This is a genomic window from Microbacterium sp. GQ128, assembly GCF_059758615.1.
Genome location: NZ_JCAXDY010000002.1, coordinates 166,550 through 222,539, shown reverse-complemented (window position 1 = coordinate 222,539; position 55,990 = coordinate 166,550). Strand labels below are relative to the sequence as shown.

The following is a 55,990-nucleotide window of genomic DNA, read 5'->3' as shown; positions in this document are numbered from 1 at the left end:
ATCCGCTCGGTCTCGCTCGTCACGGGGGCCTCGTCGGTGATGACGACCACGATCATGCGGCGGGAGATCGTGCGGGTCACGAACGAGAGCAGGGCGTCGCGGTCACTGGGCGCCGAGCTGTCGTCGATCGCCCGGTCGATCGTGCGCAGGGCGTGCTCGAGCGCACCCTCGCTGCGGCCGGGCGCGAGACGCCGCACTTTCGCCGAATCACCGTAGACGGTGCTGAAGTCGTCGCCGTGGCGCAGCGTGAGCACGCCGAGCACACCCGTCGCGAGGATCGCCAGCTCCTTCTTCGATCGCTCATCGGCGGCGAGGGCCGACATCGAGCGACCCGTGTCGACCACGAACAGGACGGTGTGCATGCGGGTGGCGCGGGAGCGCTTGACCAGGGGAGTGCCCAGGCGCGCGGTCGCCCGCCAGTCGATGTCGCGCACCTGATCGCCGTACTCGTACTTGCGCAGGTCTTCGAAGTCGAGGCTCCGCCCGTGCAGGAGCGACGCGTAGGCGCCGTCGAGCGCGTGCAGCGACTTGCGCGTCGAGTGGATGAAGAGCTTGCTCTTCACCTGCGTGATCAGGCTGGCCATCGGAGGGGTCAGGGCGTGGGGACCGACGCGAAGATCTGGTCGATGATCTCCTCGCTGCGCACGCCCTCGGCATCCGCTTCGAAGGTCAGCAGCACGCGGTGCCGGAGCACCAGGTGGCGCAGCTCGCGGATGTCTTCGGGCAGCACGTGGGAGCGACCCTTCAGCAGGGCCAGCGCGCGGGACGCCTGCAGGAACGCGATGCTCGCACGCGGGCTCGCGCCGTACTTGATGAAGCGGGCGCGCTCCTCGCCGATGTACGGCGCGGGGTTCCGGGTGACGTAGGCGATCGACACGATGTAGTTGCGGATCGCGGGGTCGACGTAGATGCGGCTCGCGACATCCTGCAGCAGGTGCACGTCGTCGAGGCTCACGGCGCTGGTCACATGCCGATCCGGGTCGAGCACACCCGAGTCGATGCGGCTGAGCACCTCGAGCTCCTCGGCGGGGCTCGGGTACTCGACGATCTCCTTGAGCAGGAAGCGGTCCATCTGCGCCTCGGGCAGCTCGTATGTGCCCTCCTGCTCGATCGGGTTCTGCGTCGCGATCACGAGGAACGGCTTCGGCAGGTGGTGGATCTCGCCGCCGATGGTGGTCTGGTGCTCCTGCATCGCCTCGAGCATCGCGCTCTGCGTCTTGGCGCTGGAGCGGTTGATCTCGTCCAGCAGCACGAAGTTCGCGTGCACCGGGCCGAGCACCGTGCGGAACGAGCCGGTCGCGGCGTCGTAGATCTGGTTGCCGGTGATGTCGCTGGGCAGCAGGTCGGGCGTGCACTGGATGCGCTTGAACTGCGCCTTCACGGTGTCGGCGAGCGTGCTGGCCGCGGTGGTCTTGGCCAGGCCCGGCACGCTCTCGAGCAGGATGTGGCCGCCGGCGATGAGCGAGACGAGCAGGCTGGTGCGCAGCCGCTCCTGGCCGACCATCTTCGCCGAATAGGAGGTCGAGATGATGCGCAGGACCTCGGTGGCCCTGGCCATCTCGGCATCCGTCGGAGCGCCGTTCGCGGGCGTCGCCGTCGCGGTCGGGGCGGCAGCGGGGGAGGGAGTGCGCGCCGGAGCGGGCGGGGGCGGAGGTGCGGCCGGATACGGGGATGCGGCGTTCACGTCATGCATGCTCTCTCCTCCTGAGGAGCGCGGCGCGTCCCCCCGCCGACCAGCGTAATAGCTGCGCCTGTGGGGCGGGTTTCTCCCCGTCGGGCGGAGCCGTGATCCCGAACTCTCCGCCCCACCTCGAGATATCCGCCCCGAGGCGTGCACCCTACCCGGCACCCGCCCGCCGGCACCTCCTACCGACACTGATACCGTCGAAGGGCAGCCGCTTTCCGGGCAGGTCGAGCCTTTCGCTCCCACCGGGACAGAACTGTTCCTCGCTCGGATGCGGCCGCTGACCGATACATGACTGAAGAGTATGAGGACGATACGTGACGAGCAGAGAACGAGTAGCGATCATCGGCGCCGGCCCCTCGGGTATGGCGCAGCTGCGGGCCTTCGAGTCCGCGGCACGTGCGGGGGCGGACATCCCCGAACTGGTCTGCTTCGAGAAGCAGGCCGACTGGGGCGGGCAGTGGAACTTCACCTGGCGCACCGGCCTCGACGAGTTCGGGGAGCCGGTGCACTCCAGCATGTACCGCAACCTGTGGTCGAACGGCCCGAAGGAGGCGCTGGAGTTCGCGGACTACAGCTTCGACGAGCACTTCGGACGACCCATCTCCTCCTACCCGCCGCGTCCGGTGCTGTGGGACTACATCGCCGGCCGCCTGGAGAAGAGCGACGTGCGCGACCTGATCCGCTTCCAGACCGTGGTGCGCTGGATCGAGTTCGACGATGAGCGCGAGGTCTTCACGCTCACCAGCGAGCACCTGCCCACCGGTGAGTCGACCGTCGAGGAGTTCGACCGCGTCATCGTCGCGAGCGGACACTTCTCCTTCCCGAACATGCCGGATTTCGCGGGTATCGAGACCTTTCCGGGCTACATCAGCCACGCGCACGACTTTCGCGGCGCCGAGGCGTTCGCCGACAGGGACGTGCTCGTGATCGGCGCGAGCTACTCGGCGGAGGACATCGGCAGCCAGGCGTTCAAGATGGGCGCGCGTTCGGTGACGGCGAGCTTCCGCTCGGCGCCGATGGGCTATGCCTGGCCGGAGGGCATCGAGGAGCGCCCGGTCGTCGAGCGCTTCGAGGGCAGCACCGTGTTCTTCGCCGACGGCACCTCGAAGCACGTCGACGCGGTGATCATGTGCACCGGCTACCTGCACAAGTACCCGTTCCTGCCCGACGACCTGGCTCTGTCGTCGCCGAACAACGTCTACCCCGACGGGCTGTACCGCGGTGTGGTCTGGCAGGGCAATCCGCGCCTCACCTACCTCGGCGCGCAGGACCAGTGGTTCACGTTCAACATGTTCGACGTGCAGGCCTGGTACGTGCGCGACCTGATCCTCGGCCGCATCGCGCTGCCGGACGAGGGTGCGCGCGCCGCATCCATCGCCGAGTGGCGCACGCGATTCGGGCAGATCGACTCGGCCGCAGCGGAGATCCGCTTCCAGGCCGACTACATCCGCGACCTGTTGGAGCTCACCGACTACCCGGAGTTCGACATCGACCGCGTCGTCGAGATCTTCCTCGCGTGGAAGCACGACAAGCAGGACGACATCATGGGCTACCGCGACCGCGTGTACGAGTCGGTCATGACGGGCACGCTCGCGGTCGTGCACCACACGCCGTGGCTCGAGGAGCTCGACGATTCGCTCGAGCGCTACCTCGACGTGGATCCGGATGCTGTCGAACAGACGCGCCTCATCGCGGGGCAGCCGCGCGATGACGACCGCGAGGCGCTCGCGACAGCCTGAGCCGCCGTCCGCTTGTCACGCCGACCCACCCCTTTGTGGTCGGCCCGCCCCCTTCCGTGCGCACACAGAGGGGTGAGCCGACCACAAAGGGGGTGGGTCGGCGTCAGAGCGCGAGGTCGGCAGGCGGCACGGTGGCATCGGCCGTCGAGTCGGACACGACGGCCCGGCGTCGGCCGACCCAGACCACGAGGGCGGCGGCCGCGATGATGATCGCGGCTATGAGGAGCACATAGAGAGAAACACCGACGAAGCCGCCGCTCACCCGAGGGTCGAGGAACGGATACGGGTACCACCAGGCGTTCCCCGTCGCCGGCGCGATGACGAGGTTCGCGCGGATGAGCGTGTAGATCACCCAGACGATCGGGAAGATCGCGGCGATGCCGACGGTGCTCCAGCCGAGAGCCCGGCGTCGCGGCGCGAAGAGCACGTCGGCCAGCATGATGATCGGGATCACCACGTGGAGAACCTCGTTCGACCAGCCGACCGTCGACCCCTGCGGCAGCTCGATGCCGCGCAGCAGCAGGTTGTAGACCACGCCGGTGACGATCATGTAGGTGCTCGCGCACATCAGCAGTACCGCCAGCCAGCGCGGTTCGGCGGTCGTCGTGCTCCGGTGCGCCAGCGCCCAGAACCCTCCACATGCCAGCGCGATCGCCGCCAGCACGTTCGACTCGATGGTGAAGAAGCTGAAGAAGTTCGCGACGACGGTGGGCAGGTGCGTGCCCCATTCGGTCGTCGCCGCGCCGGCGATCTCGAGGGAGCGGATGAGCTGCGCCACGATCGCCGCGACAGCCAGAACGGCTGCGGCGATTCGCACATAAGGCCACCAGGTCGTCGTCATGTTCGCCTCCGGTCGCAACTGTAGCGGCAGAAATCCATAGACCGCGGGACTTATATATCGATATCGTCGGACCGTTCACGCAGGTGCGCGCATGGCGGAGGGGCAGATGAGCGACAGCGGTAGGGACTCGGTCGACGCGGGCGCGGTGAAGAAGAAACGCCGCTTCCAGCGAGCAGGGCTCAGCATCCAGTCCAAATTACTCATCATGCTGCTGGCGGTGAGTCTCGTGTCGTCCGTCATCGTGGGGGCCATCGGCTTCGTCAACGGGCGGCAGTCGCTGCACGACTCGGCGGTGGATCAGCTCATCACCATCCGCTCGATGCGGGCCGCCGAGATCACGACCGCGATCGAGAGCGTGCGCCGCGACGCGTCTCTGAACTCCCGCAACCTCAGCGCACAGAACATGTCCTCGGCCGTCAATGCGGGATTCGCCGACCTCGCCGACGTGGAGCTCGACGAGGCCACCCAGGCGCAGCTCGAGGCCTACTACGGCGACGTCTTCATCCCGAAGCTCGAGGAGCGCTCGGGCGAGGAGTATGGCGACACGGCCTTCATCCCGGAGTCCGATGCCGGCAAGTACGTGCAGTCTCAGTACGTCACCGGCAACAAGGACTTCGACGCCGACTACGACGCCCAGCTCGCACTCAACGACAGCGGCGACGGAAGCACCTATTCGGCGGCGACGGGGCGCTACGGCGATTACTTCACGCGCCTCGTCCAGGAGGCGGGATATGAGGATGCCCTGCTGCTGAACCTCGACGGCGACGTGACCTACTCCGCATACAAGGGCGTCGAGCTGGGCACGAATCTCCTCACCGGGCCGTATCGGGACTCCGCGCTGTCCCGGGCATACTCCGAGGCGATCGCCACGAACTCGGTCAACACGGTCGTCCTCACCGACTTCGATCGCTGGATCCCCTCCCTCAACGTTCCCGGCATGTGGGTCGTGTCACCGGTCGGGAACGACAGCGGCATCACGGGGGCCATGGCGTTCCAGATCTCGATCGACACGATCAACGACGTGATGACCGGCAACGAGAACTGGAAGGCGCAGGGCCTCGGAGACACCGGTGAGGTCTACCTGGTCGGACGTGACGACCTCATGCGCAGCACCGCCCGCCGCCTCGTGGAGGACCCGGACGACTATGTGGAGCGCCTCATCGCCGGAGGCATGGCGCCGACCATCGTCGACCGCGTCGCCGCCATCAAGGGCACCGTCCTGCTGCAGTCGGTGAACACCAGGGCAGTGCAGGAGGCGCAGGCCGGCCGCAGCGGCACGGTCGTCGGCCGGGACTTCATCGGCGGGGAGAGCGTCACCGCCTACGCCCCGCTCGAGATCGAGGGGCTTGACTGGGTCGTCATCGCGCGGATCGACACCGCGGAGGCGTTCGAGCCGGTCAACGTCTTCACCCGCAATGTGCTGCTGTCCCTGCTCGGCATCATGCTCGGCGTCTCGCTGCTGTCGCTCCTGCTCGCGCAGGTGTTCACACGTCCGATCCACCGTCTCGTCGGCGCCGTGCACCGCGTCGCCGAGGGGGACCTCGACGTGCAGGTGCCGCAGGGATCGCGCGACGAGTTCGGCGACCTCGGCAGCGCCTTCAACGACATGGCGTCGAGTCTGCGCATCAAGGAGGAGCTGATCGAGGAGCAGCAGAAGGAGAACGAGAAGCTGCTGCACACGCTCATGCCGGCGAGCGTCGCCACGAAGTACAAACAGGGCGAGGAGGCCATCACCGAGGCGCACGAGAACGTGTCGGTGGTGTTCGCCGAGTTGGTCGGATTCGACGATCTCGCGCGCGAGATGAGCGCGGAGGAGGAGATCGGACTCCTTAATACGCTGATGCGCGGGTTCGACGAGGCGGCGGAGAAGGCCGGCGTCGAGAAGGTGCGCACGCTGCGCGGCGGCTACCTGGCGTCGTCGGGACTCATCGTGCCGCGCGTCGACAACATCCGCCGCACTGTCGAGTTCGCGCGGAGTCTGCTCGGGGTCCTCGAGCGTTTCAACGCGCAGAACGGCACGCAGATCTCGCTGCGCGCCGGCGTCGACACCGGAACCGTCACGAGCGGCCTCGTCGCGCGGACGAGCCTCGCCTACGACCTCTGGGGCGATGCCGTGAACCTCGCCTACCGGGTGCGCTCGGTCAGCGGGGAGCCGGGCATCTACGTGAGCCAGACCGTGCGCGACCGCACCCAGGAGCTGGTCACCTACGTCGAGGCGGGGACGGTGGAGACGCAGGGCAGGACCGAGACCGTGTGGAAGGTGGTCTGATCATGGGCGACGTGTTCACGGGCGGCTGGGGCTGGTGGGTGCTCGCGCTCGCGGTCGGAGTCCCCGTGCTGCTGGTCGTCCTCACCGAGCTGATCGGCGCTCTCACCCGCCGCGGCAACCCGGTCGCGAAGCCGCTGCGGATGCTGCGCAACTGGGTCATCCCGGTGGGCGCACTGTTCGCGCTGCTGGTGTTCGCCATCCAGTCCCCGGCCGATCAGGTGTGGACGCGCGTGGTCGCGACGGTGTTCGGGTTCCTCGTGATCCTGCTCGTGCTCTCGGCGTTCAACGTGGCCCTGTTCGCCAACGCGAAGCCGGGTTCGTGGCGGGAGCGCATCCCGTCGATCTTCGTGGAGATCGGTCGGCTCGTCCTGGTGGGCGTCGGGCTCGCGCTGCTGTTCTCGTGGGTGTGGGACGCGGACGTGGGCGGACTGTTCACCGCGCTCGGTGTCGGCTCGATCGTGATCGGTCTCGCCCTGCAGAACGCGGTGGGCGGTGTCATCTCCGGCCTGCTGCTGCTGTTCGAGCAGCCGTTCAAGATCGGCGACTGGTTGGATGCCGCCGGCGTGCGGGGCCGGGTCGTCGAGGTGAACTGGCGCGCGGTGCACATCGACACGGGCTCGGGCATCCAGATCGTGCCGAACTCGTCCCTCTCCGGGGCATCGTTCACGAACCTGAGCGAGCCGGAGGGGCCGTACTCGGCCGAAGCGGCCGTGAAGTTCTCGACCGACGATCCGCCGCACGAGGTGATGGCGCTGCTGGTCGAGGTGGCGGACTCTCTGCCCATGCGGTTGCAGCGGCAGCGGGCGACGGTCGACTACTCGGGCGCCGGCGCCTACGCGGTGTCGATCCCCGTCGCGGGTCCGGCCGATGCTTCTCGCGCGCTGTCGATGTACCTGTCCTGGCTCTGGTACGCCGCGCGACGTCGCAGTTTCGCGCTCGACGGCGACTCGACCGATCCGCTCGCCGAGCCCCAGCGTCTGGTCGAGGCGATGCACGAGATCGCACCGACGCTGCATCTGCGGGACGACGACATCGAGGCGATCCTCTCGGAGGCCCGACTGGAGCGCTACGGCGTCGGCGAGATCGTGCTGCCGAGCGGAGTCGTGCCCGACGAGGTGCGCGTGGTGTTGTCGGGCCGGGCGGTGCTCGCCCTCGAGGTCGACGCGGGTCGGGTGGAATTCGCCGCCGCGGAGAAGGGCGATCTCATCGGGCAGACCGCCCTCACCCGCGAGCGCACGCAGGCCGTGACCGTCGCCGGCGAGATCCTGACAGTGGTCGTGCTGCCGCTCACCACGATCGACGCACTGATCCGCACGCGTCCCCGCCTCGCCGCCGAGATCGGGGAGTCGCTCGAGCTCAAGCGCAGTCTGGCGGCCTCGCGGCTCGCCGAGCTCGGCATCGCGCGCGGGGTGATCACCGGCCGCTGAGCGGTCGCAAAAATGCATCGACGTCGCAGAGCTCGCCGGGATCCCTGCGACATCCGTGCAGCTCTGCGACGCCGCGATCAGGCCCGCCGACCCCACCGCAGTCGGGTGATGAGCACGCCGAGCAGGCACAGCGCGCCGCCGAGGAACATCAGCGGCGTCGGCACCTCGCCGAGGATCGCCCAGGACATCAGGATCGCGATGGCCGGGACCACATAGGTGGTGGCGGAGGTCTGCCCCGCGGTGCTGCGTTGCAGCACGTAGGCCCAGGTCGTGAAGGCGATCGCCGTCGGGAAGATGCCGAGATAGACGACCCACAGCGTCGCATCCAGCGGTGCGGTCTGCAGCGCGCCGATGAGGGGGCCGATCCACGGCAGCAGCGCGATGGTGCCGACGCCCGCGCCGAGCCAGGTGAGAGTGGTCGGGTCGACACCCGAGGTGAGCAGCCGCTTCTGAACGAGCGTGCACCCGGCGTACATGACCGCGGCGAGGAGGGCGAGGAGCAGACCCGTGATGTCGGGGCCCGCGCTCGTGGAGGAGTTCATGCCGATGAGCACGACTCCGAGGAAGGCGATGGGAGCCCCGATCACGAGCGGCTTCGGGAAGCCCTCGCGCAGGAACAGTCCGCTGAAGACCACGACCATGAGAGGTGCGAGGTTCACGACCATGGCCGCGGTGCCGGCGTCGAGGGTGAGCTCCGCGCTGTTCAGGGCGAGGTTGTAGACGCAGAACCAGCCCACGCCCCACACCGCGATGAGCAGCCAGTGGCGACGCGCGGGGAGGCGGATGCCGTGGCGCAGAGCGATGATCGTCAGCACCACCGTCCCGACCGCCATCCGCAGCAGCGCGAGGGCGCCCGGGTCGTAGTGCGGCCCCGCACCCCGGATGCCGATGAACGCGGAGGCCCAGAGCACCACGGTGACCAGCGCGGCGATGAGCACGAGCGGCCCCTGCTTCTTCGGCGCTCCGGCGTCGGTGCGGATCCCGGGGTCGCCGGACGTGGCTCGTGACATCCTCCGATCCTCGCAGTGGCCTCCGACATCGGTCGACCACCCGAAGTGCCAACCGCCGTCACTTTCCCGCCGCCCTCCCCCGCCCTCCCCCGCCCTCCCCCGCCCTCCGGTCGCACTTCGTGCCGCCCGTTCCGACTCCGGGCGGCACGAAGTGCGACCGGAACGCGCAGGCTGCGACCGGAACCCGCCGAAAGGGCGCACCGGAACCCTTCGATAGGATGGGACCGCCCGAAGAGGGCCAGCTCATCGGCCGGTGCGAACCCGGCGAAAGCCAGGGGGATACCCATGCCAGGAATCGTTATCGTCGGCGTGCAGTGGGGCGACGAAGGAAAGGGCAAGGCCACCGATCTTCTCGGTGAGCGCACCGACTGGGTGGTGAAGTTCAACGGCGGCAACAACGCCGGGCACACCGTCGTCGTCGGCGACGAGAAGTATGCCCTGCACCTGTTGCCCTCCGGCATCCTCTCGCCCGGCGTGACGCCCGTGATCGGCAACGGCGTGGTGGTCGATCTCGAGGTCCTGTTCTTCGAGCTCGAGGCGCTCTCCGCTCGCGGCATCGACGTGTCGCGCCTCAAGGTCAGCGCCAACGCGCACATCATCACGCAGTACCACCGCACGCTCGACAAGGTCACCGAGCGCTTCCTCGGCAAGCGGATGATCGGCACGACCGGTCGCGGCATCGGTCCGGCATACGCCGACAAGATCAACCGCGTCGGCATCCGTGTGCAGGACCTGTTCGACGAGAACATCCTGCGTCAGAAGGTCGAGGGTGCACTCGACCAGAAGAACCACCTGCTGGTGAAGATCTTCAACCGTCGAGCGATCACCGCCGACGAGGTCGTCGAAGACCTGCTCTCGTACGCCGAGCGGCTGCGGCCGATGGTCGCCGACACCGGCTACCTGATCGCCCAGGCGCTCGAGCGCGGCGAGGTCGTCGTGTTCGAGGGCGGCCAGGCCACCATGCTCGACATCGACCACGGCACCTACCCGTTCGTGACGTCGTCGTCGGCCACGGCCGGAGGCGCGGCGACCGGCGCGGGCGTCGGACCCGGTGCGCTCGACCGCATCGTCGGCATCGTCAAGGCGTACACGACCCGCGTCGGCTCGGGCCCGTTCCCGACCGAGCTGTTCGACGAGCAGGGCGAGTGGCTGCGCAAGCAGGGCTTCGAGTTCGGCACCACCACCGGCCGTCCGCGCCGGGTCGGCTGGTACGACGCGCCCATCACGCGCTACGCCACCCGCATCAACGGCATCACCGACCTCGTGCTCACCAAGCTCGACATCCTCACCGGCCTCGAGCAGATCCCGGTGTGCGTGGCCTACGACGTCGACGGCGAACGGTTCGACGAGGTGCCGGTCAACCAGACCGACTTCCACCACGCGAAGCCGATCCTGGAGTACTTCCCCGGCTGGAGCGAGGACATCTCGGTCGCACGCACCTTCGAGGACCTGCCGAAGAACGCGCAGGACTACGTGCTGGCGCTCGAGAAGATGAGCAACACCCGCATCTCGGTGATCGGGGTCGGCCCCGAGCGCGATCAGGTCGTCGTCCGCCACGGCCTGCTCGACTGACCCGACGCTCCATGACGCGATTCTGGCTCGGTGGCTACGGCGCCGACATGGATGGATCAGCCGAGGGCATCGGCCTGCTCGCGGGGGATGAGGGCCGCGAGGCCTCGACGCTCGCCTACCGCGGCGCGGTCACGCAGACACCGTCGCCGTCGTGGCTGGCGCAGCATCCGACCCTCGACGTCGTCTACGCGGCGCTCGAGGGCGACGCGGAGGTGCAGGCGTTCGTCCGCACCGGTGAAGGCGTGCTCGCCCCGCTCGGTGCGCCCGCGGCGGTCGGCGAGAGCGTCTGTCACGTGGCCGTCTCCCCGAACGGCTCGGCGCTGGTCGCCAGCTGCTACGGCGACGGTCGTGTGGTGCGGTTCGACCTCGATCCGGAGGGTCGCATCCTGCCCGCGAAGCCGGATGCTGCGGCAGCGCTCCGCGCGGCCCTGTTCGGCGACGATGTCGACCCGGATGCTCCGGCCGCGACCCCGCCCGGCGACGGCGTCGCGGCGATCGACCCGTACGAGGTGGGTGGCGACCGCGTCTCGCATGCCCACGCCGCGGTGTTCCTCCCCGACGGCCGCATCGCCACGACCGACCTCGGATTCGACCTCGTCCGGTTCTGGCGGCAGAGCGGCACCGGTCTGACTCTCGACCACGAGGTCGTGCTGCCCCTCGGCACCGGGCCGCGGCACATGGTCCTGCACCCCAGCGGACACCTGCACGTCGTGACGGAGTATTCGTGCGAGGTGTTCACGCTCGCCCGGGCGGCGAACGGCACGTGGAGTGTCGTGTCGGTGACCCTGTCGAGCCCGATCGCCGAGGTGGGAACGGACTTCCCGGCGGAGCTCGCCCGCACCCGCGACGGGAACTTCCTCTACACGGCCCTGCGCGGCAGCAACACCATCGCGGCGCTGCGCGTGCGCGGCGGGGGCGAGGCTCTCGAGTCGGTCGCGCTCGCCGATTCGGGCGTGAACTGGCCGCGCCACCACCTGGTGCACGAGGGCAAGCTGCTCGTCGCCGGGCAGCGCTCCGACACGATCACGCTGCTCGACCTCGACGAGCGCACGGGCGCGCCCCTCGGCGTCCGTCATGAGGCGCAGGTCCCCACGCCGACGCACTTCCTCCCGGTGCGCTGACCGCCCGCCGTCGCATCGCGAAACCCGCGCTTGACCTCAACTTAACTTGAGGTTCTAGCGTCGTCTTCATGACCACAGAGACCGGGCATACGCCCGCGCCCGCCGCGGCCGCCCCGCGCATCCTGAACAGCCAGTACGTCTGGATCACCATCGGCGCGTGCGCCCTGGTTTTCCTCGGCGCGTTCGAATCGCTGGCCGTGACCACCGTGATGCCGACGGTGAGCGCCGACCTCGGTGGCGAGCGGCTGTACGCGCTCGCGTTCGCCGGGCCCCTCGCGACCGGCGTGATCGGCATGGTGATCGCCGGGAACTGGGCCGATCGACACGGCCCGGTGGCCCCGCTGTACACCGCTGTGGCGATGTTCGTCGTCGGCCTGCTCGTCGCGGGGCTCGCGCCGAGCATGGAGATCCTCGTCGCCGGCAGGTTCGCGCAGGGCCTCGGCAGCGGGGGGCTCATGGTGGCGCTCTATGTCGTGGTCGCCCGCGTCTACCCGCAGGAACTCCACCCGGCGATCTTCGCCGGGTTCGCGGCGGCCTGGGTCATCCCGTCCCTCGTCGGCCCGACGGTCGCGGGGGCGGTGACCGAGCTCTGGAGCTGGCACTGGGTCTTCCTCGGTGTGGTGATCCTCGTGCTCGTGGCGCTGCTGATGGTGGTCCCCGCCCTGCGCGGGCTCTCGAACGAGGGGGATGCGACGACGCCGTGGGCCTTCGGGCGACTGGGCTGGTCGGTGCTGGCGGCGGTGGCCGTGCTCGCGTTGAACCTGGTCGGCGACATTCCCGGCGTGGGTCCGGTGCTGGCGGCCGCAGCGGTGGTCGTCGCCCTGATCGCGGTGCGGCCTCTGGTCCCGCGCGGCACGCTTCGGGCACGCCGCGGTCTGCCGTCGGTCATCCTCGTCCGCGGGGTCGCGGCTGCCGCGTTCTTCGGGGCGCAGGTCTACCTGCCGTACCTGCTGACCGATCGCTACGAGCTCTCACCGACACTCGCGGGCCTCTCGCTGACCGGTGGGGCACTCGCCTGGTCCGTGGCCGCCACGGTCCAGGGGCGGATGGGTGCTCGACTGTCGAGCGTGACGGCCGTGCAGGTGGGGACGATCCTCGTGCTGGTCGGCATCGTGCTGACGGTGGTGACGGCGGGGTTCGCGTGGAACGCCCTCATGGTCGCGGTCGCCTGGGTCATCGCCGGGCTCGGGATGGGGCTGATGAGCCCGCGCACCAGCGCGCTCACGCTCGCGATGTCGACGCCGGAGAGTCAGGGATTCAACAGCGGGGCGATGACGGTCGCCGACTCGTTCGGGAGTGCCCTCGCCCTCGCCGTCACCGGGACCCTGTTCACGGCGCTTGCGGCCGGGGATCCATTCCTCGGGGTGTTCGTGCTGGCCGCGGCGGTCGCGGGTGCGGCGGCGCTCCTCGCGCCGCGGATCCGCAGCCGGGCGGCTGGGTCGGATGCGGTCGACGACGAGTCGAGCGCAGAGAAGACGCCGGTGGGGTGATCGCCGGCGCGGCCGCTGCCGCCGGGATTTGCGTCGGAGTCGCGGCATCCCTACTCTGATGAACGGTGTTCAGGTGAACACCGTTCAGGAAGGATGAGCGATGACCGCTTCGACCCCAGACGCCAGTGCCACCCTCGGACGGGTGGCCGTGTTCGCCGCCCTCATCATCGTGCTCGGGACGGTCGTCGTCCCGCTGCCGGGCGGGGTGCCGATCACGGGGCAGACGCTCGGCGTCATGCTGGCCGGCCTCGTGCTCGGACCGAGGATCGCTCCGTGGTCGATCGCCCTCGTGCTGGCGCTCGCCGCCGTCGGGCTCCCGGTGCTGGCCGGTGGTCGCGGTGGTCTCGGCGTCTTCGTCGGACCGACCGTGGGCTACATGATCGGCTGGATCGCCGGCGTCGTCGTGATCGGCCTCATCATGCGCACCGGACGCTTCACCTGGTGGCGTGCGGCGGCGGCTGCCCTCGTCGGCGGGGTCCTCGTCGTGTACGCGTTCGGCATCCCGGTGCAGGCGTTCGTGACCGGAGTCCCGCTCGACCTCACCGCGCTGTCGAGCCTGGCCTTCCTCCCGGGCGACCTGATCAAGGTGACCGCCGCCACCCTCGTCGTCGTCGCCATGCGGCGTGCGTATCCGCGGGCATTCGCCGACAGCCGTCCGGTGAGGCGACCCGTCGCCGCCTGACACGCCGCCATCCACTCCCGCCGTGGCATCCACTCCCGCCCCGGTCCATCCGCTCCCGCCCCGGTCCACTCCCGCCCCGGTCCATCTGTCGGACCGATGCACGGATGTCGGACGACACGCCGGGTATCCGTCCGACATCCGTGAATCGGTCCGGCAAGTGAACCCGGCCCCGGGGCCGGCCCGGCCCCGGTCCCGGCCGGCCCCCGCAGGCCGGGGCCTCCGGCCCACGCGCCACGCCGACGGGAACAACTCACCCGTGACTCGACGTTGCTCTTGAGCGAGACTGGGCGACGGAACCGGACGACCGAACCGGCCGACGAGAGGGTGCGACGCATGACCGCTGCGGAGAAGATCGACGAATACGACCTGATCGTTCTGGGCGGAGGGCCGGTCGGCGAGAACGTGGCCGACCGTGCCGTGCAGGGCGGCCTCACCGCGATCATCGTGGAGAGCGAGCTCGTCGGAGGCGAATGCTCCTACTGGGCGTGCATGCCCTCGAAGGCGCTGCTCCGTTCGGCGCAGGCCCTCCGCGCGGCGCAGCACGTGGCCGGCGCCTCGCAGGCGGTGACCGGCAAGCTCGACGTGCGGGCCGTGTTCGACCGCCGCGACTCGTTCACCAGCAATTGGTCCGACGACGGGCAGGTGAAGTGGCTCGACTCGGCCGGCATCGACCTGGCCCGCGGCCACGGCCGACTCACGGGCGAGCGCGAGGTGACGGTGACGGATGCCGATGGCGCCGAGCGCGTGCTCCGGGCCCGGCACGCGGTCGCGATCAGCACCGGATCGGATGCCGTCGTCCCGCCCATCGACGGACTGCGCGAGGCCTCCCCGTGGACGAGCCGCGAAGCGACCAGCGCCGAGGAGCTGCCGGAGAGCCTGGCGGTGATCGGCGGAGGCGTGGTGGCCGTCGAGATGGCGACCGCGTACGCGGCACTCGGCTCGACCGTGACCGTGATCGCGCGCAGCGGACTGCTCGGCGGGATGGAGCCCTTCGCGGGCGAGCGGGTGGCCGCGGGGCTGAAGGAGCTCGGCGTGGATGTGCGCACGGGGACCGGCACCACGTCGGTCCGCCGCGACGGTGCCGGCGTGACGATCACCCTCGACGGCGGCGAGGAGATCACAGCGACCGAGGTGCTCGCCGCGACCGGGCGCTCGCCCCGTAGCGGAGACATCGGGCTCGAGGTCGTCGGCCTCGAACCGGGTCGCTGGATCGCGACGGACGACACGCTCCGTGTGCCCGGCTCCGACTGGCTCTACGCGGTCGGGGACGTGAACGGACGCGTGCTGCTCACCCACCAGGGCAAGTATCAGGCGCGCGCCGTCGGCGATGTGATCGTCGCCCGCGCGAAGGGTGACGGCGTCGATGACGCGCCGTGGGGCCGGCACGCCGCCACGGCCGATCAGGCCGCTGTCCCGCAGGTCACGTTCTCGATCCCCGAGGTCGCCTCGGTCGGACTCACCGAGGCCGCCGCGCGCGACGCCGGGAAGGCAGTGAAGGCCGTCGACTACGACCTGGGCTGGGTCGCCGGCGCGAGCCTGTACGAAGACGGCTTCGAGGGACAGGCGCGCCTCGTGATCGACACCGAGCGCGACGTCGTGGTGGGTGCGACGTTCGTCGGACCCGAGGTGGCGGAGCTCGTGCACGCCGCGACGGTGGCGATCGTGGGCGAAGTGCCCATCGCCCGCCTCTGGCACGCGGTGCCGTCGTACCCGACCGTCAGCGAGATCTGGCTGCGCCTCCTGGAGGGCTACGGACGCGATTCGGCCTGATCCCCACGGCGGCAATCCGATCGAGGGAGGGCGCCGAACAGCATCCGGATTGTTTCCCACATTGACGGCCCGCGCGCAACCCGCCGGGTCGATGTCGCCACCTTCTTATACGCTCGAACCCACATCCGAGGAGGCAGGACCATGAAGGCTGTACTCGCAGGAACCGTCATCGCCGAGGCCGACGAGAGCGAACTCGTCCGCATCGAGGGCAACTGGTACTTCCCGCCCGCATCCGTCGCGCCCGGCGCGCTCGTCGAGAGCCCCACGCCCTACACCTGTCCGTGGAAGGGTGCCGCGCAGTACTTCTCCGTGCAGACCGAGGGCGAGCTCCACACCGACTACGCCTGGTCGTACCCGAACCCGTACCCCTCGGCCTTCGACCGCGTCGGCAAGGACTTCTCGGGCTACGTGGCCTTCGACCCCCGCGTCGAGGTCGGTCCGTAGTCCTGCCTGCCCTCGCATCGATCGACCGACTGGAGACCAGCCCATGATCGAGTTCCGCAACGTCACGAAGCGGTTCCCCGGCGGCGCGCTCGCCGTCGACGACTTCAGCCTGGTGCTGCCGTCGCGCAAGACCACCGTGTTCGTCGGTTCCTCCGGCTGCGGCAAGACCACCCTGTTGCGGATGATCAACCGCATGGTCGAGCCGACCTCCGGCGATGTCGAGATCGACGGCGAGAGCGTGCTCCACGGCGACCCGGTCGCCCTGCGTCGGCGCATCGGCTACGTCATGCAGAATTCCGGGCTCATGCCGCACTTCACGGTGATCGACAACGTGGCCACCGTGCTGCGGCTCACCGGGGTGAAGAAGGCCGCGGCGCACCAGCGGGCGCGCGAGCTGCTCGACACGGTCGGGCTCGACCAGGCGCTCGCCGACCGCTACCCGAGCCAGCTCTCCGGCGGTCAGCAGCAGCGCGTCGGCGTGGCCCGCGGGCTCGCCGCTGACCCGAACATCCTGCTCATGGACGAGCCGTTCGGCGCGGTCGACCCCATCGTCCGTGCCGACCTGCAGCAGGAGACCATCCGCCTCCAGCACGAGCTCGACAAGACGGTCGTGTTCGTCACGCACGACATCGACGAGGCCTTCCTGCTCGGCGACCAGGTCGTCATCCTCGACAAGGGCGCGCGCATCGTGCAGGTGGGCAGCCCGAGCGAGATCATCGAGAACCCGGCCGACGACTTCGTGGCTGCGTTCATCGGCGCCGACCGCGGCAAGCGGGCGCTGCACCTCAAGCAGACACCGCGCGGAACCGTGGTGGTCGACTCCGAAGGACGCACCCAGGGTTCGATCATCGACGTGCCGGATGCCGTCACCGATGCGCTCCTGAGTGAGGAGAGCGCGACGAAGGGCGCTCCGTGAACTGGGTCGTCGACAATCTCGGCCTCATCCTCGAGCTGACCGTGATCCACCTGCAGCAGAGCGCGATCGCGATCGTGCTCGGCTTCGTGCTGTCCGTGCCGCTCGGGTGGCTGGCCTGGCGTTACCAGCTGGTGAAGGGGCCGGTCATCGTCCTCACCGGGCTGCTCTACACGATCCCGTCGCTCGCGCTGCTGATCCTCCTGCCGTCTGTGGCGGGCTACCCGGCTCGCGACCCCATCAACCTCATCATCGGCCTCACCATCTACGCGATCGCGATCCTGGTGCGGGCGGTCTCCGACGGCCTCGACTCCGTCGACCCCGCGATCCGCCAATCCGCCACCGCGATGGGCTACGGCGGTTTCCGACGGTTCTGGACGGTCGACTTCCCGCTCGCCGGGCCCGTGGTCCTCGCCGGACTCCGGGTGGCCGCGGTCAGCACGATCTCGCTCGCCACGGTCGGCATCCTCGTGGGCGTCACCAACCTCGGTTACCTGTTCGAGAACGGCCTGCAGCGCCGCATCCTCGCTGAGGTGTTCGCCGGTGTGGTCGCCGTCGTGGTGATCGCGCTCGTGATCGACCTGCTGCTCCTGCTGCTGGGCCGCGCGCTGATGCCGTGGACGCGCGCGTCGAAGACTCCGTCGGCCGCTCGTCGGGCCGTGAGCATCGGGGCCGCCGCATGAACGTGTTCACCGACGCCCTCGCCTGGCTCTTCTCCCCCGACCGGTGGGAGGGGCCGTACTCGCTGCCCATCCTGTTCGGACAGCACATGTACTACACGCTGATCTCGGTGGTGATCGCCGCGGTCATCGCCGTTCCGATCGGCTGGCTCATCGGGCACACCGGACGAGGACGGGAGTTCGCCGTCGCGGTCTCCGGTGCGGCGCGGGCGATCCCGTCGTTCGGCCTCCTGGTGCTCCTGGTGCTGCTGCTCGGCGTGCTCCGCATCCCCGAAGCCGCGATTATCACGTTCGTCCTGCTCGCGATCCCGTCGCTCCTCGCGGGTGCCTACACGGGCCTCGAGGCCATCGACCGGCGGGTGCTCGACTCGGCGCGCTCCATGGGGATGACCGAATGGCAGGTGTTCTGGAAGGTCGAGGTGCCGCTCGGTCTGCCACTCCTCGTCGGCGGCATCCGCTCCGCCCTCCTCCAGGTGATCGCCACCGTGACGATCGCCGCCTACGTGAACCTCGGCGGTCTCGGCTGGCCGATCATCCAGGGCATCCCCCTGCGCAGGTTCGATCAGGTGCTCGGCGGGGCGATCCTTGTCGCCGTCCTCGCGCTCGCCGTCGACCTGATCTTCGCGCTCCTCCAGCACGCCGCCGTCCCCGCGGGCGTGCGAGCCGCACCGCGCAAGCGTCGATCGCGCACCGCCCTCAAGGCCGCGGCTGCCGCCCCCGCCTGACACCGACCCACAGCATCCATCCCGTTGTCCCAGAGAAGAGGAAGTCCCATGTTCACAGCACGTAAGTCACGACTCGCCCTCGCCGGTGGCGTCTCGCTCGCCGCGGCGCTCGTCCTCGCCGGCTGCACCAACAGCAACCCGCTCGACGCTCCGACCGACGACGCAGGCTCCGGCGACGAGACCATCGTCATCGGCTCGCAGGCGTACTACTCGAACGAGATCATCGCCGAGATCTACTCGCAGGCTCTCGAGGGCGCCGACTTCACGGTCAAGGAGGAGTTCAACATCGGACAGCGCGACGCGTACATGCCCGATGTCGAGTCCGGCGCGATCGACGTCTTCCCGGAGTACACGGGCAACCTGCTCGAGTACCTCGACAAGGACGCGACCGCGACCAGCCCCGACGACGTCTACGAGGCACTCAAGGAGGCGCTGCCCGACGGGCTCACCGCGCTCGACTACGCCGAGGCATCCGACCAGGACACGTACACGGTGCTGAAGAGCTTCGCGGACGAGAACGGTCTCACCTCGATCTCCGACCTCTCCAAGGTCACCACGCCGGTCACCATCGGCGCCGCACCGGAGTTCGAGCAGCGCCCCTACGGCCCGGCCGCGGCCAAGGAGGTCTACGGCGTCGACCTCGCCTTCTCTGCGACCGGCCCGACCACGCTCGAGTCGCTGCTGGCGGGCGAGATCCAGGTGGCCGACATCTACTCGGCAGACCCGGCGTTCCAGACCGAGGACATCGTGGCGCTCGAAGACCCGGAGAACATCATCCTGGCCTCGAACGTCGTGCCGATCGTGTCCGACGACCTGCCCGATGGGGCCGCCGACGTGATCAACGCCATCAGCGCCAAGCTGACCGCCGAAGAGCTCGTCGCCCTGAACGTGCAGAGCACGGTCGACCAGAAGTCGGCATCCGACATCGCCAAGCAGTGGCTGGCGGACAACGACCTCTGAGTCGTCCCTCGACAGAAGCGCCCGGCCCCTTACGGGGTCGGGCGCTTCGTCGTCCTGTCGGCCTGTCGTCCCGTCGTCCTGCCGTCCTGCCGGCCTGCCGTCCTGCCCGACTCGGCACAACTTCGGAGATCGCGCCGGACGCGCCGGATGTTCGCCGCCCGCAGCGGCGTGTCGGTCCGAATCTCCGAAGTTGTGCTCGGGCGGTCGCAGCGAGGGGCAGGTCGGGGGCAGCGCAGGGCGGGGCAGGGCGGGGGTGACGGTCAGATCCGGGCGTCCTGCTTCGGTACCAGGACCTGCTTGATGATGATGAGGATGGATGCCGTGACCGGCACGGCCACGAGCGCGCCGAGGAGCCCGAGCAGCGTCCCACCCGCGAGCGCGCCGATCACGACGAGGGAGCCGGGGACGGAGACGGCGCGGTTCATAACGCGCGGGGTGATCACGTAGGCCTCGATCTGCATGTAGACGAGGTAGATCGCGGCGAAGACGAGCGCAGCGATCGGGTTGCTGAACAGGGCGAGGCAGGTGCCGAGGATCCAGAACAGCACCGAACCCACCAGCGGGATCAGGGTGACGCAGAACGCGATCGCCGCCATCAGCGGCGGGAACGGCAGGCCGAGGAAGAAGTAGAGCAGGAACGCCAGCGTCGCATTGCAGAACGCGAGGATGACCATTCCCATCACATATCCGCCGACCGAGTCGGTGATCTGGTCGGTGATGTCTCCGGCGCGAGCGCGGTCGCGGGCCGGGACGAGACGCAGTAGCCCCTGCTTCATGGCGGGGAGCGACGCGAGGAAGTACAGCGTCAGGACCAGGACGATGATGGCGCCGGAGATGCCGGTGGCGATCGAGGCTCCGACGGCCAGTGCGCCGCCGCCGATCGTCGCCAGGTTGCCGAAGTCCGAGAGGAAGGCCTGCACCTCGGCGACGAGGTCTTGGAACTGATCGCCGAACTGCGCTTCGAGGGTCGCATAGAGGTCGCTGCCGGTGAACTCCCGGATCATGCCGGGCACCGAGCGGACGAAGCTCGAGATCTGTTCGATCACGACGGGGAGGATCATCCACAGCACGAGTGCCACCACGACGATGAGGCTCAGGATCACGACCACGACCGACAGCACCCGCGAGACGCCGCGCCTCTCCAGGAACCGGACGGCGGGGTCGAGGCCCAGCGCGCCGAACAGCGCGAGGGCGATGTAGATGAGCACTGTCGACAGGCTCGTGAGGGCGAGGCCGATCACGATCGCACCGAGGCCGCCGAGGGTCACCAGGAAGCCGAACACGAAGGGGCGGTCGATGCGCGTCCAGAAGGAGCGGCTCGGCGTCGTTGGCTCGATCACGACCGGACGGGGCGCGACGGAGGGTTCGGTCGACGCGGCCTCGGACGTCGGCGCGGATCTGCGTCGGGCGGGCGCAGAATCCGTGGTGTCGCTCGTCACCGCGTCGTCGTCGACGGCGCTACTCGGTGCGGCACCGTCGAGGGGCGCGGAGGCAGGCGACTCTTCGTTGTTCATGTGCTCACGATAGCGGTGCGACAGGTCGAAATCCGGGTCTTCCGCGGCTCTAGAGTAGGGGCATGACCGCCGCCGAGGACCCGAAGGCCGAACTGCTCCGCCTTCGCGCCACCATCGACAACATCGACGCCGCACTGATCTTCATGCTGGCCGAGCGCTTCCGCGCGACGCAGCAGGTCGGGCACCTGAAGGCCGAGCATGAGATGCCGGCGTCCGACCCGAATCGTGAGGAGCAGCAGGTCGCGCGGCTCCGGGCCTTGGCCGAGGAGGCTCATCTCGATCCGGAGTTCGCCGAGAAGTGGTTCAACTTCGTGGTGGCCGAGGTCATCCGCCACCACACCGAAGCGGCCGAGAGCCGCTGAGGGAGGTGCCGGACGGGCGACGGTGTGTGCAGCACTCGCCCGTCCGGAGCTCGGGAGGTCGGAAGACCAACTAAGTTCAATGAATAAACTTAGGGAGAGACTACGGATCGGCCCACGATCTGTCAACAGCTCGCGACCGGCGAGCTCGGAATCGGGAACACATGCTCAACGCGGATGACAGCCTCGACACCCAGGCGTCGGTGCGGCGTGCGAACCTGCGCCGCGCGCTGCAGCTCGTCTTCCGGAATCCGGGCACCCAGACGCGGGCGGGCATCGCGAGGTCGACCGGACTGACCGCCGCCACCGCGTCCTCCCTGGTCGCCGAACTCATCGAGGATCGGCTGATCGTCGAGGGGGAGCAGGCCGCGAGCACCGGCGGCAAACGGGCGACCACCCTCAGCGTCGATGCGAGCCACCACCTGATCCTGGTGCTGGTGATCCAGCCGCTCCACGCGCACATCGCCCTCGTGGCGCTCGACGGCACGGAGATCGAGACGCGGCGGGTGAGCTACAGCGTCGAGGAGCGAGACCGCTCGCTCGACGAGGCGCTGACGGCCGTCGCCGGCGAGTTCGGCGGGAGACTGCTCGCCGCGGGTGTGCAGCTGCCGGGGACGACGGACGGCCGGTCCGTGCTGGAGAGCGTGCAGCTGAAGTGGGAGGGAGTGCCCCTCGCCGAGCGGTTCGAGCGGATCCTCGGTGCGCCCGTGCTGCTCATCAACGACGTCGACGCCGAGGCGATCGCCGAATCGGGGATGGAGGAGTCGCCCTCCGGATACCGGCTCTTCATCCACCTCGGCGGCGGTGTGGGCGCGGCCGTGACGCTGGACGGCGAGCTCGCGCCCGGCCCCCGGGACCGCGCCGGGGAGATCGGCCACGTGCAGGTGGTGTTCGGCGACGCGGCCCGCCTCTGCCGCTGCGGCCAACACGGCTGCCTCGAGTCGGCGGCTGCCCTGGGGGCGATGCTCGGCGACGGGTTCTCCGATGCCATGGACGCCACCGAGATCCGTGCCCTCGTCGCCCAGGCCGACCAGGACGACCTCGACGACGGTGCGCGGGCTCTCGCCAGGGCGGTCAAGCTCATCAGCGCTCTGCTCGATCCGACCGAGGTGGTGATCGGCGGTCCCGCAGTGGTCCTCGGAGACCGCTTCCTGGATCTCGTGCGCCGTGAGACGGCCTATCCCGCGCGAGGCACCGTTCAGGTCCCCGTCCGCTACGCCGACCCCCGGGTGTCGCTCGCGGCCGGCGCCGCGCAGGCTGCACTGACCTCGGCGCTCGGAGTGCGCTGGAGTCCGGCGCAGCTGCGCGCAGCATCCGTCCCTCGCATCTGATCTGTCAGCGCGCCTGACCTGCCAGAGCAGCACCCACCTCCGGCATCCGCCCTGCCAGCGCACGGCTTGAAGGAGTTCTCACGTTATGAAGGACGGAATCGGGCATCCGGTCCTTCATAACGCGAGATCTCCTTCGGAACGTGCGGCGGATGCGCGGGCGGGCGGTGGCTGACGGATGCTCAGCCGCCGAACTCGCCCACCAGGATCAGCGGGCTGTGGTTCGTGCTGCAGATGTCGCTGATCGGGTCGATCAGGCTCGTGTCGTGCAGCACTGCTCCGGGGGTGTAGCCGTCGCCGCGCACCCAGGCGAGCAGGGCATCGAACGACTCCGCCATGGTGGTTTCCGAGGTGTCGGCGAGCGTCGCGAGCTCGGCGGCAGCCGCATCGACCCGACGCTTCCACTCCGCCTCGTCGAACGCCTGGTACTCGGTGAAGCCGATATCGGCGTTCGAGAACGCGCTGTAGACCGAGGAGAAGGCCTCGCATTCGGTGGTGATCGCCTGGTCGCGGATGAACTCGGCGGTGGAGTAGTGCGGGGTCGCGGTCCACTCGACATCGTCGGGAGTCCACACGAACAGCTTCTGGGCTGTGGACTCGGTGACCGGCCAGGTCAGCGACGTGATGCCGTCGCACGTGCCGCCGAGCGCAGCCTCTCCGGTCGCCATCGGGTCGCCCACCTCGATGTGGAAGTTCGTGCCGCCCTCGCACTCGAAGTCGATCGTCACCGACCGCGCATGGTCGGGGAGCGGGAAGTCGACTCCCGGATAGGGGTCGGTCGGTCCCGTCCCCGTGATCGCCGGTCCGCTCGTGCTCACCTGCACGACGGTCTCGACCGTCGGTGTCGGCGTCGGTGCGGCCTGGGGCTCGGCCACGGTGCAGCCGGCCAGCATCACCGCGAGGACGGCGGATGCGGAGGCGAGGCTGATCGCCGCACGTGGATGGCGCATGGGACTCCTTCGTCGCTTTCCCAGATGTCTACCATGCCGCCCGCTCCCGCTCCCGCTCCCGCTCCCGTGCCCGTGCGGCGGTTCAGATGTCGGGAGCATGCACGGATGCAGGACGACACGCCGTGCTTCGGCCCTGCATCCGTGCATCCGTCCGACAAGCGATCGGGCCGCGGACGAGACCCCGGCGGGCGGGCTGCGGACGAGACCCGGGCCCTGCGGACGAGACCCTGGCCGCGGACGAGACCCGGGCCCCGCGGACGAGACCCGGGCCGGCTACTTGACGCTGCCCGCGGTCAGACCGCCGACCAGGCGCTTCTCGATGAGCATGAACAGGATGACCACCGGCAGGATCGCGACGATCGAGACACCGAACACGTACTGCCAGCTGGTCTCGTACTGCCCGACGAACTTGGTCAGTGCGACCGACAGCGGCTGGTTCTTGTCGGTGGACAGGATCACGAGGGATGCCGCGAACTCGTTCCAGCAGGCGACGAACGTGAACACGATCGCGGTGACGATGCCCGGCCACACCAGCGGCAGGTTGATCTTGAACAGCACGGTGAATCGCCCGGCGCCGTCGATCTGCGCGGCCTCATCGATCTCTTTCGGGATGCCCGCGAAGAACGAGTGCATGATCCACACCGCGAACGACAGGTTGAAGGCGGCGTTGATGAAGATCATCGCCATCCAGGTGTCGCCGAGGCCGAGCACCGTGAACTGTCGGAACAGGCCCGAGGTGAGCACGGCGGGCTGCAGCATCTGCGTGATGATCACGAGGAACAGGAACACCATGCGGCCGGGGAACTTGAACCGGGCCGTGTAGTACGCCGCCGGCAGCGACACCAGCAGCACGAGCAGCGTCGCGAACACGGCGATCACGATCGTCGAGATCAGGTTGTAGGGCAGGGGTGTCTCGGGGGTCGACCACATCGTGATGTAGTTCTCCCAGTGCCACTCCGTGGGCAGGTACGTCGGGTCGACCGAGCGGATCTGCGGCTTGGTCTTCACGGAGCCGAAGAACATGATCAGGTAGGGCAGCACGAAGATCGCGAGCACCAGGAATCCAGCGACCGTGCGGAGGATGACGCGGGGAAGCGTCACCTGGTCCTCGGTGTAGCGGCGCTTGCGGCCAGGGATGCGGGGTGCCGCGGCGTCGCCGGCGGTGGTCACGAGGGCGGTCTCGGTCACGGTCATGATCAGACCTCCTTCATGGGCTTGACGATCTTCACGTAGGCCGCGACGATCACGATGACGATGAGGAACGCGACCACCGAGAGGGCGCTCGCGACATCCACCTTCTTCTGCAGCTCGATGTACTTGAAGATGAGGGTCATGATCGTGTCGGCGCCGTAGCCGGGGATCGACCCCGTCATCACCTTCAGGATCGGCAGCGAGTTGAACACGTTGATGATGTTGATGAGCACCGCGACGGCCAGCGCGCTGCGCAGCTGCGGCAGGATGATCGACCAGTAGGTGCGGGCCGGGCCAGCGCCGTCCATCTTCGCCGCCTCGATCGCGTCGGCGGGAACCGACTGGAGTCCGGCGAGGATCGTGTACGTGGTGAACGGCAGCGACACGAAGATCGCGATCACGATCGACCAGATGAAGGCGGTCGTCGGGTTCTTGGTCCAGCCGTACCCGACCGCGTCGTCCGAGAGGCCGATGTCGTAGAGGAACTTGTTGAAGACCCCGAAGTACGGCTCGAGGCTGTAGTAGAAGACCATCGTCGTCATGACGACGGATGCCGCCCACGGCACGATGACGGCCATGCGCACGAGCTGGCGTCCGGGGAACGCCTTGTTGAGGATCTGCGCGAGGCCGAGCGAGATGACGACCGTGAACAGCACGACCGACACGACCCACACGATCGTGCGGAAGAAAATCGGCCAGAACTCGGCGAACGTGAAGACCGTGACGAAGTTGTCGAAGCCGACCGATCCCTTGTCGAGGCCCGACAGGGAGATGTCTCGCGTCGAGTTGAAGAACATCACCCCGGCGGGGAAGAACACCACGCCGATGATGAGCAGGAGTGCGGGGGCGATCCAGGGCAGCGCCTGGAGGAGGTCCTTTCCGCCCGGCCTGCCGCGGAGGGCAGCCGGGTTCTTCCGGGGGCGGGGGCGGCCGGTGGTGGCCGCCCCCGCGAGGTTCGAGGACTCTGTCTTCTGGCTCATTCGGGTACCCGAACCTCTCCGTCAGCGGGCTCAGCCCGCGTCGACCTGCGCCTGGATCTCGGTCAGCACGTCCTGTGCCGGCTTCGTCTGGAGCTGACCGAACAGCGACTTGAACGCACCGTCGGCGGCGGACCACTTCGGGTTCGTCGACGGGTAGAACTGTGCGTCGGGCAGCACGTCGAGGAACGGCTTGAGTGCCTCTTCGCCGGCCAGGGCCTCGGACCCGGACTTGGTGACGGGCAGGAAGCCCTCGGCCTGCACCCACGGCACGTACACGTCGGCCGAGTAGTAGTAGTCGAAGAACTTGGTGATCGCGTCCTGCTTGTCGCCGTCGTTCTCGAACGCCATCAGCTGGTCCATGACACCGAGCGTGAAGGGCGAGCCGTCCTTCGTCGGGATCGGGACGATGGAGTAGTCCAGGTCGGGGTTGCCATCGGCGATCTGGCCGACCGTCGGCGGGAGGCCGACCTGCATTCCGATCTTGCCCTGGATGAAGATGTCCATCAGCGGCGAACGCTGCGTCGAACCGGGGTCGGCCTGGGTCGCACCCGCGTCGATCATCTTCTTGATCTGCTCGGCGCCGACGAGGTTCTCCGGGGTGTCGATGGTGATCTCGGACTCGTCGCCGAACGATCCGCCGCCGCCCCACAGCCACACGGCTGCCTCGGCCTGCGCCTCTTCGGATCCGAGCGGCATGCCGTAGCCGGCCACGCCGCCGCCGAGTGCCGACACCTTGGTCGCGGCATCCAGCAGCGAGTCCCAGTCGGTCGGTGCCTCGACGCCGGCCTGCTCGAGCAGCGCGTTGTTGACGAACAGGGCGCGGGCCGACGCGATCATGGGCAGCGCGTACGCGGTGCCGTCGACCTCGGCGTTCTTGAGGAACGACTCCTGGAAGTCGGAGAAGGTCTCCTCGGAGACGACCTCTTCGGTCGGGTAGAGCAGCTCGTCGCCGACGAAGCCCGCGAACGGACCGCCGTTGTAGATGTCGGGAGCCTCGCCCGCCTGGATCTTGGTGGAGACGACCTTCTCCAGGTTGTCCCAGGACTGCACCTCGAGCTTGACGTCGATGTCGGGGTTGGCCTTCTCGAACCCCTTGATCACCGTCTCCCAGTTCGCCTTGGTGCCGTCCGAGTAGCTGGGGACGAGGAGGTCGAGGGTCGTCGACCCCTCTTCGCCTCCGCCGTCTCCGGACGATCCGCCGAACCCGCACGAAGCGAGCGAGAGCGTGGCGACGGCCGCAATGGCGGCGGCGCCGAACCGCAGTGACTTCTTCATGTGTATTGCATTCCTCACTGTGAGTGTCCGCCCCTCGGCGGCGGGCCGCTTCGGGAGGGGGTGTGGTGCACAGTCGCAAGCACAACTCACGCGACGGTGCGTGGTGATCGTTTCGCCGGGTGGCATCCGCGATCGTTCAAGCCGGGGCTCGGGGTTCTCGGCGACGATCGGAATCGACGACGAGGGTTTAGAACTTCTCGATTATTTGTCAGGGGAACAAACAAATCAAGAGTAACCGGGGGTTGCTCTTCTTTGACGCCATACTATGATTGATTCCGGCTTCAAACGATCACAAGTATGCAACATATCGCACGAAGGGCACCTCGATGACTGAATCACTTCCCGGCGCGTACATGCGCGAGGAACTCCAATCCCAGCCGCAGATGTGGGCACGGGTCGCCGATCTGAAGGCAGAGCAGGGCATGCTGCCGGCCACGGGCCCGCGCGTCGCGGTCGTCGGCTGCGGCACGTCGTGGTTCATGGCGCAGTCCTACGCCGCCCTCCGCGAGTCCGCGGGGCACGGCGAGACCGATGCGTTCGCGGCCTCGGAGGCGTTCATCGACCGCGGATACGACGCCGTCGTCGCGCTGACGCGATCCGGCACGACCAGCGAGGTGCTCGAGCTCGTCGACCGCGTCAAGGGCCGCGTCCGCACCATCGGCGTCATCGGCGACCCGACGTCGCCGCTCGTGTCGCTCGTCGACGACGCGGTGCTGCTGCCGTTCGCAGACGAGAAGTCCGTGGTGCAGACGCGTTTCGCCACGACGGCACTCGCCCTGTTCCGCGCGTCGCTCGGCGAGGACCTGACCGCCGCCATCGCCGATGCCGAGGCCGTGCTGGCAGAGCCCGGCGATGACGAACTGCGCGACGCCGAGCAGTACACGTTCCTCGGACGCGGCTGGACGATCGGTCTCGCCCACGAGGCCGCTCTGAAGCTGCGTGAGTCGTCGCAGTCCTGGACCGAGGCCTACCCGTCGATGGACTACCGCCACGGTCCGATCGCCATCGCCGCGCCCGGCCGGGTGACGTGGCAGTTCGGTGAGGCTCCCGAGGGACTCGCCGGCGAGGTGGCCGCCACCGGCGCCCGCTTCGAGCAGCGCGCGATCGACCCGCTCGCCGACCTCGTGCGCCTGCACCGCACGGCGCTGGATCGCGCGGTGGAGCGCGGGCTCGACCCGGATCAGCCGCGCAACCTCACGCGATCCGTCATCCTGGATGCATGACCCCACGCACTGCCGGAGCCGATGATGATCGACCCTGACGCGGCATCGGCCGTTCCCGACGTCGAGCGCGACGCGGCGGGAGAGAAGCTCTCCGACGTGCGCACGCTCGGACGGGGCGCGCCGGTGCTGGCGTTCGACGTGGGCGGAACCGACATCAAGTCGGCGCTGTTCGACGCCGAGGGGACCGCGCTCGGACTCCGTCGTACGCCCACGCCGATCGCCGACGGCGACCGCACGCACGATCTGCTCGAGCGGCTCGAGGTGCTGGCGGCCGAACTGCGTGACGCGCATCCCGACGTGGTGCCGCAGGCGGTCGGGCTCGTGGTGCCGGGCATCGTGGATGCGGATGCCGGCCTCGGCGTGTTCGCGAGCAACCTCGGCTGGCATGACTCACCGCTGCGTGATCTCGCCTCCGCGCGGCTGGGCCTTCCCGTGGCTTTCGATCACGATGTCCGCGCGGCGAGCTGGGCGGAGCGTCGGCTCGGGGGCGCCCGCGACTACGCCGATGCCGTCGTGCTCGTGATCGGGACGGGCATCGCCGGCGCCCTGCTGGTGGGCGGAGTGCCGTACACCGCAGGCGGCTACGCGGGCGAGATCGGGCACTCGCCCATCGCCGACGGGCCGATCTGCCCCTGTGGCGCGCGCGGCTGCCTGGAGGCCGTGGCATCCGCGGGGGCCATCGCGCGGCGCTACCGCGAGGCGACCGGCGTCGCACCCGACGGGGCCAGGGATGTGATCGCCCGCGCGGCGGCCGGCGACGAGGTGGCGGCAGAGATCTGGAACTCGGCGCTCGACGCCCTCACCATGTCGCTCGCGCAGCTCACCGCGGTCGTCGCGCCTCAGGCCGTGGTCATCGGCGGTGGTCTGTCCCGCGCGGGTGGAGCCCTCTTCGATGAACTGCGCGCGCGCCTCGCGGCCCGGCTCAGCTTCCACCGCATCCCCGTGCTCGTCCCCGCCGAGCTCTCCGGCAACGCCGGCCTGCTCGGTGCCGCCCTGCGCGCGAGGGAGCTCACGTGATCCTCACCGTCACCCCCAACCCCGCGCTCGACCTGACCTGGCACGTGGATCGGCTCCGCGAGGGCGGCACGCACCGGGCGGATGCCGGAGTCGCACGCGCCGGTGGCAAGGGCCTCAACGTCGCCCGCGTGGCAAACGCGGAAGGCGCGGATGTGCTCGCGATCACCACGATGGGTGGGCGCGTCGGCGAGGAGTTCGCCGCCGAGCTCGGTGCCAGTGGCGTGCCGCACGCCCTCGTATCGGTGGCCGCCGAGACCCGGCGCAGCGTCGCCGTGGTCGACGAGTCCGCCGGGGACACCACGATCATCAACGAGCGCGGCGTCAACCCGAGCGACAGCGAGTGGGCGGACCTCCTCGCCGAGGTCGTCGAACGGCTGCCGACCGCGACGGTCCTCGTCGTGTCCGGCAGTGTGCCGCCCGGCGCCCCGGAATCGCTCCTCCCCATGCTCATCGCGGTGGGGAAGGATGCCGGAGTCCCGGTGATCGCCGACACCTCGGGGCCGGCGCTCCTGCGTGCGGCGGATGCCGGCGCCGACGTCCTGAAGCCCAACGCGGCCGAACTCGTCGAAGCCACCGGCATCGCCGACCCCGTCGAGGGCGCCCGTGCGCTGATCGCCCGCGGCGCCGAGCTCGTGCTGCTCTCGCTGGGGGCCGACGGCATGCTCGCCGTCACCGCGTCCGACCTCGTGCACGCCCGGCTCGACGAACCTCTCGCCGGCAATCCGACCGGCGCCGGGGATGCCGGGGTGGCCGCGTGTGCCGTGCTGTATGCGGCGGGCGAGCGCGACCCCGAGCAGATCCTCCGTCGCGCCACAGCCTGGTCCGCGGCCGCGGTCCTCACTCCGCTCGCCGGCGACATCTCCCCGCGCTGGCGCGCACTCGAACAGCAGCTGCTCGTCTCGCATCCCGCCCCCGAATCGTTCCGGAAGGACCCTTCGTGACCCTCGTCTCCGCTCGCGACCTCGTCTCCGCGGCATCCGCCGCCGGCACCGGGATCGGCGCGTTCAACGTGATCCACCTCGAGACCGCCGAGGGGCTGGTGCGCGCAGCCGCGCTCGCCGAGCTGCCCGTGATCCTGCAGATCTCGCAGAACTGCGCCGACTATCACGGTGGGCTCGAACCGATCGCTCTGGCCACGCTCGCGGTGGCACGACGCGCGGAGATGCCGGTCGCCGTGCACCTCGACCATGCCGAACGGCCCGAGCTGGTCGACGAGGCCATCGCGCTGGGCTTCGGGTCCGTGATGTTCGACGGCGGGGCGCTGCCCTATGACGACAACGTGGCCCTCACGGCGGCCGTCGCAGCACGGGCGCATGCGGCCGGGGTCTACGTCGAGGGCGAGCTGGGCGAGGTGGGCGGCAAGGACGGTGCGCATGCGCCGGGTGTGCGCACCGACCCCGACGAGGCGCGGGCGTTCGTCGCGGCGACGGGTGTCGACGCGCTCGCGGTGGCGGTGGGCTCGTCTCACGCGATGACCGACCGCACGGCGTCGCTCGATCTCGACCTGATCGCGCGCCTGCATGCAGCCCTGCCCGTCCCCCTCGTGCTGCACGGATCCTCGGGGGTGGCGGATGCCGTGATCGCCGACGCCGTGCGCGCGGGGATGACCAAGATCAACGTCTCCACGCACCTCAACGGGTTCTTCACCCGGGCGGTGCGCGAGAAGCTGGATGCGGACGAGCGGCTCGTCGACTCGCGCAAGTATCTGGCACCCGCGCGTGACGCTCTGGCCGCCGAGGCTGCCCGCATGCTCCGGTTGTTCGCCCTGCAGGGAGCACGATGAAGCGGGCGGCGCGGCTGAACGCGATCCTCGACCTTCTCGCCACGAGCGGCGAGGTCACGGTGGAAGACCTGGTGGAGCAGTTCGGCGCCTCGTCGGCCACGACCCGCCGCGACCTCGACTCGCTCGCCGAGCAGCGGCTGCTCACCCGCACGCACGGCGGCGCGGTGGCGCAGGCCGTCGCCTACGAGCTGCCGATCCGCTACAAGAGCCACCTGCGCACGCACGAGAAAGCCAACATCGCTCAGACCGCGGCGGGCCTGGTCGCCCCCGGCATGGTGGTCGGGCTGTCGGGCGGCACGACCACCACCGCGATCGCCGCGGCCCTCGCCGCCCGCGACGACCTGTCCGGGAACGGTGGCATCACCGTGGTCACGAATGCCGTGAACATAGCTGCGCAGCTCGCCACGCGACCCGACATCAAGGTCGTCGTCACCGGCGGGGTCATCCACTCCCGCAGCTACGAACTCGTCGGGCCCTTCGTCGAACAGCTGCTGCGCGGGGTTCGGCTCGACATCGCGTTCATCGGCGTGAACGGGATGGATGCCGCCGCGGGCGCCACGACTCAGGACGAGCGTGAAGCTGCCGTCAACCGCATGATGGCCGAACGCGCCCGGCGCGCGGTCGTGGTCACCGACGGCAGCAAGCTCGGGGTCGAGGCGTTCTCGGCGGTCGGCGGCGTCGACCTCTTCGCGACCGTGATCACGGATGCCGGAGCGGATGCCGAGGCGCTCGCCGCCCTCCGCGCCGCCGGCTACGCCGTGCTCGTGGCCTGAGGGTCGCGGTGGCTCGCCGGCGCCGGCGCCAGCGCCTGACCTGCCCTGCCGACGCACGGGATGAAGGAGTTCTCACGTTCTGAAGGACCGATTCGAGCATCCGATCCTTCATTCCGCGGGATCTCCTTCGAAACGGGTCCTCCCCGACCGCGCGCCGCTGCCAAGTCCTGAGCCCGGACACCCCAAGGGCCCCGACGTCCCCAGAACGTCGAGGCCCTCTGAGAGCGCCGCGGCTGCAGGCCGCGACACCCTCGAGCAGATGGTGTCCGTGTCGTATTCACGCTCCCCAGCGCGCATGATTCCCCAGATCCGACTGCGCCTCCCTCGCGCCTCAACCCTTCGAGGCCCTTCGCATGGCACCTTCCGAAGAACAGGAGCGTGCGGCACCCGTTCTGATACACCGAATGGAGGAAAAGGTCAGAATCCGTCGCCGTGGCACTGGAACGGCGCGCTGAGGCCGGTGTCGACGGTGGCCCGGGCAAGTGCCACGGCGGGGGTCTCACCGTCGGACAGACCGACATGCACGGCGCTCAGCAGCTCGGCCGCCACCTCATCGGGCACGGCGACCGGAGCGGCGATCACGCAGTCGGCGCCCGCGTGCAGCCACACCCGCGTCATCCCGAGCGCCTCCTCGCCCCAGCGCACCGAGGAACGCCCCAGCTCGCACGCCGAGAGGATCACGGTCGCCGGGACGCGCGGGATCAGGTCGACGTCGTAGCCGAAGAGGATGCCGTCGGCGAGCTCGAAACCCGAGAACAGCGGGTTGTCCACCGCGTGCCTGCCGTGCGCGGCGATGTGCAGCACGTCGCTGTTCGACGCGAGGTCGGTGGCCGCCGCCACCGTCGCCTCACCGCTGTCGAGGATCCGCGTCGCCACGCCGCCGCCGCTCCAGGCATCCGCTGCCCGCCGCACCTCTTCGCCGGCGCGGGGGACGCGGGGCCCCGCCGCGAATCCGATCATTGACGGGCGTCCGCGGACGCCCGTCCCGCTGCCCAGCAGCCGCGAGACCGACGTCGCGAGCGTGAACGGGACTCCGGCCATGCCCGGCAGCATCGCCCACGGCACCCCGCCGAGCGCTCCGGGCACGGTGATCGCCAGACGACGTGCCGACGGTGCCGCCGAGAGCAGCGGCGCGAGCAGCTCGGCATCCAACAGCGCCAAGCGCGTGGCGAGTGCGCGTGCGGTCACGGCCCCCATCAGCCCGCCGCGGGTGAGCGCGGCCATGTCGAGATCGGCGCGCAGACCGTCGAGTGCGGACTGCACCCGCGACCAGGACAGGTCGACGACCGTGGCCCCCGACGACGTCACCGCGACGGCGTGCAGCGCGGAGCCGGTGAAGACGTATGACAGGACGGCGGTGTCGGGATCGAGCAGCGCCGTCGCCTCGGCGAGCCCCAACCGCTCACGGGTGCCGCCCGAACCCGTCGCGGCCCACTGCCGCTCGCGCACCCGGTCGCGCAGGGCGCGCACACGAGCATCCGTGGTCCAGTCCGCGCCCGCGAGCTCGGCGCGCAGCATCCGCAGTTCCGCCAGATCGACCGCCAGCGAGTCGTCGCGGGGAGGGCGCACCGGAGCGACCTGCTGGCTCAGGTGCCGGGCGCGCTCCGACCACTCGAACAGCGTCGCCGGGTCGTGCAGGCGGGCCGCGGCGGAGAGACCGGCGTACATCAGGTCGCTTCCGTGCATGGCGACCGAGGCCTGCAGGTCGAGGGCGCCGAACGACTGCTGCCAGGCGGTGAGCAGCTCGAGTCCGTCGGCGGCGGCCCGCAGCGCGTCGCGGTCCCGACCCCGTGCAGCGGCGCGCGCGGCTCGCACCTCGTGGGCGCGGAGGCGGAGCGGCGTCGGAGCGCTGTCGTCGAGTCGCGGGAGACGCCCGGCACCGTCGCGCCGCGCGCTCAGGCGGAGCCCGGTGGCCTCGGTGCGGAACCCCGCGTGGTCGAGGGCTCTGGCGGTGCGGGCGAAGGCGGATGCGTCGAGGGGGCGGTCCGGCTTCGCCCGCTGTCGTGCTTCGAGCCGCACCGCTTCGGCGCGGGCCGCCCATCCCTGGTTCCCGAGGGCGGTGAAGCGCCGTGCCGACGTGCGGGCGGTGCGCTCGGCGGCAGCCGGGTCATGGCGCAGCAGCGAGCGGGCGAGGTGGAACTCGGCTTCACCCCTGGCCTGTCGCATCCGCTGCGCGCCGAACTCCGCGGCGACCCGACCCAGCAGGGCCTCCGCCTCGGTGGTGAGGCCGGCGTCGCGAAGCACCTCTGCGCGGTCGAGGTCGCTGATCGCGGCGGCCAGGTCGCTGATCGCGGCGAGCGTCGGACGGGAGCGGGTCATCAACGTGAGCGCGGTGACGAGGTCGCCGCCCAGCAGCGCCGCGTAACCCAGGTTGTGCCGCGCTTCGGCGAGCGGCTCCTGATCGTCGTTCGCCTCGTACACGGCCACCGCGCGCCGCAGATCTTCGACGCAGCTGTCGAGCTCCCGCCGCTGCATCCGCACGACCGAGCGGTTCATCAGGCAGTTCGCGAGCTCGGTGGTCTCGTCGCCGATGGCGGTGAACGTGTCGATGGCGCGGCTGAGCTCGACCTCCGCCTCCGCCAACGTCCCGGCGTGCATGAGGAGGACGCCGAGCTGGCCGCTGAGCACGGCGATCGTCTCGGAGCGCAGCCCGGGGCGGCGGAGTGCGTGTCGGCACAGCTGCTCGGCGGCCGCGGGTTGCCCGGTCTGAGCGAGCACGTAGGCCGACGTGCCGTCGATGCGGGCGCGCAGATCGGGATCCTCGGTGCGGGAGGATGCCGCGTCGAGCGTGCGCCTCGCCTGCGTGAACCGCCGCGCGTTCGCCGCCTCGACTCCGCGCCGGTGCAGCTCGTTGGCGGACAGGGGCATCCGTCCAGAATGCCCTGCCTCGCGGCTGCGCGGAAGAGCGCGGGTGCAGGCCGTGCGCGCGCGGCATCCATCGGCGGGTCGGCCGGGTGAGCATACGCACGGATGTCGGGAGGAAGGTGTGCGGATGTCGGGAGAAAGGTGTGCGGATGTCGGGAGGAATCACGGATGTCGGGGGACACGCCGAGGATCCGTCCGACGGGTGTGCATCCGTCCGACAAGTGGACCGGCGCGAGGGGACGGGACGGGACGGGACGGGACGGGACGGGACCTGACGGGACGGGGCCGGGCCGGGGGCGCCGCGCACCAAGACGGACCGCCCGTATCGGTGCGGACGGTCCGTCTCGGGGGTGGTCAGGCCGGGTCGACCGGAGTCGGCAGCGACTTCAGCACGGCGGCGACGGCCTTCTTCGCGGCATCCGGGGTGGCGCCTGCGACCGGCACGGTGCCGAGCTGCGCGGCGATGCGTCCGGCGACGTACGGCGCCGCGAAGGATGTGCCGCTCCAGATCGCGAACCCGCCCCGATAGTCGTCGGGATCGATCGTCTCGCGGCGGATGCCGTCGACGTCCGCACGTGTGGCCGCCTGGGAGCCGCCCACGAAGCCGGGCGAGGTGCTCACCACGGCAGCGCCCGGCGCGTAGGTCTTCACCCACGGGCCCACGTTCGAGAAGAGGGCGACCGACTGCGCCGAGGGGTTCAGCGCGCCGACCGACACGAGCGGGGTGCCGTCGTCGAGCGGGATGCCGTTGTGCGAGTCCGGCCACGGCCACAGCGACGCCGGGAACGAGGGCCGATCGATGGCGTCGTTGCCCGCCGAGCACACGACCACGCAGCCGAGCTCGCGCGCCTTGGCCAGCAGCTGGTGCAGGGTGAGGCTGAACATGCCGTCGGTCGGCGTCTCGTGGTAGTAGCTGAGCGACAGGTTCAGCACGTCGATCGGGAAGCCCGTCGTCGGGTCCTCCCGGTGGCGGATCAGCAGCATCACGACCTGCGCGACCGTGTCGAGCAGGGTGCTCTCGTCGACCACACCGAGTGCGCCCGCCACGCGGATCGAGAGGATGTCGGCATCCGGAGCCGTCTGTCGGACGAGCCCGGCGATGAACGTGCCGTGGCCCGCGACCGCATCGATCGCGCCGTCGAGCTGCCCGTACAGGTCGGGGTAGCGCTCCGGATCGGCGTCGTCCGTGAGGCCCACCGGAACGCCGTCGAGGTCGACATGACGGGTGACGATGTCGTCGGGAAGCCAGGCGTGTTCGCCGCAGCCCGTGTCGAGCACCGCGACGACGGCCCGCCGCCCGCGCTTCGGCGCCGGTCCCCGCACGGGAGCCGGTCCCAGCCAGGTCACCGGCTGTCGCGCGCCCCGTCCGGGCTCGAGGTAGTCGTCGCTGCCCGCGGCGCCCTCGCCGCGCACCGGGTTCGTGCGGGTGAACGGGTTGGTCCGCGTGAAGGGGTTGGTCCGGGTGAACGGGTTGAGTCCGACCGGGTCGATGGACAGCACGTGGTCGAGGCTGGTCCGCGGCATGGTCGAGCGCGACATGCGTCGGGCGCGCTGGAGCACCCGCCATGCGTCGGGGGAGATCGGCGACTCCCCGCGCACGGGCTCGTCCGTGGTGGTCAGCCGCAGGCGCTGGAATCCCACGACGCCCGGCACGAGCTCCCCGTCACCGATCTCGCGCGCGCCGTCCTCGGTCTCCAGCAGCCACCCGAACGTGTCGGCCGCGTCGCGCAGTGTGCGCAGCTCACGGTCGTACGCCTCCTGATCGCCGAGCGTTCGGGTGATCAGGAGCCGCTCGGGCAGATAGGCGGTGGGAAAGGCGCGGATGCCGTCCACGGGCTCCGTGCTCGGGTCGAGGGCCGTGCCGCGGCGGATGGATCCCTCCGCGCGGTCCTGCCAGGTCCATCCCTTGGGCTGCTCCATCGTCATCCTCTCGGTGCGGGTCGCCCCGCGGCTTCATCGACGGGCGGTGCCCGTGGTCACAGCTCGAACTGCGGGGTCGCGAGCGTGCGCGTCTCGTCCCCGATCGCGGTCGTCAGGCGCACGCGCGTGAGACCGGGTGGCACCTCGTCGAACGCGAAGCGTCCGGTCTCCTCCGGCGAGGTGGAGATCGTCTTCTCGCCCTGGGTGAGGAAGACCTCCGCGGCGCCGGTGTCGACCCAGCCGTCGACGCGGCGGCGACCGGATGCGGTGGTCGTCACATGCAGCAGGATGCTGGTCGTGCCGTCGCTGAACTGCAGGGTGAGCGCATCCGCCTCGCCCCGGACGGCGCCGAGCTGCCCCTCGACGAGGGTGAGCAGCGCGTACTCGCGGTTCAGCCCGTCGGCGGCGACGGCGGCGACCATGCGGTCGATCAAGCCCGCGGGCACGGGGTCGACCTCGCTCCACAGCGTGCGGAGTCGGGCGAACATCTCGGCGTCGTCGTGCGCGCTCATGCGAGCCCTCCTGCCTGGGCGGTCGGCGGTGCGTCCAGCAGCGCGCGCAGCTTGGCCAGGCAGCGGTTGCGCGTCGGACCGATGCTGCCGATCGGCATCGCGAGGTCGGCGGCGATCCTGGCGTAGTCGGGCCGGTCCTCGAAGGCGATCACGCGCAGGAGCTTCTGGCAGCGTTCGTTGAGGAGGCGCACGGCCGTCCACAGCCGGCGGTTCTCGTCGCCCAGCGTCGCGTGCTCCTCCGCCGAAGCCTGCTCGGGCAGGAGCGCATCGAGGTCGTCGTCCACGGTCGTGTCGACCTTGCCGTGCGCCTTGGCGACCTTCCAGGCCTCGCGGCGGGCGGTGGTCGTGAGCCAGGCCGATACGGCCCGGTGGTCGCTGATCGAGCCGTGGCCGCGGACGAGCTGCAACCAGGTGGTCTGCACCACGTCTTCGGCGAGCGTGCGTTCGAGTCCGTACGCGCGCACCACGTGCCAGAGCACGGGGGTCATGAGCCGTACGAGCTCGTCCATCGCGCGGCCGTCTCCCTCGCGCCATGCGTCGAACAGACCCGCGGCGCGCTCCCAGCGTGCGCGCCCGTCGTCCGAGGCAGGATCGAGAGCGGCGCCGGGTGCACCGTCGATCATGAAGCCCATTGTGATCACACCTACCAGGAGCACGGCAAGAGGTTTCTGATACATGACTTCATCCAAGAATTCCGCGGCTGATACGCGGTCGGACGCGGGGGTGGATCTCGATAGCGTTGAGGGGTGATCGCCCTCTCCGTCCTGCTCTTCCTCAACGCCGCCTTCAACGCCCTCGTCTGGCCGCGGTTCTACAAGCGTGTGGCCGACGATCCGCGTGCGCGCGACGAGAACGGCAAGCCCACGACGTTCCTCAAGGTGCACGCGATCCTCATCGCGATCGCTCTGGTGCTCGCGCTGGTCTCGGCACTCGCCGGCATCGCCGCGCTGACCGGAGCCCTCTAGCGCCGCATCGCTCCGGGATGCGGGTCAGGCCGACTCGAACTGCTTCGCATGCGCGGCCCACCGCGACTCGACGGGGAGTGCGCGCAGCGCGCGGTTGCTCACGGCCAGGGCCACGGATGCGAGGCACAGTGCGGCGCAGAGCAGCAGCGTCCACTCGCGGCCGATCCACGCGAGACCGAAGCCGGCGATGAGTGGGGCGAGCGGCATCGCCCCCATGCCGAGCACACCGACGGCACTGTTGGCGCGGCCGAGCAGGTGCGTCGGCGTCGCGACCATGAAGTAGCCCATCATCCCGGCGTTGAGGGCGGGCACGAGGAGCACCGAGGCGCCGAGCACCACGGCGATGGCCCAGGGCGACGTGACCGTGGTGAGCAGGATCACCCCGACCGCGGCGACCGACAGGCCCACGATCGTCAGGACCCCGGCCTTGATGCGGGGGACGAGCAGGGGTGCGCACACGGCGCCCACGAGCATCACAGCCCCGATCGATGCGCTCAGCGTGCCGATCAGGAGCTCGGAGTGGCCGTCCTGCTGGAGCGCATAGATGACGGTGGTGATCGCGGCGTTGAATCCCAGGTTCACGACCGTGGTGATGAGCAGGACTCCACCGAGGTCGGGCCGCGAGAGCAGCCAGCCGAACGCCTCGCGCAGCTCCGCCCAGGCGTTCGGCTTCGTCGGCGCGGCAGCTGGGGCGCCGAAACCCAGGTCATCCGTCGTGGCGGCGGCGTGTTCAGCCCCGACACGCTGCAGGTCGTCCGGGTCGTCTGTGTTTTCGCCGGCCGCTCCGGTGTCGACCACTCCCGCGCGACGTGCCTGGCGCCCCAGCATCCAGGCGGTCAGGGCGGCGATCGCGTGGCAGAGCGTCATGACGACGCCGACCGCCCAGCCGCCGACGCCCAGGAGCAGACCCCCGAGCGGTCCTCCCGCGAGCTGGAGCGCGGCATCCCGCCCCTGGTTCGCCGCCTGCGCGCGCCCCATGGCGTCGTCGGGCACGATCTCCTTGATCGCGCTCTCGCCGGCCACGTCGAACAATCCGCTGCGTGCGGCGAGGAGCACGTCGATCACGAGAAGGGTTCCGAAGGTCATCGCATCGCCGAGCGCGAGCAGCGTGAACGCCCCCGCCAGCACGATGCCGATGAGAGATCCGAGCAGCATCAGGGTGATGCGGCGGTGGCGGTCGGCGAGCACTCCGCCGGCGAGGGTCATGAGCAGGCGGGCGACCATTCCCGCGGCGCCGATGATGCCGGCTTGTGCGGGGTCGTTCGTCACGATGAGCGCGAGCAGCGGGATCGCGAATCCGAACAGGGCGCCCGCGAGGCCTTTGCTCGTGTCGCTGACGAGCCAGGTGAGGTATCGCGTGTTGCGCCACAGGCGGTGCGGCTGGGTGACGGTGGTCATGAGTCGAGAGTAGATGCGCAAGAAGAATTGCGCAAGTTCTATTGCGCAATTTCGGGTGCGGGTAAGATCGGCACATGACGGAGGACACCGCGAAGGGCACGAGCGAGGATCCCGTCTGGATGACCTCGGCCATGCTCAAGGCCTACTCGCACCCCCTGCGGCGCCAGATGATCCGCCTGTTCTCGCGGCGGGACTTCCTCCGCGCCGCCGACATCGCCGCCGAACTCGGCGTGCCGGCCAACAGTGCGAGCTTCCATCTGCGCGCGCTCGCCGATGCCGGTCTCATCGAGGAGGCGCCCGAGAAGGCCCGCGACCGGCGCGACCGCGTCTGGACCGGACACAAGGGGCCACTGAACGTGGGCGGCCCGGAGAGCCCGGTCGCCGATGAGGAACTGGGCAGCGCCGTGATCGCCGCGCTGGTGGAGGACCACCAGGATCTGATGCGCCGGGTGACCACCTGGACCCCCGAGTACGTCGCCGGGCGCACCACCGAGGTGCACGCCGCCTTCACCCAGCGCACGATCCGGCTGACCGAGGCCGAGTTCGACGACGCGATGGTGAAGTTCAACGATGTGCTGACCGCCGCCGAGGAAGCGCACGACGACGCCGACCCCGACGGCCGCTACTGGCAGATCGACGTGATCGCCGCCGACGACACCATCTGACGCGGTCCGGATTCAGTCCTCGGTCGACGAGCCCGTTCCGCTGAGGATCAGGATGCGACGCAGGTGCATCGCGGAGAGCACTCCCGGGCCCATCGAACTGCGTTCGTCGACGGTGCGATCGTTCACTGTCTCGAGCAGGAGCCGGGTCGCACGGGCGGCCTCTGCGCGCACACGGTGGTCCTCGCCGGATGAGGCGTCGCCGCGTGCGATGACCTCCGCCACCGCATGGCAGGCATCCGACAGCGGCCCGGGCAGGGCGGGATCGAGCGGCAGCCCGGCCGGGCGGTCCCAGATCGTGTCGGCGATCTCGTCCGAGATGTCGCGGATGAGGTGCGCGATCCGGTCGAGTGCGGCGAGCTCCTCGTGGCTCTGCTGCATCCGCGGTCGGTGCCCCTTCGCCCGGGGATTGCCGCGCCGACTCTCGTCCGCCTCCGTCAGCGCCGCCCGCAGCTCGCCCGCCGTGTCGGCGAGCGAGGCCGCGTCTTTGGCCCACTGCTCGTGCTCCGGGGGCCACGATTCGGCGACCGCCGATCCGATGTCGTCGAGGTGCCGGGCGAGCTGTTCCCGGAACGCCTCCAGACGTGCCGCCGCCACGCCGGTGAGCGGGGCGGGGGCGATCAGGAAGTTGACCACGAGTCCGACGGCCACCCCGACCGCCGTCTGCGTCAGGTAGCCGAGCGAGTAGTCATCGGCGTTCTGCCCACCGATGATCAGCACGAACAGGGCGGCCATCGGGATGTACTCGCGTCCGACGCCGAACCAGCCCGTGCCCGACAGCAGCACGCCGACCCCCACGACGAGGGGGATGGTCCACCACGTCGGCCCCACCGTGAGCACCACGATCGTGGCGAGTCCGATCCCCGTGGCCAGCCCGAGCAGTGTCTGGAAGCTCGACTTCGCGGAGCCCATCAGCGTCGGGTACATGCTCAGCAGAGCGCCGAGCGGGGCGTAGTACGGGTATTCGTCGGTGACGCCCGGCATGTGCGGGGCGATCATCCACGCGAGCCCGACAGCGAGGGTCGTCTTGGCGACGAGCAGCAGGCGGGCGGGGAGGACGGCATCGTGCAGGGCGCGCGCGATGCCCGCGCGGCGTGCGCGGATTCGGGGGTGGCTCTGCGTCACGGCATCCTCTCTCTCGGCGGGCAGGTGATTCCGCGAGCGTATGCCGCCGGGGCGCCTCCGGCGAGTGGGTTGCTTCCGCAGGCGGGGACCGGTAGCGCGCGGACGCGACGACGCCGGCCACCCGAGGAGGGGGACCGGCGTCGTCGAGGGGTGCGGCGTGCAGAGGTGCGCCTACGGGATGGTCCGCCGGAAGGCGAGGAACGAGACGCCCGTGAAGACCGCCGTGAGCAGGAGCATCCAGAGCGCCAGCCCGAGAGCACCGAGGTCGTTGATCGCCGCCCCGACGTGCCCCCACAGCTCGAGCCTGGTCGCCAGGAAAACGAGTGCGACGAGGACCAGCGCGAGACCGATGCTCACGATCAGCAGCACCAGCTGGCCCCAGCTCTTGTAGATCGTCGCGCCGGTGAAGCCGATCACGAAGAAGAAGAGCGCGAGAGTGAAGTAGACCACGAACGCGCCCAGCGGGCCCGCATCCCACAGCCATGGGAGGTAGAACAGATAGCCGTGCACCCCGTATCCGTTCGTGGTGACCTCGATGCCGCCGCCGATCAGGAACAGGATTCCCATGAGCGCGCTGCCGAGGATCGCGGTCAGCAGGGTTCCGAGGAAGAATTCCCGACGGGTGATGCTCATTGCCTGGGAGAACGGGAACGTCAGGGTCATCGCCGACATCCCGATGGCGAAGAAGTACCAGAGGGGAGCCTGGCCACCTCCGCCGTACTTGGGTCCGTCGCCCGGGATCATCGCGTAGATGATCACGGAGATCACCACGGCGGCGCCGAGGATCATCAGGGGGTACCAGATGAAGGTGCCCTTGTTGATGAGCTGCAGGCGGATGACGTTGAATGTGCGTCGCATCAGCGCACCTCCTCTTTCGTGGCGGAGCCTCTCGTGGAGTCGGCCTCGGCCTTCTGCGTGAGTCGGACGATCAGCTGCTGCAGCGAGACCGGCGCCAGGTCCAGACCGGATGCCGTGATGGCCGCGCGTTCCTCCGCCGTCACCATCCCGAGGGTCGTGACGGATGCCACACGCCCGAGCGACTCGCGGTGCAGGACCTCGCGACCCTGGACCCAGGCGTCGACCTTCGCGGCGTCGCCCACCACCGTCACGGCGCGGTCGCGGACCGCATCCGTGTCTTCATGCAGGAGGATCTGACCGTTGTCGATCACGATGACCTTCTCGATGAGGTTGGAGACCTCGTCGATCAGGTGCGACGACAGGATGATCGTGCGCGGGTGCTCGGCGTAGTCCTCGACCAGGCGGTCGTAGAAGATCTGCCGGGCGACCGCGTCGAGACCCAGGTACGGCTCGTCGAAGAACGTGATCTCGGCGCGCGACGCGAGTCCGATGATCACGCCGACCGCGGAGAGCTGACCGCGGGAGAGCTTCTTGATGGTCTGCTTCATCGGCAGCTGGAACTCGGCGACGAGCTCGTCGGCGAACGCCTGATCCCAGTGCGGGAAGAACAGGCTCGCGGCCTTGAAGGCGTGCTTGGGATACGCGTCGTCCGGGTACTTCTGGCTCTCGCGGACGAAGCAGATCCGGCTGAGCACGTGCGCGTTCTCGTAGGGGTGCTCGCCGAACACCTTGATGGTGCCGGAGGACTCGAAGTTCTGCGCCGTGAGGATCGACATGAGTGTCGTCTTGCCGGCGCCGTTGCGACCGAGGAGGCCGTAGATCGCGCCTCCCTCGATGGCGAGCGACACGTTGTCGAGCGCTCGCTTCTCCTTGTAGCGCTTGCTGAGGTTCTGCACCTCGATGACAGCGGTCATGCGGGGGTCTTCCCTTCTGAATCAGTGGTCAGTGCGGCGCGCTGCCGGAGCAGTGCGGCGAGGTCGTCGGCGCCGAGTCCGAGCGTGCGGGCCTCGGCGAGGAGCGGGTCGATGTAGCGGTCGGCGAACAGGGCGCGGCGCTCGCCGAGGAGGACTTCCCTGGCGCCGTCGGCGACGAACATGCCGATGCCTCGGCGTTTGTAGAGCACTCCCTTTTCGGTGAGCACGGCGACTCCCTTCGCGGCGGTGGCGGGGTTGATCCGGTAGAACGCGGCGAGCTCGTTGCTCGACGGCGCCTGGGCCTCTTCGGCGAGCGATCCGTCGACGATCGAGTCCTCGATCTGCTCGGCGATCTGGAGGAAGAGCGGCTTGCCTTCTTCGATCACAATTCCTCCGGTGGGTTGGCGGGTTAGTTACTTGACTAAGTAACCATAGAACCCGGCCGGCTGTCAACCCCCCCCGAGTCGTGCACAACTTCGGAGATCGCGCGCGACTCGCCGGCCTCGGGGTGGAACTGCCGGCGTGTCGGCTTCGATCTCCGAAGTTGTGCCCGGGGAAGAAGTGGGCAGGGCAGGACAGGGCGGGGGAGGACAGGGCAGGGCAGGGCAGGGGCAGGACAGGGCAGGGCAGGGCAGGGTCAGGTGGGGCGGTGGTCGCGCCAGTCCTCGACGATCTGCAGCATCCGGGCGGAGAGGAAGCGGAAGAACTCGGCGAGCTCGACGGCCCGGTCATGGGCGCCCTGATCGTCGTCGTGCTCGGCGGCGATGTCGTCGATGTACTCCGAGAGGCGGGCGTACACGGGCATGTTCCCGACGATCGAGCGGTAGAACGGATCGTGCACGAACTCGTAGCGGTCGCGCCGGTCGCCGGGGCGGGAGCGCCGCTGGATGAAGTGCAGCTGCTGCAGATAGCGCACCGCGCCGGAGACGGCGGCGGCCGAGACGCCGAGACGCTCGCCGAGCTGCGCTGCGGTATATCCGCCCTCGGGCGCCGCGACCAGCGCCATCATCACGCGTGCCGGCATCCGTGGCATCCCGGCAGCGGTCATCATGGCCGCTGCCTGCTCGGCGGGTTCAATACCGCGATGGGAGGCGGATGCTGCGCCGACGGCATCGCCTGAGCTCGCGGCATCCACGTCGGGTCCGTTCTCGGTGCTGTCGTCGGGCATCGCGCTGCTCCTAGGCGCCGGGGGCGAGCTCGCGTCGTCGCATCAGAGCCAGGGTGGCCGCGCCGCCCGCGGCCAGGGCGAGCACCAACCACCAGAGTCCGCGCACATCCACACCGCTTCCGTCCACCACGGGCGTCACCGCGAAGGGGGAGATGTTCGCCGTCCACTCCGGCAGCCCGAACAGCGGCCCGAACATCCCGAGCATCGCCGCCAGCAGCACGAGGCTCCATGCCAGGGCGGTCGTCGCCCGGGGAACGAGCACGAACGCGAGGGCGGCGAGCACGGCGAAGACCGCTGCCGCGACCGCCTGGCCGAGGCCGGCCACCGCGACGATCCGGTAGAGCGAGTCGTCGCCGCCGTTCGCCCAGACGCCGATCCAGGCCGCCAGCACGGCGGCGGCGATCACGATCAGCACCGCGACGACGCCGACGATCACGAAATCCGCCAGCCAGCGCACACGTCCGATCGGGGTGGCGAGCACGGCCTCGGCGGTTCCGCGGGCTTCCTCCTGCCGCGCGCGCACGACGGTCTGCACCGCGCAGCAGGCGGCGAGGATGCCGAGCAGCGTGAAGAACACGGTCACGACGACCTCGTCGAGTCCGCCCGTCGCGCCGCCGATCTTCGTCAGGATCTCAGCGACGGCCGGGTTCTCGCCCGAGATCTGATCGACCAGGCCGCTCAGCGTCGTCGCCAGGATGCCGGTGATCGCACCGCCGACCGCCCAGCCGATGATGGAGCCCGAGGTGAGCCGCCACACGAGCGCGTGCGGCGAGGCGAGTGCCGGCCGCGCCGACACCCGGCCGCGACGCTCCGCCACGAAGCTCGCATCGATGTCGCGCAAGGACTGCAGTGCCAGGGAGACACCCGCGAGCACGACGCCGAACCCGACGCCGAGGACCATCGGCCAGACAAGATCGGCATCGTACGGGCGCGTCTGCTCGGCCCAGCCGAACGGCGACAGCCACACCGGCCAGGCGCTGGTCATGCTCGACAGGTCGTCGCTCGGGGTCCCTGCGGCATTGCCGATGCCACGCACCAGGAACGTCGCGACGAGTACCCAGACCGTCAGGGAGTTCGCCCCGCGCGAGGTGCGCATGAGCTGTGCCGCGACGAGTCCGATGCCGAGGAACGCGATGCCGCAGCTGCCGGCCGCCGCACCCGCGAGCCACGACCCGGCGGCCGGGAGACCGGTCGCGATCAGGGCGAGCGAGGTGAGCAGCGCGAGGACGATGTTAGCCAGGAGGCCGTGCACGATGGTGGCGAGTGTCGGCAGCCGGCGCCCGGCCGGGGTCGCCCACACGAGTTCGGCACGACCGGCCTCCTCATCGCCGCGGGTGTGGCGCACGGCGAGGAACGTGCTCATCAGGGCGGCGAGGAGGGCGAGCCACGGGAGGATCTCGAACGCCAGGAACGCGCCCTCGGAGGTGCCGGACGGCAGGCCGCGGAACATCAGGATCACCGGGTTCGCCAACGCCGCGGCGAGGATGTTCTGCCGGTCGGCGAGCGTCGCATACGACTGACTGACGCCGGCATATCCCGCGAATGCCATCAGCGCGGTGCCGAGGATCCACAGCGGCAGCTGCGCGCGGTCGCGCCGCAGTCGCTGCTGGAGCAGCACGGCGAAGCGCGTCATCACGCACGCTCCTTCTGCATCCGGCGTTCGCGGCGGCTGGTGGGGACCGCGTCGTCCGGCCCACCGTCTTCTGCCGCCTCGAGCGACGCCAGGTCGTCTCCGTAGTGGCGCAGGAACAGCTCCTCCAAGGAAGGCGGTGCCACCCGCAGGTCACTGATGCCGAGTGCGGCGAGTGCGGGCAGCACGGTGGCCGTCCGGTCGCTGTCGACCGCGAGGCGGATCCGGTCCCCGTGCTGCTCGGGGTCGTGCACGTCGGGGATGCGGGTCACCTGTTCCAGGGTGGCTCCGGACGGCGTGAACGAGACGTCGCTGCGGGTGAGGTGCCGGAGCTCCGCCAGCGTGCCCGTCTCGACGATGCGTCCGGCGCGGATGATCGACACCCGGTCGCACAGCTGCTCCACCTCGCTCATGATGTGACTCGACAGCAGCACGGTCGCACCGTTCCCGTGGGCGCGGGCGACCTCGCGCTGGAAGATCACCGCCATCAGGGGATCCAGTCCGCTGGTCGGCTCGTCGAGGATGTACAGATCGGCGGGCACGGCGAACGCCGCGATCAGTGCGACCTTCTGGCGGTTGCCCTTCGAGTACGCGCGGCCCTTCTTGCGCGGGTCGAACTGGAACGCCTCCATGAGCCGCTTCTTCTCGTGCTGGTAGGCGGCATCCTTCGTGCGGGCGCCGCGCAGACGCGCGAGCAGGTCCACCGCCTCTCCGCCCGACAGGTTCGGCCAGACGCTGACGTCGCCCGGGACGTACGCGATACGTCGGTGCAGGTCGACCGCGCGCTCCCAAGGGTCCTCGCCGAACACGGTCGCGTCGCCCGACGTGCGGTGTGCGAGGCCGAGGAGGATGCGGATCGTGGTCGACTTGCCCGCGCCGTTCGGGCCGAGGAAGCCGTGCACCTGGCCGTGCTCGACGGTGAGGTCAAGGCCGTCGAGCGCGTGCACGTGGCCGTAGTGCTTGGTGAGGTTGCGGGTCGTGATGACGGTGGTCATGCGCGGGAGCGTACGCCCGTTTCACCAACTTGTGAATCGGGTGAAATCAACGCATGCGAAATCCTTACGACGCCTGGCCGGCACAACTTCGGAGATCGCGCGCGGCTCGCCGGGTTCACGGTGCCACGCCCGGCGTGTCGGGCCCGATCTCCGAAGTTGTGTCGGCGGACGGCGGGTGGACGGCGGACGGCGGGCGGTGGACGGCGGGTGGACGGCGGATGGCGGCGGGTGCGGGTGGACGGTGGACGGCGGGCGGACGGCGGGAGCGGGCGACCGGCGCGTACAGTGGGCTGGTGCCGGAGTTCCCCTACAGCCGCCTGCGCCGCTGGCCCGACGTCGAGGCGGACAACCTCCAGGCGTACGACGCCACGGATCTGCTGCTCGTCGAGCGGGCGCTCTCCCTCGACATCCCCGGCTCAGAGACTGCCGTGATCGGCGACGACTTCGGGGCGATCACGCTCGCTCTGACGGATGCCGGGCGTCACGGCATCCGCGTGCATCAGGATCTCGCGACCGGTCGCCGTGCCCTGCAGCGCAACGCCGAGGAGCTCGGGCTCGCGGGCTTCCGCGGCGCCGCAGGCCGAAACGGAGACGAGGACGATGCGGAACGGCGCGTCGAGGGGCGGCACGCCGACGGTGGGCCGGATGGTCTGGGTTTCCGCACCCCCTTCACCGCGCACGAGCTCGACGCCGAACTGCTCTCCGGCGCACGGCTCGTGCTGCTGCAGATGCCGAAGTCGCTCGCGGAGCTCGAGGAGATCGCGGATGCCGTGGCCCGCTGGGCCGCATCCGACGTGGTGCTCGTCGCCGGCGGCCGCGTGAAGCACATGACCCTGGCGCAGAACGAGGTGCTCGGGCGCAGCTTCGCGCACGTGCAGCCCCAGCGTGCGGAGCGGAAGTCGCGGCTGATCGTGGCATCCGGCCCGCGCACAGTGCCCGCCGATCCACCGTTCCCGGTGTCCGCACAGCACGACGGACTGACTCTGATCGCGCACGGTGGGGCTTTCGCCGGCTCTCGCCTCGACATCGGCACCCGGGTGCTGCTGGAGGTGCTCGGTCTCGACGGTTCACAACTCCTCAAGAACCAGCCCGATCGGGACGAAAACGGCTCGAAAGGACCGGAGAACGATGGTTCTTCCGGAGGTGTGAACGGCGACCGGGCGAGTCGGGTGCTCGACCTCGGCTGCGGCACCGGTGCGCTCGCCGTCTCGTACGCCCTCGCCCACCCGGAGGCGCAGGTCATCGCCTCCGACCGGTCGGCTGCGGCGGCCGCATCCGCGCGGGCGACTGCCGCCGCGAACGGGGTCGCCGACGGCGTCACGGTGATGCACGACGACGCGGCCTCCGAGATCCCCGACGCGAGCATCGATGTCGTGCTGCTGAACCCGCCGTTCCACCTCGGCACGAGCGTGCACACGGGTGCCGCGACCCGTCTCTTCGAGGCCGCCGCGCGGGTGCTCCGACCCGGCGGAGAGCTCTTCACCGTGTACAACTCCTCGCTCGGATACCGTGCCGAACTCGCCCGTCTGATCGGCCGGACGGAACAGCGGGAACGCACTCCGAAGTTCACCGTGACGCGCAGCATCCGGAGCGCCGAAACGCCCGACCTCTGACCAAGGCGCCGCCGACTCAGGGATCGTTGAACACTCGTGCAATCCCCCGGTCAGCCGCCGAAACCCACACCCCCCACGGCCCCCAGGATTTGCCCCTGATCGGCCATTTCGTTACGTTGGTCTGCGGGCCTGACGGTCCGAAGACCAGTCCGCGGTCACGTCCTTCTTTCGATGAGCTGTGCTGCGAAGAGGCGTGGGCGTACGGTCGATGCTCTATCGCGGCGGATCCGAAATCCGCCGTCTGTGCCGCCACAGCGATCATGTCGAACGGCCCCGAGAGCTCACCCGGGCGTAACCGAAGCAGGCTCAGCCACCCGAAGGCGAGCCGCGGGGGAAACGTGTCCGAAATCGCTCTCGAAGCGCGCAATCTGTACAAGGTTTTCGGTAAGAATCCGAGCACCGCCGTCCGCCGCCTGAAAGCCGGTGAGAGCCGCACGGCCGTCGCCGACGCAGGCACCGCGGCGGTCATCGACGCCAGCTTCACCGTGAACCGCGGTGAGATCTTCGTCATCATGGGCCTGTCCGGATCGGGCAAGTCCACCATCATCCGCATGCTCAACGGGCTGCACGACGTCACCGACGGAACCGTCACGGTGAACGGCGACCCCATCACCGGGATCCCCGCCTCGAGGCTCCGCGAGATCCGTCGCGACCGCATCTCGATGGTCTTCCAGCACTTCGCACTGCTGCCGCACCGCACGGTCGCCGCGAACGTCGCGTACCCGCTCGAGCTCAAGGGCACACCGAAGGCCGAGCGCCTGGCCAAGGCCGAGGAGATCCTCTCGCTCGTCGGACTCGAAGGCCAGGGCGAGAAGCTCCCCTCCGAGCTCTCCGGCGGAATGCAGCAGCGCGTCGGCATCGCCCGTGCGCTCGCCGCCGACAGCGACATCCTGCTGATGGACGAGGCGTTCAGCGCCCTCGACCCGCTCATCCGCCGCGAGATGCAGGAGCAGCTGCTCGAGCTGCAGCAGAAGCTCCAGAAGACGATCGTGTTCATCACGCACGACCTGAACGAGGCTATGTTCCTCGGCGACCGGATCGCCGTGATGCGCGACGGCCGCATCGTGCAGATCGGCACGCCCGAGGACATCCTGATGGACCCGGCCAACGACTACGTCGAGCAGTTCGTGCAGGACGTCGACCGCGCCCGCGTGCTCACCGCCGCGAACGTGATGGAGCGCCCGCGCCCCGTCGTACCGCACACCGCCGGCCCCCGCACGGCCCTCCGACAGATGCGCGATGCCTACATGTCGGCGACCTACGTCGTCGGCCGTGACCGCCAGCTCGTGGGGGTCGTCACCGATCGCGATGCGGTCAAGCTCGTGCGCAACGGCGCGACCACCCTCGACTCGATCATCAAGCCCGTTCTGCAGAGCGTGCGCGAGGACGAGGTGCTGATGAACCTGTTCGTGCCCGCCGTGGAGTCTCCGCTGCCGCTCGCCGTGACGGATGCCGAGGGGCGTCTGGCCGGCGTCATCCCGCGTGTGACGCTGCTCGCCGCGCTCGGCCCCGGCCCCGGTGCGACCGAGGAGATCACCCTGCCGATGATGCCCATGCCGCAGGCCGAGATCGATGCGGTGCTCGATGACGGGTGGACCGCCGACCCGGTCCCTTCGACAAGCTCAGGGACCCAGGTCGAGACGGAGGAGGTGCGCTGATGGACGGCTTCCGCATCCCCGTGGGGACCTGGATCGAATCCGGCGTCGACTGGATCAAGGACAACCTCGACGGTCTGCTCGACGTCATCTCGTTCGTGATGAGCTTCCTCGTCGACGGACTCACGAGCATCCTGCTCGCCCCCAGCTTCGCGGTCGTCATCGTGATCGCTGCGCTCATCGCCTGGGTGGTGCGCTCCTGGCAGCTCGCCGTAGGGACCATCGTGTCGTTCGGACTGATCGTCGGGATGAACCTCTGGGTGCCCGCGATGCAGACCCTCGCGCTCGTGCTCGTCGCCGCCGTGATCGCGGTGCTGATCGCCGTGCCGCTCGGCATCTGGTCGGCGCGCAACGCCACGGTGCGGGCTGTGCTCAAGCCCGTGCTCGACTTCATGCAGACCATGCCGGCGTTCGTCTACCTGATCCCCGCGATCGTGTTCTTCGGCATCGGCGTGGTCCCCGGCCTCGTCGCCACCGTGATCTTCGCGCTGCCTCCGGGTGTGCGACTGACCGAGCTCGGCATCCGCGGCGTCGACTCCGAGACCGTCGAGGCCGGACACGCGTTCGGCGCCAAGCCGGGGCAGATCCTGCGCGGCATCCAGCTCCCCCTCGCGATGCCGACCATCATGGCCGGCGTCAACCAGGTCATCATGCTCGCCCTGTCGATGGCGGTCATCGCCGGAATGGCGGGTGCGGACGGCCTCGGGAAGATGGTGGTCGAGGCGATCTCGACGATCAACATCCCCAAGGGTGTCGAGGCCGGTCTCGGTGTCGTGCTGATCGCGGTCTTCCTCGACCGGGTCACCGCCGCCCTGGGCGCCCCCGGCGAGAACCGCTCGTCGCTGCTCGGCATGATCGAGCGCCGCCGCAAGCCGCACGGCGGTGGTGGCGGAGCAGCATCCGCCCCCGCCTCCGAGGCTCCCGCGGCGAAGACCGCAACGGACCCGGCACTCGTGCACTGACTTTTCACCCCCTACGAAACAACACCCATACGGAACTGAGAGAGAAAATCACATGAAGAAGAAGATCCTCGCCATCACCGCCCTCGGCGCCGCCGCAGCGCTCACCCTCGCGGGCTGCAGCAGCGACGGGGCCGGTGGCACGGGCGGCGGCGACAGCAACGCCGACGACAAGGGCACGATCACCCTGGGCTTCCTGCCCTCGTGGACCGACGGTCTGAGCACCGCGTACCTGCTGCAGGACCAGCTCGAGAAGATCGGCTACACGGTCGAGATGAAGACGCTCACCGAGGCCGGCCCGCTGTACACCGGTCTCGCGCAGGGCGACGTCGACATGTACCCGTCGGCCTGGCCCGAGCTCACGCACGCCGAGTACATGGACAAGTACGGCGACGACATCGACGACCTCGGCAAGTACTACGAGAACGCCAAGCTCACCCTCGCGGTGCCGGAGTACTCCGAGCTCACCTCGATCGAGGACCTCAAGGGCAAGGCGGCCGACTTCGACGGCAAGATCTACGGGATCGAGCCGGGCGCGGGACTCACCGCCCAGACCCAGAAGATGATGCCCGAGTACGGACTCGACAGCGAGTACGAGCTCGTCACCTCGTCGACCGCGGCCATGCTCACCGAGCTGAAGACCGCGACCGACAAGCAGGAGGACATCGTCGTCACGCTGTGGCGTCCGTTCTGGGCCAACGACGCCTTCCCGGTGAAGGACCTCAAAGACCCCAAGGGCGCCATGGGCAAGGCCGAGGGCCTGCACTTCCTGGGCACCAAGGGCTTCGCCGAGGAGTTCCCCGAGGCCGCTGAGCTGATCGAGCAGATCAAGCTCGACGACGAGCAGTACGGTGCGCTCGAAGACCTCGTGGTCAACGAGTACGGCGAGGGCAAGGAAGCGGACGCCGTCGACGAGTGGCTGAAGCAGTACGGCGACCAGTTCGAGTGGGTCGCCAGCAGCTGACCTGAGTCGCTGCCGCTCTGGCTCGCAGCATCCGCTCTGAGCCGGCACGCGACACGAAGGAGATCTCGCGCTTCGAAGGACCTGTTCGCGCAGGCGCTCCTTCATAGCGCGAGATCTCCTTCATTGCGTGCGGGTTCGTTGCGTGCGGGGGTTCTGTGCGCAAGCCCCCTTCCGCGCGGATGCCTGCGGCGTAGCCTGTGCCCGTGGACGGGTTCGCGGCGGTCGACTTCGGGTTCGCGCGCGAGGTGCTGCAGCGGGGCATCGCGGCGCTGTACCTCGTCGCGTTCGTGTCGAGCCTGAACCAGTTCCGTCCGCTCCTCGGTGAACACGGGCTGCTCCCGGCGCCGGCCCTCCTCGAGTGGGTCGGCCAGAAGGCGGAGCGACGGCGGATGCTGCATCCGACACTCTTCTCGCGCATCCGCTACACCGACCGCCGTCTGGTGATCCTGTGCGTGGTGGGCATCGCGGTCGCGGCCTCGCTCGTCGCCGGGCTCCCGCAGTGGGGGCCGCCGTGGGTGCCGATGCTGTGCTTCCTGGCGCTGTGGCTCGGCTACATGTCGATCGTCAGCATCGGGCAGACGTTCTACTCCTTCGGCTGGGAGATGCTGCTGCTCGAGGCCGGGTTCCTCGCAGCTTTCCTCGGGTCGCACGAACAGCCGCCGCCCACGGTCGTGATCGTGCTGTTCTGGTGGCTGGTGTTCCGGCTGGAGTTCGGCGCCGGGATGATCAAGATCCGCGGCGGACGCGAGTGGCGCGACCTGACGGCCCTCATGTACCACCACGAGACGCAGCCGATGCCGGGTCCGCTCAGCCGGCAGGCGCATCTGCTGCCGCGCTGGTTCCACCGCGGCGAGGTGGTGGGCAATCACTTCGCGCAGCTCGTGGTGCCGTTCTTCCTGTTCGCGCCGCTGCTGTCGCTGTGGGTGGATGGTCCGGTGCCGCAGATCGTCGGCGCGGTGGCGGCATCCGTCGTGATCCTGACACAGTTGTGGCTCGTGCTGACGGGCAACTTCGCGTGGCTGAACTGGGCGACGATGGTCATCGCTGTCTCGGCGATCGGGCTGCCGGGGGTGGGGTCGGCGGACGTCACGCCACTCACCGACGCGCCCTGGATCCTCTCCGGCATGCCCCTGTACTGGGTCATGATCACCTCGGCCGTGGGGCTGCTCTACGTCGTGGTGAGTGTGCCGGCGCTGCGGAACCTGTTCGCGCGGCGGCAGTTGATGAACGCGAGCTTCAACCGGTGGCAGCTCGCCAACGCCTACGGGGCCTTCGGCACAGTCACCAAGGAGCGCATCGAGATCGTGGTCGAGGGCTCAGCCGATGAGGAAGGGGTGGAGTGGCGCGAGTACGAGTTCCGAGGCAAGCCCGGTGACGTGCGGCGGATGCCGCGGCAATTCGCGCCCTATCATCTGCGGCTCGACTGGCTGATGTGGTTCCTGCCGCTCGGGCACTCGTTCGACGACTGGTTCACCGCGTTCCTGGTGCGGCTGTTGGAGGCGGATGCTCCGACGCTCGCGCTGATCCGGGTCGATCCCTTCGACGGGGAGCGGCCGCGGTGGGTGCGGGCCGTTTCCTATCGCTACCGCTTCGCCACCCGCGCCGAGAAGCGTGCCGAGGGTGTGGTGTGGGTGCGGAGTCGTCGCCGCGTGGTGCTGGGCCCGTTCGGGCTGCGGTGACGGCGATGCGCCTGTCCACCCCCACCCGCCCTGTCCCCTCCGGCGCTCCCCCCGCTCCCGCAGTCCCGTTCCGGTCGCACTTTCTGCCGCGCCGGCGGCCTTTTGGCGACAGAAACTGCGACCGGAACGGGAGGGGGAGGGGCCGGGACGCCGTCAGGCCTCGGCTGTCACCAGGGGGTCGGGTTTCTGTCGGGAGGCCATCCCCTCGACCTCGAACCCGTTGCGGACCCAGTACTCGTATCCGCCGAGCAGCTCCCGCACATCGAGGCCGGCGGCGAGCAGCACGCGCGCGGTCGCCGTGGCACCGTTGCATCCCGGTCCCCACCCGTAGACGACGAGCGTGCGACCGCGCGGGAGTGTCGCGATCCCCGACGCGATCTCGGCCTTGGGCAGATGCACGGCACCGGCGATGTGACCGTGCTGCCAGGACTCCAGCCGTCGCGTGTCGACCAGCACGACCTCTCCCGCAGCCACGGCATCGTGCGCGGCTACCGCGTCGATCTCATATGCCAGGCGCGCATCGACATAGGCGAGCCGCGCATCGAGATCGGTCATGGGCGTGGCGCCGCACCGAGGATCGCGGCCAACTGCGGCAGCTGGGCGGGGTCTTCGAGCGCCGAGCCGACGGCGACGACGTGCGCCCCCGCGTCGAGGTACTCACCCGCATTGGCCGCGTTCATGCCACCCGTCGTCACGAAGCGCGCCTGCGGGAAGGGGCCGTTCATCGCGGTGAGCCACTGCGGACCCAGCACCGAGGCGGGGAAGGCCTTGAGCCACGTGAGGCCTGCGGCGAGGGCGGACTGCACCTCGCTCGCCGTGGCGACGCCGGGAAGGCTCAGCAGCCCCGCCTCCTGCGAAGCACGCACGACGTCGAGGTCGAGACCGGGGCTGACCGTGAAGGATGCGCCGGCGGAGACCGCCTGGGCGACATGCTCGGCCGACACCACGGTGCCCGCGCCGACGACCTTGCCGCGCTCGCGTCCGGCGGCGGCGACCACGCGCAGCGCCTCGACATCGTCGGCGGTCTGGATGGGGAGTTCGACGACATCGATCCCGAGGTCCCACGCGGTGGTCGACACGGCGAGGCTCCGCTCCGCTCCCATGCCGCGGAGGATCGCCATCAGGCGCGTGCCGCCGAAGAGCTCGTCGAATCCGGAGTTGTCCATCGTCATCCCTGTTCCCGTCGTCCCGGTGTGCGTCATCGTGTTCTGGCCTCGTCGAGGTAGGAGTACGCGGTCACGCGCGAGATGCCGAGCCGCTTCGCGATCGCTTCCACGGACTTGCGCATCTGCGTGGCGCCGCGCTGATCCAGCCGCTCCAGCACCGTGATCTTGTCGTCACGGCTCATGCTCTCGAGCGGGCGGCCGATCTCGCGGATGGCCTCGGTGATCATCGAGTCCATCACCGACACGAGGTCGGCGCCGAAGTGCTCTTTCGGAGCATCCGCAGGAACGGGCGATGGCAGCAGGGCGTCGAGCGTCTGGCGGGCGAGCAGCAGCGGGCTGAGGTCGACGTTCACACACAGCGACGCGATGATGTCACCCGCGCGGTTGTGGAAGTAGACCGAGGAGCAGCGGAGCTCCCGTCCGTCGCTCGTGTAGCCGGTGTAGCCGAAGGCGTCGTGGTTCCCCCGCCGGTCCTTCAGCACGTCCAGGCCGAGCGAGGTCGAGGGGCCGCCGACTGCTCGCCCGGTGACGTGCCCGTTCTCGATGGCCATGATCGTGTGGCCGAGGTCGACGTCGGTGCCGTCGAGGTTGTGGAGCACGACCTCGACGGTGGGCCCTGCGGCCGTGGCGAGGGCGCGCAGCACCGGTCGATAGAGGCGGAGCACCTCCTCGGCACTCTCGTACGTCTCTCGCGTGAGGTCGTCGGCGAGGGCCGCGACCGCGTTCTCTGCTGTCGTCGATGTCGGCATTCTGTGACTCCAATCCGGAGCAACGATACAGGCGTACGAAAAATACGAGAGATAGACAGATTGTCTATTTCGCTGTTAGTTTATCCACGCCCCAGACGATCCGTCGAGGCCGACTGCAACGGATGCGGTCGCGCATCCCCCCGAAGAAGGAGCCCCGGATGGCCACTGTCGCCTCATCTGGCCTGACCCCGAAGCAGCGCAAGACGATCGCCGGCGGGGCGATCGGAACGCTCATCGAGTACTACGACTACTACCTGTACGGCCTCGCGGCAGCTGTCGTCTTCCCCGCGGTGTTCTTCTCCTCGAACGATCCGCTGATCGCCGAGCTCAACTCGTTCGCGACGTTCGCCGTCGGGTTCTTCCTCCGCCCGGTCGGAGGGATCATCTGGGGGATCGTCGGTGACCGCAAGGGCCGCAAGGTCGTGCTGATGAGCACGGTCATCGGCATGGGCCTCGCGACGACCGGCATC

The 55,990-nt window shown here is 69.6% G+C and carries 52 protein-coding genes (2 of these 52 cut by a window edge); 28 read left to right on the top strand and 24 right to left on the bottom strand.

The window, feature by feature from the left end; all coding sequences use genetic code 11:
* Together AC6CHX_RS07065 and AC6CHX_RS07060 are read right to left on the bottom strand one after the other, a co-directional pair.
* Nucleotides 1-584, bottom strand: partial view of a DUF58 domain-containing protein gene (locus AC6CHX_RS07065; protein ID WP_498272223.1) — the 5' portion only. The gene continues 304 nt to the left of window position 1, outside the view; only the first 584 of its 888 coding nucleotides appear in the window; it begins with the start codon at nt 582-584; the stop codon falls past the left edge of the window.
* An 8-nt stretch (nt 585-592) separates the two neighbouring features.
* A complete protein-coding gene (locus AC6CHX_RS07060) occupies nt 593-1,693 on the bottom strand; it encodes an AAA family ATPase (protein WP_498272222.1) in 1,101 nt (366 codons plus the stop codon).
* A 308-nt stretch (nt 1,694-2,001) separates the two neighbouring features.
* Here AC6CHX_RS07060 and AC6CHX_RS07055 point away from each other — a divergent pair, with 308 nt between their 5' ends.
* Entirely contained in the window at nt 2,002-3,426 is a 1,425-nt protein-coding gene (locus AC6CHX_RS07055) for a trimethylamine monooxygenase (RefSeq protein ID WP_498272221.1), read from the top strand.
* Between the two features lie 103 nt (nt 3,427-3,529).
* On the opposite strand, the gene AC6CHX_RS07050 is transcribed toward AC6CHX_RS07055, so the two are convergent.
* On the bottom strand, nt 3,530-4,267 hold the full coding sequence (locus tag AC6CHX_RS07050; RefSeq protein WP_498272220.1) for a Pr6Pr family membrane protein: 738 nt from the start codon (nt 4,265-4,267) through the stop codon (nt 3,530-3,532).
* A 106-nt stretch (nt 4,268-4,373) separates the two neighbouring features.
* On the opposite strand from AC6CHX_RS07050, the gene AC6CHX_RS07045 reads away from it, so the two are divergent.
* Nucleotides 4,374-6,536 (top strand): adenylate/guanylate cyclase domain-containing protein, encoded by a 2,163-nt coding sequence (locus AC6CHX_RS07045; protein WP_498272219.1) that lies wholly within the window; start codon nt 4,374-4,376, stop codon nt 6,534-6,536.
* 2 nt (nt 6,537-6,538) lie between these two features.
* Entirely contained in the window at nt 6,539-7,963 is a 1,425-nt protein-coding gene (locus AC6CHX_RS07040; protein ID WP_498272218.1) for a mechanosensitive ion channel domain-containing protein, read from the top strand.
* Between the two features lie 77 nt (nt 7,964-8,040).
* Here the strand turns inward: AC6CHX_RS07040 and AC6CHX_RS07035 are convergent, their stop codons facing one another.
* Nucleotides 8,041-8,973 carry a DMT family transporter gene (locus AC6CHX_RS07035; protein WP_498272217.1) on the bottom strand — a complete coding sequence of 311 codons (933 nt, stop codon included), beginning with the start codon at nt 8,971-8,973 and terminating at the stop codon, nt 8,041-8,043.
* A 285-nt stretch (nt 8,974-9,258) separates the two neighbouring features.
* On the opposite strand from AC6CHX_RS07035, the gene AC6CHX_RS07030 reads away from it, so the two are divergent.
* The 10 genes from AC6CHX_RS07030 (at nt 9,259) to AC6CHX_RS06985 (ending at nt 19,330) form a co-directional block, all read left to right on the top strand.
* A complete protein-coding gene (locus tag AC6CHX_RS07030) occupies nt 9,259-10,545 on the top strand; it encodes an adenylosuccinate synthase (protein ID WP_136041723.1) in 1,287 nt (428 codons plus the stop codon).
* Between the two features lie 11 nt (nt 10,546-10,556).
* Nucleotides 10,557-11,666: a lactonase family protein gene (locus tag AC6CHX_RS07025; protein ID WP_498272216.1), complete on the top strand. Its 1,110-nt coding sequence runs from the start codon at nt 10,557-10,559 to the stop codon at nt 11,664-11,666.
* Nucleotides 11,667-11,734: 68 nt separating this feature from the next.
* Complete coding sequence (locus AC6CHX_RS07020; RefSeq protein ID WP_498272215.1) at nt 11,735-13,156, top strand: MFS transporter; 1,422 nt, start codon at nt 11,735-11,737, stop codon at nt 13,154-13,156.
* A 100-nt stretch (nt 13,157-13,256) separates the two neighbouring features.
* Nucleotides 13,257-13,838, top strand: a complete 582-nt coding sequence (locus tag AC6CHX_RS07015) for a biotin transporter BioY (RefSeq protein ID WP_498272214.1) — start codon at nt 13,257-13,259, stop codon at nt 13,836-13,838.
* Between the two features lie 333 nt (nt 13,839-14,171).
* Entirely contained in the window at nt 14,172-15,608 is a 1,437-nt protein-coding gene (locus tag AC6CHX_RS07010) for a dihydrolipoyl dehydrogenase family protein (RefSeq protein WP_498272213.1), read from the top strand.
* 141 nt (nt 15,609-15,749) lie between these two features.
* Nucleotides 15,750-16,052, top strand: coding sequence for a DUF427 domain-containing protein (locus AC6CHX_RS07005; protein WP_136041277.1), 303 nt, complete (start codon nt 15,750-15,752; stop codon nt 16,050-16,052).
* A gap of 43 nt (nt 16,053-16,095) precedes the next feature.
* The gene (locus tag AC6CHX_RS07000) at nt 16,096-16,968 is read left to right on the top strand and encodes an ABC transporter ATP-binding protein (protein WP_136041278.1); all 873 of its coding nucleotides are present in this window, start codon (nt 16,096-16,098) and stop codon (nt 16,966-16,968) included.
* Nucleotides 16,965-17,648, top strand: coding sequence for an ABC transporter permease (locus AC6CHX_RS06995; RefSeq protein ID WP_136041279.1), 684 nt, complete (start codon nt 16,965-16,967; stop codon nt 17,646-17,648). Before AC6CHX_RS07000 ends, AC6CHX_RS06995 begins: the two co-directional genes overlap by 4 nt.
* On the top strand, nt 17,645-18,370 hold the full coding sequence (locus tag AC6CHX_RS06990) for an ABC transporter permease (RefSeq protein WP_498272212.1): 726 nt from the start codon (nt 17,645-17,647) through the stop codon (nt 18,368-18,370). The genes AC6CHX_RS06995 and AC6CHX_RS06990 overlap by 4 nt, the downstream gene beginning before the upstream one ends.
* A gap of 48 nt (nt 18,371-18,418) precedes the next feature.
* Complete coding sequence (locus tag AC6CHX_RS06985) at nt 18,419-19,330, top strand: ABC transporter substrate-binding protein (RefSeq protein WP_136041281.1); 912 nt, start codon at nt 18,419-18,421, stop codon at nt 19,328-19,330.
* Nucleotides 19,331-19,590: 260 nt separating this feature from the next.
* On the opposite strand, the gene AC6CHX_RS06980 is transcribed toward AC6CHX_RS06985, so the two are convergent.
* Complete coding sequence (locus AC6CHX_RS06980; protein ID WP_498272211.1) at nt 19,591-20,844, bottom strand: AI-2E family transporter; 1,254 nt, start codon at nt 20,842-20,844, stop codon at nt 19,591-19,593.
* A 62-nt stretch (nt 20,845-20,906) separates the two neighbouring features.
* Between AC6CHX_RS06980 and AC6CHX_RS06975 the strand changes: the two genes are divergently transcribed.
* Nucleotides 20,907-21,206, top strand: a complete 300-nt coding sequence (locus AC6CHX_RS06975; protein ID WP_021200128.1) for a chorismate mutase — start codon at nt 20,907-20,909, stop codon at nt 21,204-21,206.
* Nucleotides 21,207-21,367: 161 nt separating this feature from the next.
* Complete coding sequence (locus tag AC6CHX_RS06970; protein WP_498272210.1) at nt 21,368-22,534, top strand: ROK family protein; 1,167 nt, start codon at nt 21,368-21,370, stop codon at nt 22,532-22,534.
* 179 nt (nt 22,535-22,713) lie between these two features.
* On the opposite strand, the gene AC6CHX_RS06965 is transcribed toward AC6CHX_RS06970, so the two are convergent.
* From AC6CHX_RS06965 to AC6CHX_RS06950, 4 genes are all read right to left on the bottom strand, one after another.
* Nucleotides 22,714-23,481, bottom strand: coding sequence for a hypothetical protein (locus tag AC6CHX_RS06965; RefSeq protein ID WP_498272209.1), 768 nt, complete (start codon nt 23,479-23,481; stop codon nt 22,714-22,716).
* Between the two features lie 273 nt (nt 23,482-23,754).
* A complete protein-coding gene (locus tag AC6CHX_RS06960; protein WP_498272208.1) occupies nt 23,755-24,675 on the bottom strand; it encodes a carbohydrate ABC transporter permease in 921 nt (306 codons plus the stop codon).
* A 2-nt stretch (nt 24,676-24,677) separates the two neighbouring features.
* Entirely contained in the window at nt 24,678-25,652 is a 975-nt protein-coding gene (locus tag AC6CHX_RS06955) for a carbohydrate ABC transporter permease (protein ID WP_498272207.1), read from the bottom strand.
* Nucleotides 25,653-25,682: 30 nt separating this feature from the next.
* The gene (locus AC6CHX_RS06950) at nt 25,683-26,927 is read right to left on the bottom strand and encodes an extracellular solute-binding protein (protein ID WP_136041725.1); all 1,245 of its coding nucleotides are present in this window, start codon (nt 26,925-26,927) and stop codon (nt 25,683-25,685) included.
* Nucleotides 26,928-27,253: 326 nt separating this feature from the next.
* Between AC6CHX_RS06950 and AC6CHX_RS06945 the strand changes: the two genes are divergently transcribed.
* The 5 genes from AC6CHX_RS06945 to AC6CHX_RS06925 are packed head-to-tail and all read left to right on the top strand — an operon-like array spanning nt 27,254 to nt 31,723.
* Nucleotides 27,254-28,150: an SIS domain-containing protein gene (locus tag AC6CHX_RS06945; RefSeq protein WP_498272206.1), complete on the top strand. Its 897-nt coding sequence runs from the start codon at nt 27,254-27,256 to the stop codon at nt 28,148-28,150.
* 24 nt (nt 28,151-28,174) lie between these two features.
* Nucleotides 28,175-29,167 (top strand): ROK family protein, encoded by a 993-nt coding sequence (locus AC6CHX_RS06940; RefSeq protein ID WP_498272205.1) that lies wholly within the window; start codon nt 28,175-28,177, stop codon nt 29,165-29,167.
* Nucleotides 29,164-30,108, top strand: a complete 945-nt coding sequence (locus AC6CHX_RS06935) for a 1-phosphofructokinase family hexose kinase (protein ID WP_498272204.1) — start codon at nt 29,164-29,166, stop codon at nt 30,106-30,108. Before AC6CHX_RS06940 ends, AC6CHX_RS06935 begins: the two co-directional genes overlap by 4 nt.
* Complete coding sequence (locus tag AC6CHX_RS06930) at nt 30,105-30,950, top strand: class II fructose-bisphosphate aldolase (RefSeq protein ID WP_498272203.1); 846 nt, start codon at nt 30,105-30,107, stop codon at nt 30,948-30,950. Before AC6CHX_RS06935 ends, AC6CHX_RS06930 begins: the two co-directional genes overlap by 4 nt.
* Nucleotides 30,947-31,723: a DeoR/GlpR family DNA-binding transcription regulator gene (locus AC6CHX_RS06925; RefSeq protein ID WP_498272202.1), complete on the top strand. Its 777-nt coding sequence runs from the start codon at nt 30,947-30,949 to the stop codon at nt 31,721-31,723. Before AC6CHX_RS06930 ends, AC6CHX_RS06925 begins: the two co-directional genes overlap by 4 nt.
* 417 nt (nt 31,724-32,140) lie before the next feature.
* Here the strand turns inward: AC6CHX_RS06925 and AC6CHX_RS06920 are convergent, their stop codons facing one another.
* From AC6CHX_RS06920 to AC6CHX_RS06905, 4 genes are all read right to left on the bottom strand, one after another.
* Nucleotides 32,141-34,591, bottom strand: coding sequence for a CHAT domain-containing protein (locus tag AC6CHX_RS06920; protein WP_498272201.1), 2,451 nt, complete (start codon nt 34,589-34,591; stop codon nt 32,141-32,143).
* Between the two features lie 351 nt (nt 34,592-34,942).
* Nucleotides 34,943-36,508, bottom strand: coding sequence for a S8 family peptidase (locus AC6CHX_RS06915; RefSeq protein WP_498272200.1), 1,566 nt, complete (start codon nt 36,506-36,508; stop codon nt 34,943-34,945).
* Nucleotides 36,509-36,564: 56 nt separating this feature from the next.
* On the bottom strand, nt 36,565-37,020 hold the full coding sequence (locus AC6CHX_RS06910) for a hypothetical protein (protein ID WP_136041731.1): 456 nt from the start codon (nt 37,018-37,020) through the stop codon (nt 36,565-36,567).
* Entirely contained in the window at nt 37,017-37,697 is a 681-nt protein-coding gene (locus tag AC6CHX_RS06905; RefSeq protein WP_498272199.1) for an RNA polymerase sigma factor, read from the bottom strand. The genes AC6CHX_RS06910 and AC6CHX_RS06905 overlap by 4 nt, the downstream gene beginning before the upstream one ends.
* Nucleotides 37,698-37,766: 69 nt before the next feature.
* Here AC6CHX_RS06905 and AC6CHX_RS06900 point away from each other — a divergent pair, with 69 nt between their 5' ends.
* Nucleotides 37,767-37,985, top strand: a complete 219-nt coding sequence (locus tag AC6CHX_RS06900) for an SCO4848 family membrane protein (protein WP_136041732.1) — start codon at nt 37,767-37,769, stop codon at nt 37,983-37,985.
* A 24-nt stretch (nt 37,986-38,009) separates the two neighbouring features.
* Here the strand turns inward: AC6CHX_RS06900 and AC6CHX_RS06895 are convergent, their stop codons facing one another.
* The gene (locus AC6CHX_RS06895) at nt 38,010-39,383 is read right to left on the bottom strand and encodes an MFS transporter (RefSeq protein WP_498272198.1); all 1,374 of its coding nucleotides are present in this window, start codon (nt 39,381-39,383) and stop codon (nt 38,010-38,012) included.
* A gap of 74 nt (nt 39,384-39,457) precedes the next feature.
* Here AC6CHX_RS06895 and AC6CHX_RS06890 point away from each other — a divergent pair, with 74 nt between their 5' ends.
* A complete protein-coding gene (locus tag AC6CHX_RS06890; RefSeq protein WP_498272197.1) occupies nt 39,458-40,048 on the top strand; it encodes a helix-turn-helix domain-containing protein in 591 nt (196 codons plus the stop codon).
* 12 nt (nt 40,049-40,060) lie between these two features.
* Here the strand turns inward: AC6CHX_RS06890 and AC6CHX_RS06885 are convergent, their stop codons facing one another.
* From AC6CHX_RS06885 to AC6CHX_RS06855, 7 genes are all read right to left on the bottom strand, one after another.
* Nucleotides 40,061-41,170: an aromatic acid exporter family protein gene (locus AC6CHX_RS06885; protein WP_498272196.1), complete on the bottom strand. Its 1,110-nt coding sequence runs from the start codon at nt 41,168-41,170 to the stop codon at nt 40,061-40,063.
* Nucleotides 41,171-41,341: 171 nt separating this feature from the next.
* Entirely contained in the window at nt 41,342-42,028 is a 687-nt protein-coding gene (locus AC6CHX_RS06880; protein WP_498272195.1) for a hypothetical protein, read from the bottom strand.
* The gene (locus tag AC6CHX_RS06875; protein ID WP_498272194.1) at nt 42,028-42,942 is read right to left on the bottom strand and encodes an ABC transporter ATP-binding protein; all 915 of its coding nucleotides are present in this window, start codon (nt 42,940-42,942) and stop codon (nt 42,028-42,030) included. Before AC6CHX_RS06875 ends, AC6CHX_RS06880 begins: the two co-directional genes overlap by 1 nt.
* Nucleotides 42,939-43,328 carry a GntR family transcriptional regulator gene (locus AC6CHX_RS06870; protein WP_498272193.1) on the bottom strand — a complete coding sequence of 130 codons (390 nt, stop codon included), beginning with the start codon at nt 43,326-43,328 and terminating at the stop codon, nt 42,939-42,941. Before AC6CHX_RS06870 ends, AC6CHX_RS06875 begins: the two co-directional genes overlap by 4 nt.
* Nucleotides 43,329-43,579: 251 nt before the next feature.
* Nucleotides 43,580-44,110 carry a GbsR/MarR family transcriptional regulator gene (locus AC6CHX_RS06865; protein WP_498272192.1) on the bottom strand — a complete coding sequence of 177 codons (531 nt, stop codon included), beginning with the start codon at nt 44,108-44,110 and terminating at the stop codon, nt 43,580-43,582.
* A gap of 10 nt (nt 44,111-44,120) precedes the next feature.
* Nucleotides 44,121-45,743 (bottom strand): ABC transporter permease, encoded by a 1,623-nt coding sequence (locus AC6CHX_RS06860; protein ID WP_498272191.1) that lies wholly within the window; start codon nt 45,741-45,743, stop codon nt 44,121-44,123.
* Nucleotides 45,743-46,735, bottom strand: a complete 993-nt coding sequence (locus AC6CHX_RS06855; protein WP_498272190.1) for an ABC transporter ATP-binding protein — start codon at nt 46,733-46,735, stop codon at nt 45,743-45,745. Before AC6CHX_RS06855 ends, AC6CHX_RS06860 begins: the two co-directional genes overlap by 1 nt.
* A 293-nt stretch (nt 46,736-47,028) precedes the next feature.
* Between AC6CHX_RS06855 and AC6CHX_RS06850 the strand changes: the two genes are divergently transcribed.
* The 5 genes from AC6CHX_RS06850 (at nt 47,029) to AC6CHX_RS06830 (ending at nt 53,605) form a co-directional block, all read left to right on the top strand.
* Nucleotides 47,029-48,348 carry a class I SAM-dependent methyltransferase gene (locus AC6CHX_RS06850; RefSeq protein ID WP_498272189.1) on the top strand — a complete coding sequence of 440 codons (1,320 nt, stop codon included), beginning with the start codon at nt 47,029-47,031 and terminating at the stop codon, nt 48,346-48,348.
* Between the two features lie 338 nt (nt 48,349-48,686).
* Nucleotides 48,687-50,006: a quaternary amine ABC transporter ATP-binding protein gene (locus tag AC6CHX_RS06845; RefSeq protein ID WP_498272188.1), complete on the top strand. Its 1,320-nt coding sequence runs from the start codon at nt 48,687-48,689 to the stop codon at nt 50,004-50,006.
* A complete protein-coding gene (locus tag AC6CHX_RS06840; RefSeq protein WP_498272187.1) occupies nt 50,006-50,965 on the top strand; it encodes an ABC transporter permease in 960 nt (319 codons plus the stop codon). Before AC6CHX_RS06845 ends, AC6CHX_RS06840 begins: the two co-directional genes overlap by 1 nt.
* 52 nt (nt 50,966-51,017) lie before the next feature.
* Nucleotides 51,018-51,926, top strand: a complete 909-nt coding sequence (locus AC6CHX_RS06835; RefSeq protein WP_498272186.1) for a glycine betaine ABC transporter substrate-binding protein — start codon at nt 51,018-51,020, stop codon at nt 51,924-51,926.
* Between the two features lie 203 nt (nt 51,927-52,129).
* Entirely contained in the window at nt 52,130-53,605 is a 1,476-nt protein-coding gene (locus AC6CHX_RS06830; RefSeq protein WP_498272185.1) for a lipase maturation factor family protein, read from the top strand.
* A 153-nt stretch (nt 53,606-53,758) separates the two neighbouring features.
* On the opposite strand, the gene AC6CHX_RS06825 is transcribed toward AC6CHX_RS06830, so the two are convergent.
* Genes AC6CHX_RS06825 through AC6CHX_RS06815 form a run of 3 tightly spaced genes read right to left on the bottom strand, consistent with a single transcriptional unit; the run spans nt 53,759 to nt 55,520 of the window.
* Complete coding sequence (locus AC6CHX_RS06825; protein WP_498272184.1) at nt 53,759-54,160, bottom strand: rhodanese-like domain-containing protein; 402 nt, start codon at nt 54,158-54,160, stop codon at nt 53,759-53,761.
* Nucleotides 54,157-54,807, bottom strand: a complete 651-nt coding sequence (locus tag AC6CHX_RS06820; protein WP_498272183.1) for a bifunctional 4-hydroxy-2-oxoglutarate aldolase/2-dehydro-3-deoxy-phosphogluconate aldolase — start codon at nt 54,805-54,807, stop codon at nt 54,157-54,159. The genes AC6CHX_RS06825 and AC6CHX_RS06820 overlap by 4 nt, the downstream gene beginning before the upstream one ends.
* Nucleotides 54,804-55,520, bottom strand: a complete 717-nt coding sequence (locus tag AC6CHX_RS06815; RefSeq protein ID WP_498272182.1) for a helix-turn-helix transcriptional regulator — start codon at nt 55,518-55,520, stop codon at nt 54,804-54,806. Before AC6CHX_RS06815 ends, AC6CHX_RS06820 begins: the two co-directional genes overlap by 4 nt.
* 158 nt (nt 55,521-55,678) lie before the next feature.
* Here AC6CHX_RS06815 and AC6CHX_RS06810 point away from each other — a divergent pair, with 158 nt between their 5' ends.
* Nucleotides 55,679-55,990, top strand: the start of a protein-coding gene (locus AC6CHX_RS06810; RefSeq protein WP_498272181.1) for an MFS transporter. 1,047 nt of this gene lie beyond the right edge of the window; only the first 312 of its 1,359 coding nucleotides appear in the window; its start codon is at nt 55,679-55,681; its stop codon lies off the right edge, out of view.

Coding starts and splice junctions, on each gene's coding strand:
- AC6CHX_RS07060 (WP_498272222.1), bottom strand. CDS start 1,693: ATGCATGACGTGAACGCCGCATCCCCGTATCCGGCCGCACCTCCGCCC.
- AC6CHX_RS07050 (WP_498272220.1), bottom strand. CDS start 4,267: ATGACGACGACCTGGTGGCCTTATGTGCGAATCGCCGCAGCCGTTCTG.
- AC6CHX_RS07045 (WP_498272219.1), top strand. CDS start 4,374: ATGAGCGACAGCGGTAGGGACTCGGTCGACGCGGGCGCGGTGAAGAAG.
- AC6CHX_RS07040 (WP_498272218.1), top strand. CDS start 6,539: ATGGGCGACGTGTTCACGGGCGGCTGGGGCTGGTGGGTGCTCGCGCTC.
- AC6CHX_RS07035 (WP_498272217.1), bottom strand. CDS start 8,973: ATGTCACGAGCCACGTCCGGCGACCCCGGGATCCGCACCGACGCCGGA.
- AC6CHX_RS07030 (WP_136041723.1), top strand. CDS start 9,259: ATGCCAGGAATCGTTATCGTCGGCGTGCAGTGGGGCGACGAAGGAAAG.
- AC6CHX_RS07025 (WP_498272216.1), top strand. CDS start 10,557: ATGACGCGATTCTGGCTCGGTGGCTACGGCGCCGACATGGATGGATCA.
- AC6CHX_RS07020 (WP_498272215.1), top strand. CDS start 11,735: ATGACCACAGAGACCGGGCATACGCCCGCGCCCGCCGCGGCCGCCCCG.
- AC6CHX_RS07015 (WP_498272214.1), top strand. CDS start 13,257: ATGACCGCTTCGACCCCAGACGCCAGTGCCACCCTCGGACGGGTGGCC.
- AC6CHX_RS07010 (WP_498272213.1), top strand. CDS start 14,172: ATGACCGCTGCGGAGAAGATCGACGAATACGACCTGATCGTTCTGGGC.
- AC6CHX_RS07005 (WP_136041277.1), top strand. CDS start 15,750: ATGAAGGCTGTACTCGCAGGAACCGTCATCGCCGAGGCCGACGAGAGC.
- AC6CHX_RS07000 (WP_136041278.1), top strand. CDS start 16,096: ATGATCGAGTTCCGCAACGTCACGAAGCGGTTCCCCGGCGGCGCGCTC.
- AC6CHX_RS06990 (WP_498272212.1), top strand. CDS start 17,645: ATGAACGTGTTCACCGACGCCCTCGCCTGGCTCTTCTCCCCCGACCGG.
- AC6CHX_RS06985 (WP_136041281.1), top strand. CDS start 18,419: ATGTTCACAGCACGTAAGTCACGACTCGCCCTCGCCGGTGGCGTCTCG.
- AC6CHX_RS06980 (WP_498272211.1), bottom strand. CDS start 20,844: ATGAACAACGAAGAGTCGCCTGCCTCCGCGCCCCTCGACGGTGCCGCA.
- AC6CHX_RS06975 (WP_021200128.1), top strand. CDS start 20,907: ATGACCGCCGCCGAGGACCCGAAGGCCGAACTGCTCCGCCTTCGCGCC.
- AC6CHX_RS06970 (WP_498272210.1), top strand. CDS start 21,368: ATGCTCAACGCGGATGACAGCCTCGACACCCAGGCGTCGGTGCGGCGT.
- AC6CHX_RS06965 (WP_498272209.1), bottom strand. CDS start 23,481: ATGCGCCATCCACGTGCGGCGATCAGCCTCGCCTCCGCATCCGCCGTC.
- AC6CHX_RS06960 (WP_498272208.1), bottom strand. CDS start 24,675: ATGACCGTGACCGAGACCGCCCTCGTGACCACCGCCGGCGACGCCGCG.
- AC6CHX_RS06955 (WP_498272207.1), bottom strand. CDS start 25,652: ATGAGCCAGAAGACAGAGTCCTCGAACCTCGCGGGGGCGGCCACCACC.
- AC6CHX_RS06950 (WP_136041725.1), bottom strand. CDS start 26,927: ATGAAGAAGTCACTGCGGTTCGGCGCCGCCGCCATTGCGGCCGTCGCC.
- AC6CHX_RS06945 (WP_498272206.1), top strand. CDS start 27,254: ATGACTGAATCACTTCCCGGCGCGTACATGCGCGAGGAACTCCAATCC.
- AC6CHX_RS06940 (WP_498272205.1), top strand. CDS start 28,175: ATGATCGACCCTGACGCGGCATCGGCCGTTCCCGACGTCGAGCGCGAC.
- AC6CHX_RS06925 (WP_498272202.1), top strand. CDS start 30,947: ATGAAGCGGGCGGCGCGGCTGAACGCGATCCTCGACCTTCTCGCCACG.
- AC6CHX_RS06920 (WP_498272201.1), bottom strand. CDS start 34,591: ATGCCCCTGTCCGCCAACGAGCTGCACCGGCGCGGAGTCGAGGCGGCG.
- AC6CHX_RS06915 (WP_498272200.1), bottom strand. CDS start 36,508: ATGGAGCAGCCCAAGGGATGGACCTGGCAGGACCGCGCGGAGGGATCC.
- AC6CHX_RS06910 (WP_136041731.1), bottom strand. CDS start 37,020: ATGAGCGCGCACGACGACGCCGAGATGTTCGCCCGACTCCGCACGCTG.
- AC6CHX_RS06905 (WP_498272199.1), bottom strand. CDS start 37,697: ATGTATCAGAAACCTCTTGCCGTGCTCCTGGTAGGTGTGATCACAATG.
- AC6CHX_RS06895 (WP_498272198.1), bottom strand. CDS start 39,383: ATGACCACCGTCACCCAGCCGCACCGCCTGTGGCGCAACACGCGATAC.
- AC6CHX_RS06890 (WP_498272197.1), top strand. CDS start 39,458: ATGACGGAGGACACCGCGAAGGGCACGAGCGAGGATCCCGTCTGGATG.
- AC6CHX_RS06880 (WP_498272195.1), bottom strand. CDS start 42,028: ATGCGACGCACATTCAACGTCATCCGCCTGCAGCTCATCAACAAGGGC.
- AC6CHX_RS06875 (WP_498272194.1), bottom strand. CDS start 42,942: ATGACCGCTGTCATCGAGGTGCAGAACCTCAGCAAGCGCTACAAGGAG.
- AC6CHX_RS06865 (WP_498272192.1), bottom strand. CDS start 44,110: ATGCCCGACGACAGCACCGAGAACGGACCCGACGTGGATGCCGCGAGC.
- AC6CHX_RS06860 (WP_498272191.1), bottom strand. CDS start 45,743: ATGACGCGCTTCGCCGTGCTGCTCCAGCAGCGACTGCGGCGCGACCGC.
- AC6CHX_RS06855 (WP_498272190.1), bottom strand. CDS start 46,735: ATGACCACCGTCATCACGACCCGCAACCTCACCAAGCACTACGGCCAC.
- AC6CHX_RS06840 (WP_498272187.1), top strand. CDS start 50,006: ATGGACGGCTTCCGCATCCCCGTGGGGACCTGGATCGAATCCGGCGTC.
- AC6CHX_RS06835 (WP_498272186.1), top strand. CDS start 51,018: ATGAAGAAGAAGATCCTCGCCATCACCGCCCTCGGCGCCGCCGCAGCG.
- AC6CHX_RS06825 (WP_498272184.1), bottom strand. CDS start 54,160: ATGACCGATCTCGATGCGCGGCTCGCCTATGTCGATGCGCGCCTGGCA.
- AC6CHX_RS06820 (WP_498272183.1), bottom strand. CDS start 54,807: ATGACGCACACCGGGACGACGGGAACAGGGATGACGATGGACAACTCC.
- AC6CHX_RS06815 (WP_498272182.1), bottom strand. CDS start 55,520: ATGCCGACATCGACGACAGCAGAGAACGCGGTCGCGGCCCTCGCCGAC.